Raw genomic sequence first — 51338 nt, forward strand, 5'->3', positions numbered from 1 at the left:
CTTCGGCTGCCCGGTCATCTACCAGTGCGCGCAAGGCGCCTTGACCCGTGGCGAGGAGTCCGGCGTCTGGGGCGGGCTGAGCGAGGGCCAGCGCGTCACGATCCGGAAGAAGTACCGGCTCGCCCAGTTGGAGGCCCCGGGCACCATTCGCCGGGTCGTGAACAAGGCCCTGCACGCGGAACTCAACCCCACCGAAACGCTCCGCGACGTGTGGGAGAAGCACACCCACGACCTGCCCGGCGGCCACATCGGCTGGAGCGGACCGACCGGGTCGTTCTCCTTCCGGGGGATCCCGACCACGCCGAAGCAGCTGGCGTTCCTCCTCGACCGCGGCCACAAGGCGGTCGGCATCGTCCGCCGCACCTGCGACCTGGTGGAGTGCGTGAACCCGCGGCACATGCTCGACAACGAGGAGCGCTGCCGGCAGAAGGCGGAGGAGGAGCGGGCGTTGATCGCCGCGCTCGAAGCCCCGCTCGCGTCGTGACCGAGCCCGCCGGGCCCGTCTGCGACATCCCTGCCCCGCATGAGGGCCCGGTCCGCCTGTACCCCGCCGGGTGGCTGTGCTCCGCGCACAGCCCCTGGCGGGCCCTCGGACTCCCCGAACCCCCGCCCGCCTACCAGCCCCACCCACAGCAGGAGGAGGACCCCCGATGACCGGCCGTCCCATCACCGGCCCCGCCCGGATACGCGTCCGCGAGCAGGCCGCCCGCCTGTACATCGCCGGTAGCCCGATCACCTCGGTCGCCCAGCAGATCGGCTACTCCTACGGCACCACCCGGACCCTCCTCATCGAGGCCGGCGTCCGGATCCGGGCGCGCGGCGGTGTCCGGGTGAGCAGCTTCCGGCGCGGTGGTGCGCAATGACCGCCTCGGTACAGCCGACCCTCGACGGCACGCTTCCCGCGCCCGGCGAGCTGAGCTACGCGGAGTGGGTCGACCGCGTCCGGCCTGCGTTCGTCGCCGCGGCCCGCAGCGGCCGGCTCTTCACCAGCTATGAGGTCGCGAAGGACAACGACCTTCCCGAACCGCCAAACCCGAAGGCCGACTGGGGAAACCTCGTCCTCTCCCTGGTCCGCGACCGGCTGATCGAGCACGTCACGTTCGACCGCAGCAGCCGGCCGACCGGTGAGCGTTCGGCGGTGGGGGTCTGGCGCGGCACCCGCGCCGCGCAGGCAGGACGGGTCGCCTGATGGCCGCCCGCTCCTGGCGCCCCAACGGGCCGGGCAGCTTCCAGGCCCCGGCCGATGTCCGCGCGGTCACCGACCGGACCGGCCGCCGCTGGTCCAAGCACGGCGCCCGCTGGACCGCGACCGGCTCCCACTTCATCCGCTGGCGGGCTCTCGTCGCCGACCACGGACCGGTCACCGAAGCAGACGCCTGACGCACACAGCACAGCCCCGCACCACACGGTGCGGGGCCCGGAGAGAGGGGAGGGGAACGGTGTCAGGACTCGGCCGGCGTGACGAGCACGCGTTGCTCGCCCAGTGCCGCCAGCGCGCGCTCGTAGAAGTCCATGCCGACCAGGACGGCCACGCGCTTGCCACGGCTGGTCAGCACGGTGGTCTCGTCGAAGTAGCGGGCGCGCTCGATGGCGTCGGCCATCGAGTTGCGGAACTCCGCGATCTTCTCCTGGTGCTCCTTCTTGGGCGCGGTCATGGCGTGAGTGTACCTCACCGTCCTCATGTACATAAGCGCGATGAGCGCTATGATGGGAACGTAACGACGAACCTCCAGACCAAATGCCGACCCGGAATCGCACGCCCAATTCACCTCCGCATTTGAAATGCCGCCACGACACCGAGGACCAAATGGCCGCCACCAAATACCCCTGAGCAGCCACCTGCCTGCCCTGACCAGCACAGATGAGAGAAGGACCGTTGAGCCTCGAAGCCACCGTGTGGGCGCTGAAGTACGCGCCGCCCATGCCTCCGCAGCTGCTCGGCACCCTGTTCGGCCTCGCCGACCACGCCGACAAGCAGGGCCGCGGTGCCTACCCGTCCGTGCGCACGCTCGCCGCGTACGCATGCAAGGCGGAACGGTCCGTGCAGCGCGACCTGAAGGAGCTGCTCAAGCTCGAACTCATCCGTCCCGGCGACCCGGCCGTGGCCGCCCACATCCCGGCGGAGCGCCGGCCCGCGGTCTACGACCTGGCGATGGAGAAGACCGTTCCGGGTGGTCGCGCGGGCGACGATGAGGTGACGCGGACGTCACGGGTGACGCTGACGTCATCCCGTGCGAGAGGCGGACGTAAGACCGCAGCTCAGAGCAAGGCAGGGGTGACGCCCGCGTCAGGGGGTGACGCCCACGTCACCGGTGACACCGACGTCACCTCCGGGGTGACGCCCACGTCCGAGTGGGGTGACGCCCACGTCGCGACCGGGGTGACGCCCACGTCACCCAAACCGTCCTTTGAACCACCCACTAACCGTCCTCTGAACCAGTGGGGGGCTGAGGACTACCGCAACCACCCACCGCGCGCGGCTGAGGACCAGGGCCCCACCCCGATCGAGGTCGACGGCTTCCAACTCACCGACTCCATGCGCCGCTGGGCCCACGCCACCTACCCCGGGCTGGACGTCGACCACTCCACAGCCCAGTTCGTCTCCCACTACCGCTCCACCGGCGCCCGCCGCAAGAGCTGGCCCGACGCCTGGCAGAAGTGGATCCGCGACGACGCCAAGCGCGCAGCCGAACGCCGGCCCACCCTTCCCGGCGGAAACGTCATCGCCCTTCCCGGCCAGCCCCCGCTCCGCCGCTCCACCACCGACGAGCGCGTCGCCCAAGGCCTCGCCCTCGCCGAACACTTCCGCCGCCTCGAAGAACAACAAGGAGACACCGCATGACCACCGCCCCCGTCGAAGCCCGCTGTGACGGCTGCAAGCAGACCCGGCCGCTGTTCCTCTACGAGCCCGACTGCGGGCTGCACCTGGGCGCCGGGGCCTTCACCTGCCCCTGGTGCTCCATCGAGAAGCAGCCCCTGCTGTGCACGCCGTGCTGGTCGGCCCGCAAGGAGCGCGAGGAGAACGACCCCCGGCTTCTGGAGGAGCAGGCCGTCATGGAGAAGATCTGCGCCACCAACGCCCGCATCGCCGCCCGGCAGGAAGCCGACAAGGCCGCCTGCGACGGGATCGCCGCCGCGACCGAGCGAGCGGAGAGCGACCGATGACGCCCGCGGAAACGGCCGCGCTCCTGTCCTTCGCTGCCGCGTTCGACCGCCGCACTATCGGCGAAGCCGACGTCCTCGCCTGGCAAACCGTGCTGGCCGACATCGGCTTCGAGCCCGCGAAGGCCGCCGTCACCGCGCACTACGCGGTAGAGACCCGGTGGATCATGCCCGCCGACATCCGCCAGCACGTCATCAAGCAGCGCGCCGACACCGCCGCCGACATCCAAGGCCCCGGCCTCCCACCCGAAATCCCCGACGCCGACCCCGACGACGTCCCCGCCTACCTCGCCGCCGTCCGACAGCAGCGCCACCGCGCCGCCGAAGGACTCAAGCCCAGACCGGTGAAGGAGCTGCTGGCCGGCGTCGGCCGCGACATCCCGAAGGAAGTCACCGCCGTCCGCCGCCCCGGCCCCCTCGGCGTCACCTGCCCCACCTGCCACGCGGGTGTCGGCCGCCCCTGCCGCACCGGCAACGGCCGCGAACGCGCACCACACGAGAACCGCGAAACCGCCGCCCTCCAGCACCGCACCGAGGAGACCGCATGAACGCCCGCAAGCGACTGACACTCATGATCCGCAGAGACCGCGGCAGCATGACGGTCTGGTCGCAGCCCGAAGTAACCGATGCCCTGGACGCCTACCGCACCGAAGTCCTCCGAGCCGCCGCCGACCGACTGCGCGCCATCCCCATCCAGTGCACCGCCCTCACCGGCCCCGTCTGGTACGGCACCGGATGGCGCGAGGCGATCACCCAGCTCGAAGAAATCGCCGACTACCAGAAGCCCGACGACCAGGAGTACCCCGGCGAACTGGAAATGCTGCGCGGCCTCCTCCTCAACCTGCGCCCGGCCGTCCGGCAGGGCGACATCGACCGGGTCCAGCAGCTCATCGCCAGCCACGACGCCCGCGCCGCCGAGGAGGCCGCCCGATGAACGCCAACCCGTCCGGCTGCCGCTGGTGCGGTATCGAACAGCGCGAGCACGCCCGCAGATGGAAGCCGCCCGTCGGCTGGCACACGTGGGAGCAGCCCACCCAAGCCCAGATCAAGCAGCGCATGCAGGACCGCCGCGCGAGGAGGACCCGATGACCATCGCTACCCACACCTGCGTCACCGTCGCCTGCGACGTCTGCGGATACGCCTACGACGAGGACGAGTACACCGCCCACTTCAGCGACCTGACCGAGGCCCGCAAGGCGCTTGCTGGCACCGGCTGGACCATCACCGCCGACCGCAAGGTCTACTGCGCCACGCAGGACACAGAGCACCAGACCGCCCTCGACGCCCTCATGCCGCCCGAGCCCACCGTCCAGATCCCCGGCCAGCTCGACCTCGACGGGACGGAGGCCACCCGATGACCCGCAAGCCCGGCGCCCCCATGCCCCAGACCCTCCGCGCCCTCATCCACAGCACCGCCACACACCCCGCACGAGCGGTCCTGTGCCCCCACTGCCGCGCCCTCCCCGGCAAACCCTGCACCCTCCGCACCACCGGCCGACTCCTCCCCGAACCCCACCCCAAGCGCGTCTCCGCCTGGGCCCAGCAGACCGCCGTCTGCCCCGAATGCCAGACCGCACCCGGCACCCCCTGCCACAAGAACGGCATCCCCCTCCGCTACGTCCACGACCGCCGCACCACCGAAGCACGGGAGACCGCAGCATGAACGCCACGCCCACCCCCGTCGAAGGCCAGTGCGAGCGCTGCAAGCAGCCCCGCCCCCTCTTCACCTACGTCACCGAACACGACTGCATCGACGTCGCCGGACTCATGCGACTCCCCGAAGCCCTGGAGTGGATCGAGCAGATCGAAGACACCGACGACCGCTGGTGCTCCCGCCGCCTCCACCACAAGCCCCAGGCCAAGCTCTGCATCCGCTGCCACGACAAGGAGCGCGAGGACGAGGAGCAGTACATCAAGGAGCACCAGCTGTGAGCCCGATCCGGCCGGAGAACCGCGACCGGTACCCGAGCGACTGGAAGGCGATCAGCCTCCGCATCCGCACCGTCCGCGCCGCGGGCCGCTGCGAATGCACCGGCGAATGCGGACGCGGCACCCACACCGGCCGCTGCCCCAACCGCAACGGGCAGCCCGCCTACGGCACCGGCAGCCGCGTCGTCCTCACCGTCGCCCACCTCAACCACACGCCCGAGGACTGCCGCGACGAAAACCTCCGCGCCATGTGCCAGGGCTGCCACCTCCACTACGACCGCGACCACCACCGCGAAACCGCAGCAGCCACCCGCCGCGCCGCCATCCAAGCCACCGGACAACTCGCCATCGAGGAGGCCCAGCCGTGAAGATCCGCGCCGACATCGCCCAACTCATACGCGCCGGCCACACCAACGCCAGCATCGCCCGCCGACTCCACTGCGCCCCCTCCACCGTCGCCCGCGCCCGCCAAGCACTCCGCATGCCACCCGCCGACGCCCTCCACCGGCTCTACAACGAAGCCATCCCCACCGGCCGCGTCAAAACCCCCACCGGCCCCCTGCCCCTCAGCCCCGCCCAACAGGCCGCCAACCGCGAACGCCTCATGAACGCACTCCGCAACGCCGCCTGACCTGCCCCCACCACCCACCACACCACGGAGACACCGATGAGCTACCCGACCCTCTTCACCACCCCCGGCGTGAAGGCCTTCGCCGAGGAGATCGACGCCGAGCGCCAGCGACAGCTCACCAAGTGGGGCGAGCAGTCCTACCCGAACGGCACCGGCCGCCCCGGCGACACCGAGACCGCCGACCGGCTCCGCGCGGTCTGCAAGGCCAACAGCCGGGACGAGGACAACTGGCGGGACATCCTCGCCGAGGAGATCGCCGAAGCGTTCGCCGAGACCGACCCGGCCGCCCTGCGCACGGAGCTGATCCAGTGCGCCGCAGTCATCCAGGCCTGGCTGTGGGACCTCGACCACCAGCCCGCCGTCCTGCCGTCGTCCGGCGCCTGACCAGCACACCAACACACCGACACACCTGAGGAGACCCGCACCGTGACCCAGATGCAGCGCCTGACCCCCGAGAGGCTCGGCGACATTCTCGAAAACGAGCCGAAGGCCGTCGCCCTCTTCGACGACGACATGCGCGTCATCGGCGTCGAGCTGCCCCTGCCCGACGGCATGACCTACGCCGACGGGAGCAGCACGAAGTCCGCAATGTACGGCGACCGGGTCGGCCAGGACCGGCACGGCTACTGGCTCGTCGTCCCCTCCGCGTGAGCCGGCCCCGCACGACGACGGCCCCGAGAGGAGCACCGTGAGCGCCGACGCCTACCTGATCATCATCTGCGAGCACCCCGACTGCGAGTTCCCCGAAGGGCACTGGTCGGTCCGGTTCGAGCCCCACACCCACACCGAGTTGCGGCGCCTGCTGAAGGAGCACCGCGGCTGGACCCGGAAGCGGCGTGACGGCCGGCTCGTCGACCTCTGCCCCGAGCACGCATGACCCGCACGACGACGGCGCCCGCTGGAGCTAGCAGCGGGCGCCGCCTGTCCCGACCTTCTCACACCCCTGGAGCCCCGATGAACCAGCCCGACCTGAAGGCCGCCGACGTGCTCGTCGCCGAGGCCCGCCGCGCCGTGCACGAGTCCCTGACCCTGTTCTCCGCGTGGGAGGCGGATCGGGTGCGCTCGCTGATCGCCGACCTGGAGACCGCCGTCGAGGCCCGGACCGCGATGCGCTTCACCGAGCCTGTGCCGCAGCCCGTGGTCACCGTGCACGCCGCCCCCGACTTGAGCCCGGCTGCCTCGGAGGCGCTGGAGGCCCTGGTGGACGTCGCCCGTAGCCAGATCGTCTGCGAGTTCGAGCACCCGCATCCGGAGCACCCGTGCGGCCAGCGGATCACGGAGCCCGCGGCGCAGTCACCCGCCGACCCGACCGCGGTGCGCGCCGAGACGCTGCGGGAAGCCATCGACATGGCCGAGACGCTGGCCGCGAACATGCTTGACGTGAACGCCGACCGAGGTAACGGCGCCTACGACGTCGTCGACCTGCTGCGTCGGCTGGCTGGCGAGCAGCACACGAACAGCGAGGCGCCGTGCACGCTCGCGGCCGCGCACGAGCCGCACGAGTGGCTGCCGTTCCCCGGCTCCGGACTCGTCCACAAGGGCGTCGTCCGCTGCTCCGGTCGCGGCCGCGACACCGCCCCGCCGTCCGCCTGACCGTCAGCCTGCCGGGGGTCGTGCCCGTCCACGACCCCACGGCGGGCCGCTACGGGGCCTCACACGGCCTCACAGCACACGCGGGCAGTCCCGGAGGGTCCAACCCCTCACAGAGCCCCACAGACCCCGCCACGCCAATCCAGCACCGAGGAGAACCCCATGACCCACACCCGAACCCACGTCTACGTCACCTTCGCCAACCCCTACCTCGTCTGCGACCTCTGCCACCAGCCCGCGCCCCGCTGGCACAACAACACCGCGTGCGGCTGCGACGAGGAGTGCTGGCTCGACCCCTGCGACCACAACGCCGAAGCCGTCAGCGTCTGCCCGTCCTGGTCCCCGGTCGACGGCTGCCAGTGCCGCCAGCACCTCGGCCGCGTCAACCACACACCCGCCACCCAGCCGTAGCCCGCACCCCGCCCACCACCAGGAGCAGCACATGATCCAGCCCGGCCAGATCTACCGCAGCCTCGATCCGCGCGACGAGCTGTACGGCGAGGGCCCCCGCCGCATCAAGGTCGTTGGCAAGCCGATGACGATCCCCGGCGTCTGGGGCTTCGGCAAGGTCCAGATCGCCACGCTCCGGGAGGACGGCACCGAAACCCGCCGCCGCCGCATCAGCATCGACCAACTCCACGACAGCCCCACCACCCGCGACGGGCAGCCCCGCCGCACCGGATACGCCCTGGAGCAGCCGTGACCGACCGCCGGACCGCGTCCACGATCACCGACACCGAACTCGACCAGCTCTACGCGGAGCTCGCCGCGCTCCGTGCCGTGGCCCGCGGCTACTGCCCCCACTGCGGACGCGGTGATGCGGCGCCCACCGTTGAGGACTGGGAGCAGCAGAAGCAGCGCGCCGACCACCTCACCACCGAGATCACCGCCCTCCGCGACGACCTCTACGGCGTCACCGGCGCCCGCTGGATCGCCGACATGCTCGACACCATCCTCAACCAGCCCGCCCCGGCAGCGACCGAAGCGACCGACAACTACGAGCAGACCACCGGTCACGAGATCACCTGTGCCGCAGGCTTCGCCGATGTCTGCACCTGCGACCCGAAGGAGCAGCCCGGTGCCTGACCTGCACGGCTGGATCACCCAGCAGATCACCCACCTCGAAGCCCTCTGCCGCAGCGCCGACAAGGAACACGGCCGCGACTGGGTCACCACCTGGGAAGCGCGCACCGACGACTTCGAACTCCTCGACAGCAGCGGCACGCTCGTCGCCCGCAGCCTCTTGCCCGGCGCGGCCGGCCTCCTCGCCATGCACGACCCGGCCAGCGTCCTCCGCCGCTGCGAAGCCGACCGACGCATCCTCGCCCGCCACCAGATCGACCCCGACGTCCACTACACGCCCGCCTGCAAGGGCTGCGGCACCTACGGCGACATGGAACTCCCCGAGACCGACAACCTCAACGACTGCCCCGAACTCCTCGACCTCGCCTACGCGCACGGCCTCACCCCGGAGATCCTCGCCAGCCTCGACCAGCCCGTCCCGCCGCCGGCACCGCCGCGCCCGGAACCGTCCGCCGTCAACCTGTCCGCGTACATGCGGCTGTGGACCGCCCGCCCGACAAGCAGCGTCCCGCCCGCACTCCGCGGCCCCAACTGGAAGGCACGCCCGTGAGCGACGACCACTACGAGATGCCCGTCCGGATCACAGGCGAGCTTCGGCCGCCATTCGTCATCGCGATGGAGACGGCGATGGAGATGTGTAAGGAGGCAGGCTGGACAGTAGAAACTGTGATCATCCACAAGTTCACCCCCAAGGGACTCTGCATGTGGAAGCTCGACGGTAAGAGTGGTGAAGACTCTCCGGCTTGACGGCCGTGGCATCCTGAGCGTGCGCGCCAACAACGTGGGCGGCGGATCTCATCGAGGGTCGGCCCACCGAGACGCGCACCGTCTGCCGGGACCAAGGCCGGAACCAGGGAACTGGATCCCTCCACCCACCGAGGTGGTTGTGGCCCCCGTGAGACAGCTCAGCGCCCCGCCCACTCGGCGGGGCGCTCGCGCGTTCCGGACATACCGCGGCCCGCTGCCGGTGGAAGGCAGCGGGCCGCAGCGCCTCGAAGGGCGCCCCCTTCGCGGGACCCTCGACGCTACGCCCAGCGCGGCCAGAACGGTAGATGTACGCACCCTTGACCCCCGCGATCACCCGACGCAGGCTGAACCCTCACGCCACCAGAGGGGAACCAGCCATGGCCGAAAGCGACAGGTACCGAGTCATCCACGGCGAAGAGGACGACGGCACCTCCTACACGGTCACCGTCCCGCACACCCCGTGGAACGACCAGCTCAGCAACGAACAGATCGTCACCAGCATCAACGAGTGGATGGCCGACGGGCCGCAGCCCACCCGCGAACGCTGGCCCATGCCCCAGCCGTTCAGCCAATGGATCGACAACACCGAACCCGGCCCGTCCGAACCCTGCCCCGACTGCGGCTGCTGGAGCCTCCGCCTCGCCGCCCCACCCGACCAGCCGGCCGCCGAGAAACGCGTGGTCTGCACGATGGTCCGGTGCGTGGCGTCCCCGCTCTACCGCGACTGATCAGTGCTGCCAGACGAGTGGCCCGCCGCCCCGCCACTCGATCCAGTCCGCGCGGACCACGTCCGTGTCGTCCACGCCCTCCAGACCGGCACGCCGCAGGAACTCCACGACGTCGCCGAGCCCGAACGCCCGGCCTGCGATCTCGCCGTCGATGCGGACACGCCGGCCACCGTCCTCGTCAGGCGGGTACACGATCACGGTCGGCATACCGCCCAGCCTCCACCAGCGTGCCGCCACCCGCACGCCGGGTACGGCCGGACGAGGGTCGCTTGACACCGGTGTGATGCTGGGAGTGCTGCCGGGCGGACCAGCTGCTCGCGCCTGGGAGTGCTACCCGACGGCGCGTGGAACCCGCCGCACGACGAAGCCCCGCCGAGTGAGTCGGCGGGGCTTCTGTATGCGGGGTTGACCACGAGGTGTCGGCGTAGCCCCATCCGGTGTCGCTCATGATCCCTCCCCTCCGGTCGGTGCTGGACCAGTATGCGGTCACGGCCGCCACTCCTGGCGGTAGTCCGGATGGTCGGCGTAGGGAAGCGCGAGCAGGCGCAGCGTCGGGCACTCGCCGTCGTTCCGGCAGATCGGGCAATACGTGATGGTGTCTGTCTTGCCCTCGAACTCGCTCGTCTCCGAGACGGTGTGCTGCTCGATGATCTGCCGCTTGGCGTCGATCTCGCGCAGCACCCGCGCCGGGTCGTGCCGGGCGATGTGCACGCCGACTCCCGGCTCCATAAAGTCCTGCGATCCGACCGCGACCATGGTGCGCTCGCGGACCGTCTCCACGTACTGGCGGTCGTACTGCCAGTCGGCGCCCGAGGGCCCGTCCAACTCGGCGATGGCCGCGCGCGCCGTCTGCTCATCCTCAGTCAGCCGGGCCCGCAGGAACTCCACCAGCTCATCCATCGCGCTCAGGGCCTCCTCAAGATGTCGTACATGCCGTGCTCCCGGCAGCTGCGCGTGTCGTCCAGGTCCCCGCGCGTCAGCGTGCAACCGTCGTGAGCGCTGATCTGCGGGCAGACTCCGCAGACCGTTTCGCAGCACTCCTCGTCCGGCGTACAGTCCGCGCACCGGTCACCGGCGCAGTACGGCTCATCCATCCGACGCCTCCCGTGCGAGCTGTTCACGCCACTCCTCCGGCACCTCGCGGAACCGCACGGCGGGACTGTCGTCTCGGTCGGTCAGACCGTCACTCATCCAGTCCGTGGCGATAGAGCGCAGCTCGGAGTCCTGGTAGTAGTTGTGGTCGTACTCGTCCCGGGGCTCGGCCTCCCGGTCGGCGAAGGTCACCTCCGCGATCACGTAGAAGCGGCGCACGGGCTCACCATCGATCCGCAATCGGTCGATCTTCATTCGCCTGCCTCCTCCAGCGGCCCGTACCCGGCCGACTCCAGCTCGTGCTGCAAGTCGCCGACGTCCCCGCCGAGCCCGTCGTTCGCGTCCTCGATCCACTTCCACACGATCCGCAGGATCGCGCGCGCGTCACTCCCGTTCAGGGGCTGCGTCCCCATCTGGCCTTCAATCACTGCCGGTTCTCCCTGCTTCTTCTTCGTGGCGAGGTCGGTCCGCTTGCCCTGCCTGATCCCGGCCTGCCGTCGCTCCCAGTACGCGTCAAACCATGCGACGTCGTACTCGGGGCGCGTGCTTCCTGGCCGGTAGGTGGGCTCTGGCCACCCCTCGGCCGGGTTGGCGGCGAGCCGGTGGAGCAGCGTGCGGCTGCGGCCTACCCGCTCGGCAAGCCGGGGGATGGTCATCCTCTCCGGCTCCTGCCTGTCGGGGGATGGGGTCATGGGGACATCCTCTCGAAGAAGAGTGGACATTGTCCACACTTCTCGCTACGGTCGAACGGCACCAACAGAACGGCCCCGACCGGGCTCTCACACACCGGTCGGGGCCAGCCACCTCGACCTGCCGTGAACAGGAGAGACGACCGCATGCAGGGTACCCACGCGCAACCCCAACCGCCCACCCCCACACCGTGGCCGGAGGGCACGATCGCGCGCTATCTCACCGTCGTCGGCGCGTACGTCGACATCACCGGCGAGGTCAGCGAAGCCGACGGCATCTGCCACGGCTGTGAGACCACACCGGTTCAGAGCGGCTACATCTCCAGCCACATCGACGTAGTCCGCGTCTGGGCCCAAGGCCACGCCGAGACCTGCCGCGCCCTGCCCCGCCCGGAGGTGTCGTGATGGGATCCGCAGACCAGTGGCCCGACCTCACCAGCAAGACCTGGGCGAACAAGACCGCGCCCGAGATGACCGACGACGAGGTCGCCGACGCCCGCGCCACCTTCGAAGCCGTCGGCCGCAACAACTACGAAGGCGAGTGGCTCCGCCGCCACGGCCTCCCCGAGAACTACGGCGACCCGGAGGCGGCGCGATGACCGCCCAGCAGCCCGAGCAGCAGCCCGAGCCGGACCGCACCCCCCGCGCCAACGCGATCCTCGCCGAGCCCGCCACCGTCGACGCCTGCAACCGCGAATACGCCGAAGCCGCCGACGTCCGCCAAACCCTCGCCGCACAGGAAGCCAGGCAACGGTGACAACCCCCGAGCCCCAGCCGGAACCCGACGAGGACTGGGACGGCCTCGACTGCCGGCAGATCTGGGAGCCCGGCGACTGGGACCAGCAGCAGTAACCACCCGCAGACCGCCGGGCTGGTGGCCGACCGGTCCCCTCCCGTCCCACCAGCCCGGCCCAACACCCGCGAAAGGGAACCCCGCATGAGCTTCGCCGACCGCCTCTTCAAGGCAGGCCAGGACGTCTACCAGCGCATCGAGAACGGCACCGTCACCGACGTCGAGGCCGAGCTGATGGACGCCCACCTCAACGCCAGCACCGACACCGACGAGGAGAACTGATCCACATGAGCCGCACCGCCGACGACTACGAGCAGAAGCACAGCGCCTGGCGCCAAGCCGCACGCGACCTGGCCGCCGCCCGCCGCAAGGACCGGCACAGCGTCGACCCCGCCGTGAACCGGGCCCGCGCCGCCGAGCAGGCCGGCGTGAGGGCGGAGATCAAGCAGGCCGAGGAGAAGGAGAAGGCCGCACGGAAGGCCCTGAACTTCCCCTGGGAGCGCTGACCGGTAGCCCTCGGCGCCCGTCCCGCACGGGCGCCCTGGAGATCCGACCAGCCATCCCACCCGACCAGCCCGGGAGACCCCCGATGCCGAAGCTGCCCCGCTGCGCCTGGCTCCTCATCGGCGCCATCACCCTCCTCCTCCACCACACCATCGGCACCGCCGCCACCATCAACTTCCTGTTCGCCGCACTCGGCTGGGCCCTCTCCACGCCAGCCGTCCTCGTCGCCGTCGCCAGCCTCGCGGCCTGGCACCTCCTCAACGCCCACACCCCCCGCCGCCGCACCGCCCGCGCCCACTAACCGCCATGTGCGTCTGCGGAGCCCTCCCCGACCGCCCGGCATGCGGCACCTGCGCCGTACCCCCCGACCTCCCCGACCCACCCACCGAACCCGACACCCCTCCCCGGCCGCCACTCGACTACGGCGACGACGAACCCTTCTGACCCCTGGAGGCAACCCCCATGGCCCGCCCGTTCCGCCGCGCCACCCGCACCGTGACCGAGGTGGTCCACGGCGTCCCCGTCGACTACGACATCCCCGACACCACCCCCGCCCCGCCCCGCCTCCCGTTCAACCTCGACGCCACCCTCCGCCGCCTCCTCTTCACCTTCGCCATCTGCATGACCGCCGGCGCCATCGTGTGGGGCACCGTCGCCATCGGCGGCATGCTCGGCCTCCTCGCCCCCGCGTGGGCGGCGTACCTCGTCGCCGGCGTGTTCGACGCCGGATGGGCCGCCTGCCTGATCGCCGAGTGGCTGCTCCGCTACGACAGCCGGCGCGCCGCCGTACCGCGAAGGGCAGGCGTGGCGATGCTCGCCGTGTCCATGGCCGCGATCATCATCCACGGCTCACTCGCCGGATCGTGGGGATGGGCCGTCGGCATCATCGGTGCCCTCGTCTCAGCCGCGTCCAAGGGCGTGTGGGCGATCGGCATGCACACCATCCGGATCAAGCTCGACCCCAAGTACGAGGCCTACCTCCGCACGCTCCAGCAGCAGGCCGGCACCGAGCAGGCCCTCGCGCTCGGCGAGCGGGACCGCATGCTCACCGAGGCCCGCACCGTCGCCCTGCGCCTCGCCCTCGAAGCGCGCCGGCCCGCGCCCGAACCGACCGTGGACCAGATCACGGACCACACCGAGTCCACCCCGGTCCACGCCCCTGACCAGCCGGTGAACCAGGTGGACCCGGCCCCCGAGCCGGTCATGGTCCAGGCCGCGGGCCGCGCCACGGACCGGCCGGTCCAGCCCGAGGACCAGGTGGACCTCCTCGTCTCCCTGCTCCGCAAGGGCGAGCACATCACCAAGAGCCGCGCCGCGGAGATCCTCGGCGTGCCCGAGTCGACCGCGTACCGGCGCCTGACGAAGGCGACCAGCGTCGTCAACCAGTACAACTGACCGCCGCCCGGCCCCCGCCCCACTGCGGGGGCCGCCGTCTCTCCGGAGCACCGCCGTGAAGATCAGCCGCGCCGACGTCGCCGCATCCATCGCCCTGCCCAGCCTCGTCTCCAGCGCCGCCATCCTCGCCGACATGCAGTACGGCAGCCACGCCGTCACCGTCGAGCTGATCACCGCCCTCGCCACCGGAAAGCTGTCCTTCGTCAGCTTCGCGAAGAAGTGGAGCCCGACGCTCTCATGGGGCGCGGGCGCGATGGCAGCCGCGTTCACCCAAGCCGCCATCACCGGAGCCGGCGGCGCAGGCCCTGCCGTCTACTCGTGGCTCGTAGCCGCGCTCCTCGCCGGCGCAGCCCGCGGCGCCTACCGGCACCACACCCGGCACGACCACATCAAGCTCGAACAGGCCACGGTTCACATGCAGTCCACGCTCATCGCGCAGCAGACCGCGTTGATCCGCCAGCAGATGGCCCAGTACAAGCTGACTGAGATGACCACGCCCGAGCCGGTCCAGGCCGGACCGGACCTGACCGGCCGGACTCCGGAGGAGACCAGGCTACGGACCGTGATCCACGAGCTATTCCAGGCCGAACTGCCGGGCTGCACCGTGGAACGGACCCGGACCGGCTGGACCGCCGTCCTGGACCTGCCCGTGAACCTGGACCGGACCCGGCTCCGGGCCGCCTGGGACAAGGTCGCGTCCGGGATGGGCGTGGCCGGGGAGTTCATGCTGGAAGACGGCGCGCTCACGAACCAGCTCGTAGCGAAGTTCATCGACGGCGACCCCCTGTCCACGGTCATCCCGTACCAGCGGACCAGCGGCGCCCGGTTCACCGACCCGGTCCTCCTCGGCGTGGACCGGTTCCTGAACCCGGTCTGGCTGGACCTCGCCTACAACCACACGCTGGTCGCCGGCTCGTCCAAGTTCGGGAAGTCCACGTTGGTTCGGTCCATCGCGGTTCAGCTCGCGGACCGCCCGGACACCGTGCTGTACGGCATGGACCTCAAGCCCGGCGCCCCCGAACTGACCCCGATGCTGCCGATCCTCCAGGACGTCGCCACCACCCCCGAGCAGGCCCACGCACTGCTGGACTGGCTGAAGGAGGAACTGACCGAGCGCGGCGAGATCCTGGCCCGCGCGGGTGACCAGGAATGGGACCCGCAGAAGCACGGCCGGCCGGCCATCTGGGTCATCGAGGACGAACTCGCCGAGCTGGTCCGGCAAGGCGACGACGGGCCCTGGAAGAAGACGCCGGCGTCGAAGAAGCAGGAGTCGCTGCTCGCGCTGATGCGGTTCGCTGGGATGCACTTCCTGTCCGCGACCCAGCAGCCCTCCCGGAAGGTGTTCGGTGGGACGACGGACGCCCGCGGGAACTACGCGAACCGGCTGTCCACGCGCATGAACGACGCGGACCACCGCCGGTTCATCTTCGGCAACACCCCAGGCTGGGAGCCTGGCAAGCTGGACCAGCCCGGCAAGTTCCTGCTCCAGTCGCCGGTCCACCAGGTCCCGGCCCCGTACAAAGGGATGTGGCTGACCGGGGATGAGTTCCGTGCCGAGGTCGCCCGGATCGGGGCGACGACCGTGCGGGCGCCGGTGGGGAAGCGGCTGATCCTGCCCATCACGGGTGAGACGAACCAGGACAAGGTGCGTGCGGCGCTGGTGAAGTACGGCAACATGACGCGCCGGGAGCTGGAGCAGGCAACCGGGCTGGGGGAGAAGCAGGTACTCGACGCGGCCCGCGCGCTGCGCCCCGAGGTCGAGCGCTGCGAGGACACCCAGACGTGGCGTCTCGTGCCCGTCGGCGCGTGGGAAGCTCAGGCGATAGCCAGTCGATAAACGTACAGGTCAGGGGCGATGCGATCGGGGTCGGATCGGGGGTCGGGAGTCGTGGTCCGTCGGGTCGAATCCGCAGCTGCCAACCGGCCCTGCTCCGACCCGTGTTCCGACCCCCTGAGGGCCGTTTGACAGCCCTGCGAGACTGGTCGTGTCCGTGACGTCGAGCACCACGGATGCCCCTGTGAGACCCCGCCGTGCACCCCCGTCGCGGCGGGGTCTACTGCTGCCCGGGGTCCGGTTCGGCGTCGACGGGCGGGGCGGGGACGGCGCGGGCCAACCAGCCGTTCCCGAGGACGTCGGTGGGCAGAGTGGCCGGCCGCGCGTCGAGCCGTTCGCACAGCTCGGTGAGCGCGCGCATGCACTCCTCGCGGGTGTCGGCTTGGACTCCGTACCTGATCGCCATGCTGGTCAGTGTGCCGTTACCGAAAGCGGGCGGCTACCGGTTCCCTCGAACGAGGGTTACAGATCAGTGACGACGTCTTCACGTCACCTGCACAGGGGCGGATGATGCGGCGGAACACCAGCCACCACATCGGGGGGATCATGCCCAGCTACAGCGACGTTCAGAAGGCCGTCAGAGTCGAGAAGGTCCGGCTGTGGTGCGGGTGGCTGGCCGGCAACGTCATCATGCTGATCATCGCCAACGCGACCCGGGACGTTGCGGTCGTCTCGGTGCTGACCCAGATCCTGCTCGTGCTCGTGTTCGTCGCCCTGACGGTGGCCCTGTTCCGGATGACGAGCGCCCTGAACCGACGCGCGGACCGGGCCCGGCGCGAGGTGCTGGGCGAGGACTATCCGGGCTGACCCTGGGCGTACAGCGGCCCCGCACCGGAGTCCGGGCGGGGCCCGTCATGCGGTGGGCTCAGCGGTACAGGGATCGTCCGGCGCGCTGGATGGCCTGCCTCCCGCTCGCCTCCATCGCGCCCTCGTCGATGATGAGTAGCTTCCCCTCCGGGCAGTACGGGCTGGCGAGCACGGTGAGGATGTGGCCGTAGCCGCGCTCCTCGACAGCGGCGCGGATCTCCTCCGCGCGGTGTTGCTCGCAGAGGACGGTGCGCTTGGCGTCGCCCTGGATCTGGTCCCAGAAGCGGATGTCGTTGGCGAAGTCGTGGTAGGCGCTCACGTGGGCTCCTCGTTCGGGCGGCGGGGGCTGTGCCCGTACTCCTCGATCGCCACGTTGAACGTTCGGCCCTGGCGCTCGATCTCCTTCCACTCGGTGCGCACGGGAGGCGGCTCCTCGTCCGGGCGCACCGGGCCCGCGCTCTCCTCGCGCGGCACCAGCCCAGGGAACGGGCGGCGCGGCTCCCCGAGGGGCAGGACGCGCTCTCGCGGCCCCAACGGCGGCTGAGACTCGGCGATGAGCGCGACGTGCTCCGCCTCCAGGTAGAGGCTGTCAACGATGTTGGGCTCCTCGGTCATGCGGTCTTCTCCTCGCTGCTCGCCGGGCGCTCCGGGTGGTAGGTGACCAGCTCGTCTTCGTTCCACTCTCCCAGCGCCTCGTCCTCGTGGACTTGTGCCGGTTCATGGCCGCGCGGCAGGAAGCACTCGGCGTCGATGGCCTCGACGTCCGGCCAGAAGGTCGTGCGCGCGCCGCATGTCTCTCGCTGCGCGCTCATGCGCTCTGCTCCTCGCCCTTGCTGCTGATGCCGGGGCCGCCGATCTGCTCGGGCGCGCGCTCGGGCTGCTTGTTCCCCGGCCAGCGGAGCCGCCAGCGGATGTACTCGCGGACGGCCTGTGTGCGGTTGCGGTCGCCGACGAGCTGACCGAACGCTTCCCACTCGTCGTCGGGGATGCGGAGTGGGCGGAGGGGCGTGTGCCCGTCGGTCTTCTGCTTGGCCATGGGGCCATCGTAGGGGTGTATATGCATGCGTTCCACCATAGGGCTTGCCGTGCATATACACCAGGGTCTACAGTGCATATACACGCACCGAACGAGGGGGACCCGAGATGATCGCCGCCAACCGCGCCCGCCGCGCCACCCTCCGCGCCCGCCGCACCCAGCACCAGGCCGCCGCGAAGATCCGCCGCACCGGCGCCGGCACCCTCGCCACCCACTGCCTCGCCGCCGGACTCGCCCCGCGCGAAGCCCGCTCCGTCGCCGGCTCCCTCCGCAAGAACGCGGCCAAGGCCGGCGTCACCGGCACCCCCTCCATCAGCTACACCCACGGCCGCGCCCGCCAGTGCACCCGCTACACCCCGGCCGAGGTCGCCCGCATCGCCGTCATCTACCGGCCCCGCAAGCCGCAGTACCGCACCGCCGCCGCCCGCCTCGCCCTCGCGGCCTGAAGGGACGCAACCATGGAGCACTTCACGGCCACCGAGTCGCCCATGAATAACGCCGCCGAGGTCACGAAGCTGGCCCGCTGCAACCGGTGCGGCGACGACAAGCTCGCCTGGAAGCAGTCGTCCCGCACCGGCCGCTGGTACCTGTGCGACGTCCTGGCTTGTGGCCGCTACGCGACCCGTGACAACCCGACGCTCCGCCGCTACTTCGTCCTCGCGCGGCTCCCGCACAAGTGCCCGGCCCGTACCGACTGACCCCGTCGGCTGTCCCGCAACCGCCAGCGTCCAGCTGCTCGCCGACGCCCTCGCCGCCTAGGAGCCGATCGTGACCCGCCGCGACTGGAACGCCCTCTACCTGCTCCGCTGGGACGACACGACCGGGGAGCACACCCGCACCGGCACGAGCCGCGACATCCACCTCGAAGCCCCCGCCCTCCACGCAAGGGGGGAGGCCGGGACGGTGTGGAACATCGCCGTCCTCGACGACGCCGGCGAGGACGTGACCGGCCGGTTCTTCGACCACCTCGACAACACCGCCGCCGCTTGACCCTCGCCACATACTTCGCCCTCGCCGCGTAGGAGAACCCCATGCAATCCCAGACCAGCCACGACTGTGTCGCCTGCCGCGACCTCGACTGCCCAGTCTGCTTCCCCGAGTACGTTCCCCAGGTAGGGGATTGCGTGGAGGACGCCCGCGGCAACGTGTGGCGCGTGACGTCGACCTGCACCCCCAACGGCAAGATCCAACTTCAGCACGCCACCCTGGGGCACTACGCCGACGCCCCACGGACGCAGACCGGTGGCTTCGCGTTCCCCTTCTTCACCAAGGTCAACACCCCAGCCTGATCCCCCCTACTGCGCGAGGAGACCCGATGCCCCGCATGATCGGCCGGCACTGCCCCGACGGCCCCGGCGGACGCGACTGCTACTGCTGCGGCCAAGCCCCAGGCCGAGACCGCAAGACCGCCCGCCGGCGCGTGAAGCGCTCCGAGCGACAGCAGTGGAAGCGCGCCGCCCGCCTCAGCCCCTGGCCGCCCGACACGACAGGACGAACCCCATGACCGAACTCGCCCGCAGCCTGGAGACCGTAAGCCCCAAGGCGCCGATGACCACCGCCGCACTCATCATGGGCCTGACCGCCGAAGCCGGCCGCCCTGTCACTCAACGCGAGATCAGCGAAGCCCCGGCGATCCCCGAGGGCGCGACCCGAGCCGAGTACGCGGAGATCCTCCGCAACGCCTGACTCACGACGAACTGAAGGCCCCGCACACGCCACCGGTGCGGGGCCTTCGTTCTGCGCGCGCCCTCAGCCGCCACCCCGGTTGCACGCATCGTTACCATCAAACCACGCCAACCAGTAACCACGCGAGCAACAGGAAGGGGACGCCGTGACCGCCAACGACGACACCCCCGACCACCTCAAACGCCCCCGCGACGGACGCAACCGGTTCGTCCGCAGCATGGACAACGTCCGCCGCGACGCCGAAGCAGCCGCCTACTGGGCCGAACACCACTGCACCTACCAAGAAATCGCCGACCGGTTCGGCTACTACGACCGCGCCCAAGCCTGGCGCGGCATCCAGGCAGCGAAACGCGACGTCGCCCTGCCCGCCGTGACCAAGCTGCGCCAGACCGAAGCCGAACAACTCGACAACCTGTACGTCCTCGCCATGGAGATCATCGAGCGGAACCACGTCGTCGTCTCCCACGGCCGCATCATCTACGGCGAAGACGGCAAACCCCTCCAGGACGACGGACCCCGCCTCCAGGCCATCCAGACCGCCCTCCGCATCCGCGACCAGTACCAGAACCTCCACGGACTCAAGCAGCCCGCCAAGGTCGAACACTCAGGCGGCGTGAAGTACGAAGTCGTGGGCGTTGACCCCGAAGACCTCACGTGACCACAGCGACGGACGACGACGTCATCGTCCGGTACGAACCCCGCGGCGCCGCCCGGCAACTCTTCAAGACCCGCGACAGCGAAGTCGTGATGGCCGGGCCGGCCGGCACCGGGAAGTCCCTGGCTGCGCTGTTCCGCGTGCACCTGGCCGCGCTGCACAACCCGAACATCCGGTGCCTGATCGTCCGCAAGACCGCGGTGTCCCTGACGTCCACCACGCTGGTCACGTTCGAGAAGAAGGTCGCTGCCGACGCCCTCGCCCGCGGCATCGTGACCTGGTTCGGTGGTAGCGCCCGTGAGGCGGCCTGCTACCGGTACTCGAACGGCAGCGTGATCGTGGTCGGCGGTATGGACAAGCCCGAGAAGATCATGTCCGCCGAGTACGACCTGGTGTTCGCCGACGAAGCCACCGAACTCACCGTGGACGACTGGGAGGCCATCGCTACCCGCCTTCGTAACGGCGTCCTTTCCTGGCAGCAGCAGATCGCCGCCTGCAACCCGGGCCCGCCGTCGCACTGGCTCAAGCAGCGCTGCGACCAAGGCGAAGCCACGATGCTCATCTCCCGGCATCGCGACAACCCGGCCTACATGAACGCCGACGGCACCCCCACGGAGAAGGGCCGGGACTACTTCGCCAAGCTGGATAAGCTCACCGGCGTCCGTAAGGCACGCCTGCGCGATGGCATTTGGGCCGCAGCCGAGGGCCAGATTTACGACGGATGGGACGACGCCGTCCACATCACCGACCCGCGGGCCATCCCCGACAGCTGGACACGCTGGTGGACCGTCGACTTCGGGTTCACCAACCCGTTCGTCCTCCAGTGCTGGGCCGAAGACCCGGACGGCCGGCTCTGGCTGTACCGCGAGATCTACCACACGCGGCGCCTCGTTGAAGACCACGCCCGGCACATCCTCCGGTTGGTCCGCCGCTGCGCCGACTGCTGCGGCTCAAAGGCCACCGACCACGACTGCCACACCTGCAAGGCGTGCCGGCTGGAGTGGACCGAGCCTCGACCCCGCGCGATCATCTGTGACCACGACGCTGAGGACCGGGCCACCCTGGAGCGGCACCTGAGCATGGGGACACAGGCCGCGCACAAGAGCGTGTCCGACGGCATCCAGGCAGTGCAGTCCCGGCTGAAGGTGGCAGGCGACGGCAAGCCGCGTCTGCTCGTCGTGCGCGACGCGCTGGTGGAGCGCGACCCGGCGCTGGAAGAGGCGTCGCTGCCGATTGGCACGGTCGATGAGATCACCGGCTACGTGTGGGCGGTGAAGCCCGGCAATGCCGGCGGCCTCAAGGAGGAGCCCGTGAAGAAGGACGACCACGCTATGGACGCCATGCGGTACATGGTCGCCGCGAAGGACATCGGCGGCAGGCCGCGGGTCCGCTGGCTGTGACACTGTCGAACCCCTACAACGCCACCGGATGAGAGTGAGGCCGCGATGACTAGCAGATACGAGCGATTCCGCAGGTGGAACCCGTTGTTGCGGAAGTTGGCGCCGATTCTGCTTGACACGGCTGGGATCATCCTATTGTCGGGTTCCGCCATGGTGTGGAACCTGATCGCTGGCCTGGCCGCAGCAGGGATTGGCTGCTTCGTCCTGAACTGGCGGTGGTTCGGCACCGAGTAGCGAGGGAGGGGCGTTGGCACGGACCCTCCTCGGCGCGCTCCTCAACCGAGCCAGCACCGCAGCTCAGACCCCGGTCCCCTTCGCCTCCCGCTCCGCCAGCTACAGCGGCGGCCTGTTCGGTGCCAGCCGCACCGCCGAAGGTCAGATGCGCGCCATGAGCGCCGTCGGCACTCTCTTCGCGATCGTGGACAGGACGGCCAACGCGACCGCCCTCGTCGACTGGAAGCTCTGGCGCAAGGCCAAATCAGGCCGCGCCGAAGACCGGACCGAAGTCACCGCGCACGCAGCCCTCGACCTGTGGAACCGGCCCAACCCCTTCATGCCGCGGCAGGAGTTCGTCGAGAGCTTCCAACAGCACCAAGACCTGACCGGCGAAGCCTGGTGGGTCATCGCCAAACGGCCCGGGATCAACCTGCCGCTGGAGATGTGGCCGGTGCGCCCCGACCGCATGACGCCCGTACCGTCCCGGGACAACTTCCTCGCCGGGTACGTCTACACGTCACCGGACGGCGAGCAGATCCCGCTGGAGCTGGACGAGGTCATCCAGCTTCGCCGGCCGAACCCGCTCGACCCGTACCGCGGCCTGTCGCCGGTGCTGTCGATCCTTCCGGACCTGGACACCAGCCGGTACGCCTCCGAGTGGAGCCGGGCGTTCTTCGTGAACAGCGCGCAGCCGGGCGGCATCATCGAGGTTCCGCAGGCGCTCAGCGATGACCAGTTCGATGAGCTGCGGGACCGGTGGAACGAGCAGCACCGCGGCGTCGGCAACGCGCACAGGGTGGCGATCCTGGAGCACGGCAAGTGGGTCGACCGCACCATCAGCCAGCGCGACATGCAGTTCGTTGAGCTGCGCGGCGCCACCGCCGACCGGATCCGCGAGGCATACGGCATCAGCAAGACCGCCATCGGTGACTTCGAGGACATCAACCGCGCCTCCGCGCTCGCGGCCAAGAGCTGGTTCGCGGAGCAGCAGACCATCCCGCGCCTGGAACGGATCAAGGCCGCACTCAACCACGAACTCCTGCCGCTCTTCGGAGCCACCGCACAGGGCCTGGAGTTCGACTACGAACCCCCGACCCCGCCGGACCCGGAGATCGAAGCCCAGCAGCTCACCGCACGCTCGGCTGCTGCTGCCGTCTTGGTCCGCGAGGGCTTCGACCCGGCAGGCGTCCTGTCCGCCGTTGGCCTCCCCGAGATCCCCTACGCGGGACGGCCTGCCGCGCCGGGTCCGTCCGCTCTGGTGGCCGCGTGGGATGACGCCGTGGCCAGCCTGCTCGGTGAGGACATCGAGGCGGCGCAGCGGTGGGTCGCGGTCGCGGTCGACGACGACAACACGTGCGGGCCGTGCGCGGAGAACGACGGCAAGACCTACCGCAACCGGGCGATGGCCTACCAGGACTACCCGGGAGGCTCCGGCTACATCCACTGCGTTGGCGCGAAGTACGGCAACGAGTGCCGCTGCAAGGTCGTCAAGCGAGGCCGCAAGGGAGAGGGCTCATGAACATCACGCTGCCCGGTAAGGCAGCCACCTTCCAGGCCAGCCAGCGCGCGCAAGCCGCCAAGCAGCGGGAGCAGTTCGGTATCGAGGCCCGCTCTTGGTACCGCATCAGCAACGCCGCCTCGCAGGACGAGGCCGAGGTGATGCTGTACGACGAGGTGGGCGGCTGGTTCGGCGCGACCGCCGATCAGTTCATCGCGGACCTGCGCGGCATCACCGCGCCGAGTATCCGGCTCCGCGTCAACAGCCCTGGCGGCAGCGTGTTCGAGGGCATCGCCATCGCCAACGCGCTCCGCTCCCACCCCGCGTCGGTGACGGTGCAGGTCGACGGGATCGCCGCGTCCATCGCCTCCGTGATCGCCATGTCCGGCGACCGGATCGAGATGGCCCCCAACAGCATGCTCATGATCCACGACGCCTCGGGCGTCTGCATGGGAAACGCCTCCGACATGGAGGAGATGGCCGAACTCCTCGACCTGATCTCGGACAACATCGCGGACGCCTACGCCGCGCGCGCCGGCGGCACCCGCGACGAGTGGCGGGCCCGGATGCGCGCCGAGACCTGGTACCTCCCCGAGGACGCCGTCGACGCCGGCCTCGCCGACGAAGCCATCACCACACCGAAGGCCGGCACCCCCGAGGCTGAGCCGGACGAGACCGAGCCGGAGCCGGAGATGGCCCGCGCCTGGGACCTGGCTGCCTACGGCTACACCGGGCCCCGCCGCGAGGACCCGAAGCCGGAGGCCGAGGCGGAGCAGCAGACGACGCTGACCATCAACATCGGCGCCGCCCTCGATGAGGACTTCGTCGAGCAGCTGCGCGCCATGGTCCGCAAGGCCAGCAAGCCCGCGTCCGTCGAGGACACCGTCCCGGCCGAGCCCGCCGAGGAGCAGGTCGCCGAGTACCAGGGCGAGCACGGCCCCGAACTGGTGGCGCTCACCGACCCGGAGCCGGAGGCGGCTGCCGCCGAACCCGTAGACGAGTGGGCCGCAGCCGTGGCCCACCTCACCCAGCCCAAGCCTGACCCGTGGGCCGCACTCGTGGCCCGCTTCACCCACAGCACGTCGGCGGCCCGCTCGGCGACGGACGCAGCCTGAAGGAGGCAGCATGGCAACCCCTACCATCCCGAGCAACGCCGACGAGCTGGCGGAAATGCTCCACGACCCGGCCAAGGCCGCGCCCGTCGTGGAGAGCCCGAAGGCCCTCACCGAGTTCATCGAGGCGTACGCCAACCGCACGCAGGGCGAGGGCACGGACCTGAACCGCATGGTGGCCGAGGAGACGCAGCGGCAGTTCGCCGCGATGCTCCGCGACCACGGCGCCGACGCCACCACCAAGGACGCCGCGCAGGCGATCAAGCGGCTCGACCTCGACCCGCAGGCCAAGCGCGGCGGGATGCTCACCTCCCACCGGCAGGGCACCGCCTACAACAAGGACGCCCCCGGCGCGATCGTCGACAAGCACTTCGAGAACTCGATCGACTACGTCCAGAACATCTGGCACAAGAACGCGAAGGCCGACGCCGACAAGCTCGGCGCGCTCCGCAACGCCGCGTCGTCCGTGTCCCCGGCCGACGGTGGCTTCCTGGTCCCCGAGACCCTGCGGTCGCAGCTACTCCAGCTGGCCCTGGAGAAGGCCGTCGTCCGGCCGCTGGCCACGGTGGTCCCGATGGAGAGCGCGCGCGTTCCCTTCCCGATGATCGACACCACCACCAACGCGGGCAGCGTGTTCGGCGGCATGGTCGCCTACTGGGGTGAGGAAGGCGCCGCCCTCCAGGACTCCAACCCCAAGTTCGGCCGCGTCGAACTGGACGCCAAGAAGCTCACGGGCCTGAGCGCGGTCCCCAACGAGCTGCTCCAGGACTCCATCGTCAGCTTCTCCGCGCTGATCGAGACCCTGTGGCCGCAGGCCCTCGCCTTCTCCGAGGACAACGCGTTCCAGTCCGGCAGCGGCACCGGTGAACCCCTCGGCTTCCGTGGCGCCGGCAACCCGGCCGCGGTCACCGTGACCCGCACTACCGCGAACAAGATCCAGTACCCGGACGTCGTCGGTATGTACGCCCGGATGCTGCCCTCGTCGCTGTCGAACGCGGTGTGGATGTGCGCCCCGGACGCGCTGCCGCAGCTCCTCCAGCTGTCCCTCACCGTCGGCACCGGCGGCAACTCGGTGTTCGTCGTCAACGCCGCGGCCGGCATGCCGATGAGCATCTTCGGCCGCCCGCTGATCATCACGGAGAAGGGCAGCACCCTGGGTTCCCGCGGCGACCTGGCCTTCGTGGACCTGTCGTACTACCTCGTCGGTGACCGGCAGGTCATGACCGCCGACAGCAGCACGGACTACAACTTCGGCACCGACAAGACGACGTTCCGGATCATCCAGCGCGTCGACGGCCGGCCGTGGATCCAGTCCGCGATCACCCCGCAGAACGGCAGCTCCTCCACGCTCAGCCCGTTCGTCGAGCTGAACTAACCCCCCGCGGCCGGCGGCGGCATTCACACCCCGCCGCCGGCTACCACCGGGCCGGCAGTGTCGCCCCGGACCCGCTCACCAGACGAGAGGAAGACCCCATGTCCCAGAAGGCCCTCGGGCGCCTGTTCAACTCGACCCCCGCCGCAGACGGCGTGTGGATCGCCCTCAAGGGCGCCGCGGCTGGCGTCGACTTCTCCTGCTACCTGGCGGGCGCGGTCGGCGACACGTACACGCTCCAGGAGGCGAAGGACTCCTCGGGTACGGGCGCGCAGAACCTGGCGGTCATCACCGAGTACCACACCTGCACCGGCAACGGGTCGGACGCGTGGACCCGCAGGACGCAGGCCGCGGCGGCGACCGTGACCACGGCGGCGGCTGCCACGCAGAACGCGATGGTCGTCGCGGTCGAGGGCACCAGCCTGTCGGACGGCTACCGGTACGTGAAGCTCACCAGCACCGGTGCGGGCACCGTGAACGCGATCACCCGCGACCTGCTCGCCCAGCGCGCACCGGCCAACCTCCCGGCGACCGGGGCCTGACCGTGGCTGTCTGGACGTGCGCCGACTGCACCGCACGGTATGCGGTCGGCGCCCCCCGATGCCCGCAGTGCGGCTGCAAGGTCCGCGTCGAAGACGGAAGCGAGGACGACATGGCAAAGGTCACGGTGCACGGCGGCCCGTCCGACGAGCACGCCGAGACGAGCGAGGACGTACCGGCCGGCGCCGACTCCACGCCCGCCGAGGAGCAGCCGAGCGAGAAGCCCCGCCCGGCGCGCACCCGCACGGCCAAGAAGACCCGGGAGTAGACCGTGAGCGTCGGATTCTCCACCGCGGCGGCGAACAGCGCCCTGGACACCCTGGGCAGCACGTACTCGTGGATCAAGCTGCACACGGGGGACCCCGGCGCCGCAGGCACCGCCAACACGGCGGTTGAGACGACCCGCAAGCAGGTGACCTGGGCGTCCGCGTCGGCTGCGGCGAAGGCGTCGAGCGCGGACCTGGTGTGGACGAACGTGGCGGGCAGCGAGCGGTACACGCACTTCTCGCTGTGGACCGCGTCGACCGCCGGCAGCTTCGGCGGGTCGGGGACGGTCACGGCGAACGCAGTGACGGCCGGTGACACGTTCACCATCCCCACCGGCTCCCTGACCCTGACCCTGCCCGCCGCAGCCTGACCCAACAGCCCGAGTCCAGAGAGGAGGTGACCGCGTATGTCGCAGCGTTCCGATGCGGCGAGTGACCGCGTCAGCTACACGGCGAGCCCGCCGCCGGATCCCGCGAGCGCATTCACGGTCACGCTCTGGGCCCGGCTCCGCGTGGACCGCGACGACTTCTCCACGATGGTGCGGCTGCACTCGGCATCCGGCGGGTCCACCACGGTCAACGTGGCGGGCGGCAGCAACGGGACCACCCCAGTGGTGGTGAGCCCGGGCAACACGAGCGGCATCGTCGGTACCGACTCCCTCGCGGTCGACACGTGGCGGATGATCGCCGTCACCGTGTCCGGGACCGGCGCCACCGGCGGCAAGATCTACACCCGGAGCATCGGCGGCACCACGAACATCGTCACCGGCCAGGTAAGCGGGGGCAGCACACCCGACGGCATCACCCTGTTCGGGCGCAGCCCTGGCGACGCAGGCGAGTGGTTCAACGGGGGTCTCGCCTACGTGCGGGTGTGGTCGGCGGTCCTGTCGCAGGCCGAGATCGAAGCCGAGTGGGCGTCGCCGACGATCGTCCGCACCTCCGGGGTGTGGGCGAACTGGCCACTGCTCACCAACATCAACGACGTGTCCGGGAACGGGCGGAACCTCACCGCCGGAACCACCGCACTCACCACCGAGGACGACCCGCCGCTCACCACGACCGTCACCGGATCGGCGACCGCCGCGCTCGGCGGACTCACCGCTGCGGCATCCGGCACGCCGACGGTGCGCGCCACCGCGGCCGGGCAGATGGGCGGGCTCACCGCGACGGCGAGCGGCACGCGCAAGGTCACCGGCACAGCCGGGGCCAGCCTCGGTGCGCTCACCGGGACCGCCATCGCGCGCCGCACCGTCATCAGCTCCGCTACCGCCCAACTCGGCGGCCTCACGGGGACCGCGTCAGCACCGTCCCACGTGGCCGGGTCGGGCGCCGGCGCGCTCGGCGGGCTCACCGGGACCGCGCACGGCCGCGTCCCCGGCGCCCCCGAACAGGGCTCCTGGTACGGGCTCATCGACATCCTCCGCGAGGGCGCACAGCTCGCCCGGGAGGAACGGGAACGGGACCCCGTGGCCTGCCTCGACTGCGGCGAACCACTCCGCTCCGGTCCACGCGGCGAACGCTACTGCCCGTTCGACGGATCGATCTGGGGCGCCGGCGGACGCCGCATCGGCCACGTCAGCACGGCCCGAGTCTGAAAGGAGGTGACGAGATGACGACACCCTGGTACGCGACCCGCGAGGAGATCAAAGCGGAGTTGGACGTGAAGGAGACGGCCCGCTCCAACGCCCGGATCGACCGCGCGCTCGCTGACGCCACAGAGTCCGTACACGGGCTGCTGCACCGCGTCTTCTACCCGACCGTGGCGACGCGCTACTTCGACTGGCCGGACTCCCAGTACCGGCCGTCGTGGCGGCTGTGGCTCGACAACTCCGAGCTGATCTCTCTCACCTCCGTCACCAGCGGCGGCGTGAGCATCGACCTGGCGGACGTTCTGCTGGAGCCGAACCGGTCCGGCCCGCCGTACACGCGGCTGGAGCTGAACATCGGCACGTCGGCGGCGTGGGGTGGCGGCAGCACCCACCAGCGCGACATCACCATCACCGGCCTCTGGGGCTACCGCAACGACGAAACCAGCGTCGGCGCCACGGTGGAGGCCCTGGACGCCAGCGAGACCAGCATCGACGTGGACGCCACCACCTCCGCCGCGGTCGGCGTCGGCTCCCTGCTGCGGATCGACTCGGAGCGGGTCATCGTCACCGGCCGGACGCAACTCGACACCGGGCAGACTCTCGGCGGCACCGGCCTCACCAACATCAACAACAGCGTGACCGTCACCGTCCAGTCCGGCACGGCATTCGCGGCCGGCGAGACCATCCTCATCGATGGCGAACGCATGCGAGTCGACGACATCGCAGGCAACACCCTCATCGTCACCCGCGCCTGGGACGGCTCCACGATCGCCGCCCACGCGGCCGGCGCCACCATCTACGCCCCCCGCACCCTGACCGTGGAACGCGGCGCGCTCGGCACCACCGCGGCCACCCATGCGCTCGGCGCCGCCGTCAGCCTGTGGGTGCCGCCGGGCCCCGTCCGACAACTCACCATCGCAGAGGCGCTCACCGACCTGCTCCAGGGCCGGTCCGGGTACGCCCGCACGGCGGGCTCTGGGGAGAACGAGCGGGAGACGTCTGGGCGTGGGCTCGCCGACCTGCGCACCCGCGTGTACGCGAGCCACGGGCGCAAGGCCCGGATGCGGAGCGTGTGACCATGCTCCTCGACGTCTCCACCAACGCCCGCGGCCCCATCTTCGACGGCCGCGCCCAAGCCCTCGCCAACGCCTACGTCGACCGCTACGAACGCCAGCTCGCCGAGGACGGCCTCAGCATCCTCAAGCGGGAGATGCGCGCCGTCTTCCGGAACCCGACCGGCTACTACGAGTCCCGCTGCGTCGTGGTCGACGGCCACAAGATCTGGGACAGCCGGGTCGTGTACGGGCCGTGGCTGGCCGGCGTCGGCTCCCGGAACTTCCCGGTGACGAGGTTCAAGGGCTACGACCACTGGATCAAGACTCGGCACCAGCTCAACGAGCGTAAGCGCGGCATCGGTGAGCGGCTGCTCCGCCGGTACACGGGACGGATGTGATCGCCGTGGCTCTGGATCTCACCACGTACCGGGCGCACGCCCTGTCCCACGCCCAGGCGCTGGGGCTGTTTGAGCGGGTCGTTGGGCACGAGCCCGTCTCCGCACCGGACTCGGGGCTGACCTACGCGCTGTGGGTGAAGGGCGTGCGTCCGATCCCGGCCCGGTCCGGGCTGGACTCGGCGTCGGCGCGGCTGGAGCTGAACGGGCGCGTGTTCCTCCCAGCGGACACGGAGCCGCAGGACGACGTGGACGTGGCCGTCACGACCGCTGTGGACGGCCTCATGGGCGCCTACAGCGGCGACTTCGAACTGGGCGGCACCATCGCCAACGTCGACCTCCTCGGCGCCCACGGGCCCGGCCTCGGCGCCGACTTCGGCTACGCCCGCTTCGACAACACAACCTTCCGGGTGGCCACTCTCACCATCCCGCTGATCGTGAACGACGTATGGAATGAGGTGGCATAGGTGGCCAAGTCCTCGGGCCTCGGCGACAACCTGTACATCGCGGGCTACGACGCCTCGGGCGACATCCAGGCCCTCGGCACCATCGGCGGCGGCCCCGCCCTGCTGAACATGACCAGCATCCGGTCATCGGCGTACGAGCGGCAGGGCGGCATCCGCTCGGGCCAGATCGAATACACCGCCTTCTTCAACAGCGTCGCCGTCACCGGTGCCACGCACGAGAAGCTGTCCGCGCTGCCCCGCACGGACGTCATCATGACGTACTGCCGCGGCACCACCCTCGGCGACCCCGCCGCGTCCCTCGTCGGCAAGCAAGTCAACTACGACCCCACCCGCGGCGACGACGGCATGCTCACCTTCGCCGTCTCCGCGCAGTCCAACGGCTACGGCATCGAGTGGGGCCGGCAGCTCACGGCCGGGCTGCGGACGGACACGGCGGCGACGAACGGCACGAGCATCGACACCGCGGCGGCGGCGAGCTTCGGTGGTCAGGCGTACCTGCACGTGACCGCGTTCACCGGCACCGACGTCACGATCAAGATCCAGGACAGCGCGGACAACAGCACCTTCGCGGACGTGGCCGCGTTTGCGTTCACCCAGGTGACCGCGGCGCCGGCTTCGGAGCGGATCGCGCTGGGGAACACGGCGACGCTGCGCCGCTACCTCCGCGTCTCAACCACGACGACGGGCGGGTTCTCGTCGGTGACGTTCTCCGTCAACGTGATCAAGAACGAGGTCGCCAATGTCAGCTTCTAACGTCGTCCACCTCAACCGGATCGCGCCCCGCATGGACGCCGCCGCGTACAAGACCTACGCCGTCGTCTCCCCGATCGGCAGCCACTTCCGGCGCGGCACCTGCGCGGAAACCCACTGCCCGCACTACCTCAACGGCTGGCGGACCCGCATCGAGAACCTCACCCCCGACCTGCTGCACACCGCCACCCACTCGGGCCGGCAGTACACCGTGATGCAGGTCGCCGAGGGCGAGTCGTACCTCGTCTTCCCCGCCGGGCAGCCCTGCTTCCGCGCGGCCGAACACCGGGTGCGGCTGGACCGGGAGCCGCTCTACATCGTCCGCGACGGCGACCACCGCGGGAACCCGCGGGGGACCCGAGCGCGGCAGCACCTCAACCCGGCGAACTGGGTCGAGGACTTCTCCGAGCACCAGCAGAAGCTGGCCGACGAAATCAAGAAGGGGTGATTGGCTATGGCCAAGGCTTCCGGGCTGGGACAGAGCGTCCTCTCTGTGGACGACGCGTCGGGTACCGCCCGCGCGATCAAGAACGACATCACCAACTGGCAGATGTCCACGCCGCGCGGCGTGCAGGACATCACCGGCGTCGACAAGTCCGCGAACGAGCGGCTGCTGCTGCTCGCCGACGGCTCCGTCACGCTGAACGGCGTCTTCAACGCCGCCGCCAACCAGAGCCACGACGTGTTCAAGACCGTCCCCAGCACCTCCGTGCAGCGCACGGTCACGCAGACCGTGAACGGCGTCACCCTCGCCATGGAGATGATCGCCACCGACTACCAGCTCACCCGCTCCGACAGCGGTGAACTCACCTTCTCCGTGCCGCTGTCCCTTGCGGATGGCAACGTACCGACCTGGGCTTAGGAGCGCAGCGCATGGGATTCAAGGTCAAGCCCAAGACGTACACGGTCCGCTTCGAGGAGGGCCACGAGTTCCACGGGGTCGAGGCGCGCCTGTCCGGCATGTCCTACGGCGAGTGGGAGCAGGTCACCGGCCTCGACGGCGGCGACGGCGAGACAAACGGCGCCGACTCCGTGCGCCGCTTCGTGGACCACCTCATCTCCTGGAACCTCGAAGACGAACGCGACCAGCCGCTGCCGACCACGCTCGACGCGGTCAAGGCCCTCGACCACAACCTGGTCGCCGCGCTGAACAACGCCTGGATCAACACGCTGGTCGGGGTCCACGATGCCGACCCTTTGCCCGAGACCTCCACCTCTGGCGAACCGTCCCAGGTGGCGTCCATCCCGATGGAAGCACTGTCGGAGAGCCTGGCGAGCTGACCAGAGCCCGGTACCTCCTCGGCCTGCTGGAGAGGTTCCCGGGCTACACCCTGTCCTCCCTCCTCGCGGAGGACACCGAACTCATGCGCCTCGTAGCCATCGAGCAACTGGGCGGCGCCCGCGACCAAGGAGAGGGGGTGGACGATGTCTGACGACGTAACGATCACAGTCCGGGTCAACAACCAGACCGCGGCCGGGTTCCGGGACATCAACGGGAACCTGCGCACGCTCGACGGCCGGTTCGCTGCCTCGGCGAACCAGATGCAGCGCAACGGCTCCGCGATGTCGAACGCCCTGGTCGACATCAAGGCGTCGCTCCTCTCCCTCGCGCCGGCCGCGGTGCCGGTGGCTGCGTCGCTCGTGCCGATCGCTGTACAGGCGGGCGCGGCTGGTCTGGCGGTTGGGGCGTTCGGTCTGGCCGTTAAGGGCCAGATGGGGGCGATGAAGGCCGCCAACGACGCACAGTCGAAGTACTCCGCGGCGGTGGCCAAGCACGGGGCGGCGTCCAAGGAGGCCGCGCAGGCTGAGGGCGAGTACCTGGCCCAGGTCGAGAGCCTGGACCCGGCGACGCGGAAGGCCGCCGCAGGGTTTTCGGTGCTGACGGGCCAGTTCCAGAGCTGGTCGAAGTCACTGGCTGGGGACACCATGCCGGTGGTCACGAAGGGCCTGGCTGTCGCCGGTGCGCTCCTGCCGAAGCTGACCCCGATGGTGAAGGGCGCGTCGACGGAGCTGGACCGGCTGATGACCGTGGCTGGTGGCGCGGTCAACACCAGCGCGTTCGATGCTCTGTCGAAGAAGGTGGCCGACTTCGCCAACTCGTCGCTGAAGTCGGCGACGGACGGCGCGATCCACTTCATTCGGGTCATGTCCGAGGGCAACGCGTCGGGCCCGCTGACCGAGTTCATGGCCTACGCCAAGGCGCAAGGCCCGGCCGTGAAGGAGCTGCTCGGGAACCTGGTGCAGGCCCTTGGGAACATCGCGCAGGGCGCGGCGGACGCCGGGCCGGGCCTGCTCACGATCGTCAACGCGTTCGCGAAGCTGGTCGCTTCGGTCCCTCCGGAGCTGATCGGCAACCTGATGCAGGTCTACGCCGCCTTCAAGCTGATCAAGCTCGCGGGCGCGGGGATCGCCGCGGTGGGTGGCGGCTTCACCACACTCGCTGCGAAGATCACCGCGCTTCAGGCGGCGTCGGCCGCTGCCGGCGGCGGCATCGCCGGGCTGAAGGCGGCGTTCCTGTCACTGGGGACCGCCGCGAAAGCCGGCGTGGTCGTGGCCGGTATCGCCGCGGTGGCGCTGGTCCTGACGAAGCTCTCGGAGATCGGGAAGAAAGCACCGCCGGACGTCGACCGGATGACGACGTCCCTGAGCAATTTGGGCCGGACGGGCAAGGTGTCCGGGGAGGCGCTCCGCTCGTACGGCAAGGATTTGGGCGGCCTGTCCGATGCGCTGCGCACCCTGAGCAGGCCCAGCAACCTCGACAAGACGCAGCAGTTCCTCACCAGCCTGGTCGGCATGGACTCCACGCCGGTGAAGGAGGCCAAGGAGAACCTCGACGCCGTCGACAAGGCGCTCGCGAACATGGTCCGCGGCGGCAAGGCGGACTTGGCGAAGACTGCGTTCCAGGACATTGCGAAGGCGATGGAGAAGCAGGGCCTCAGCTCGAAGGAGCTGAAGTCCAAGCTGGACGATTACAAGAGCGCGTTGGCTGACCAGGCCCTTGAGTCGAAGCTGACCGCCGAGTCGATGGGCCTGTTCGGAACGGCGGCGCAGGCGGCGGCGACGAAGCTCGATCAGCAGAAGGCCAGCGCGGACGGGTTGCGGGGCGCGATCCAAGCCCTGAACGACGTCCAGCGCACCGGGCTCGGCGGCATGATCGGTTTCGAGGCGGCCATCGACAACGCCGCGAAGGCGGCGAAGGACAATCACGGCGCGCTGAGCATGACGAACGGCGTCCTCAACCTCAACAGCGAGAAGGCCAGGAACGCCGCGTCCGCGCTTCAGGATCTCGCGGACAAGACCGACAGCGCGGCGTCCAGCGCGCGGGAGTCGGGGTCGTCGTGGGAGACGGTCAACGGGATCTACTCCCGCGGCCGATCCCAGTTGATCAAGAACGCTGAGGCGATGGGCCTGAATCGCGACCAGGCCCGGCAGCTCGCGGATCAGATCCTGAAGATCCCGAACAAGACCGCGCGCGTCAAGATGAACACCGAGGACGCGAAGGCCGGACTGGACGCCTTCAACGCCGCGGTGAAGCGGACGCCGGGCGCGAAGTCCGTGACGCTGAAGACGCTCAGCAAGAGCGCCGAGGACGTCCTGGAGTCCTTCGGGTACAAGGTCAAGCGCCTCCCCAACGGCAGCGTCAGGGTGACCGCGGCGACCGGCGGCGCGCTCGCCGGGATCCGGAACGTGGCCGGCGCGATCGCTGCGCTCCACTCCAAGAGCGTCACGATCACCACCAACCACGTCAACCGCTTCACCTCGGTGCAGGGCGGCGTGAAGGTCGCCAAACGCGACTACGCCTCGGGTGGCCTCGTCAAGGGCTACGCCGACGGCGGCGACGTCCAGAGCTTCCCGGACGGCGGCTACGTCCAGGGCCCCGGCTCCGGCACCAGCGACAGCATCCTCGCGTTCATGGGCTCGGGCGCGGTCGCCGCCGTGTCGAACACCGAGTACGTGGTGAAGTCGTCCGCCGTCAAGAAGTACGGCGTGCGCATGCTCGACGCCATCAACGACGGCCGGTTCAAGGTGGACGGATACGCGCGCGGCGGGCATCTCACCAAGGCCCAGCAGCGAGCGCAGCAGCGCGCCAAGGAGCAGGCGAAGGCCGAAGCCGAGGCCCGCAGCTCGGCGCGCGGGGACTTGACGATCTCGCACTTCGGGTGGATGGCGGGCTACCGCCGCTCCGAGATCGGCAACGCCCTCGGCAAGCCCGACAGCCTCGGCTCGCTGGTGTCGGCGCTGAACCAGTGGCGCTCGATCATTATGAAGGCCACCCACGGCAGCACCGAGTCCCGGCTGCTCAAGCAGCTCGACTCGGCTGGCCGGTCGCTGCTGAAGTGGGAGAAGCAGCTCACCAGCGTCACGAAGTCGCTGGAAGGCGCCAAGTCCAAGCTCAGCGACCTCAAGTCGGCGTCCGCTCAGCTTGCCGCGTCGGTGAAGGGTAACCTCCTCAGCAGCACGAACATCACCCGCGGCGCCGGACCGGACAGCACGGTCACGCTGGGCTCCATCCAGTCCGGGATGCGCACCAGCAAGGACAAGGTCACCGCGTTCGCAACCGCATTGAAGCAGCTCCGCGCGCGCGGCTTCAGCAAGTCGATCATTCAGCAGGTTGCTGAAGCTGGCATCGACGGTGGCGGCCTGGAGACCGCGAGCGCGCTACTCCAGGCGTCGGCGTCCGAGATCAAGACGATCAACAAGAACCAAGCCGACATCGAGAAGGCCGCCAGCAGCGCGGGCAAGACCACTGCGGACGCCGTGTACGACAAGGCGATCAAGGCGCAGGAGCGGTACGTCAAGCAACTGGAGGGCCAGCAGAAGAAGCTCCAGACCTCGATGGACAAACTCGGCCAGAAGATCGAGAAGGCCATCGAAGCCGCGTTCGGTAAGAGCGGCAAGGGCGGGAAGAAGGCCGCAGGCGGCATCGTCGGCGCCGCAGCCTCCGGCGGCCTCCGCTCCGGGCTGACCCTCGTCGGCGAACAGGGCCCCGAATTGGCCGAACTGCCCATGGGCTCCCGCGTCTGGTCCAACCCGGACACCCGCCGCAAGCTCGGCGCCGGCCAGGCGCCGTGGGCCTCGATGCTCACCGCACCCCGCCGCGCACCCGCCGCGGCAGGCGCCGCGCCGGCGGCCGGCGACGGGCAGCCGATCGTCATCCACGTCCGCATCGCCGACAAGGACTTCGGTGAGCTGTGGGTCGACACCGGCCGCCGCGCGGTGAAAACGCGCGGATCCATCGAAGCGACGCTCCGGCCGCCGCGCGGCCGGTAAGGGAGAGGAACACGAGTGCATCGCTACAAGACGTGGAACGGGCCGATGCCGACGGTGTCAGCCCAGCAGAAGGTCACCACCGGAACGAGCATCAAGACGATGCTTCAGATCGCCACGCCGTCGACCCGGCAGATTCAGCTGATCGCGTGGGGGTTCACCCTTGACGGGGTGCCTTCGTCGGCGGGGCAGGTGGAGCTGATCCAGACGGACGTGGCGGCGACCGTCACCGCGCACGTGGCGTCCGGGGTGCAGCCCCTCGACCCGAACGCGCCCGCGTCCCTGATGACGCTGGGCACGACCGGTACCGGCTACACGGCTACCGCCGAGGGCACGGTCACCGCCACCAGGACGTTCGATGCCAACCTCGTCCCGGCCACGGCCGGAGCGACGGACATCAACTACCTGTACCAGTGGATGCCCGACGAGCGCCCGATCGTCGCCGTGAGCAGGTTCCTTCGCGTCCGCGCCACGTTCGGCGGCGCCGTCAACATGAGCACGTTCATCGTGTGGGACGAGTAGCCGATGGCAGGGATCGCCGCACGGGTGATGGCCTGGCAGCGCCGCATGGGCGGCGCGTCGGGCCCCCTCGGCGCGTCCGGTGAGGCGTCCAACGGCGACCCGGTCCAGGTGGAGATGCTGGTGTCCGGGGCGTGGGTGGACATCACCGGGTACGCGCTGGTCCGTGACGACAGCGGCAACATCCAGATCACCAGTGGCATCCGGGACGAGGGCTCCCAGACCGAAGCCGGGACGTGTGCGCTGGAACTCGACAACCGCGACGGCCGGTTCTCCCCGCGGAACCCGTCCGGCGCGTACTACGGCACGATCGGACGGAACACCCCGATCCGGATCAGCGTCCCGGATGGCCTCGGCGGCAAGAGCTACCGCATCTGGGGGGAGGCGTCGGAGTGGGCGCCGAGCTGGGACCAGTCCGGGACGGACGTGTGGACGGACCTGTCCGCGAACGGCATCCTCCGCCGCCTCGCACAGGCCCCCGCACCAGAACACTCGGTCATCTACCAGGCCATCACGAACCCGCAGCCGTCAAGCGTGGTGGCGTACTGGCCGTGCGAGGACCCCACAGGGGCGACGTCCCTCGCGTCCGGGCTGACGACCGGCTCCCCGATGACCTGGACCGGCGTTCCAACGCTCGCCAGCTACAGCGGCTTCGCGGCGTCGGACCCGCTGCCCGACCTCACCAGCGCCACCCTGTCCGGCGGCGTCCCCAAGTACGACGACCCCGCCGCGACACAGGTCCGCTTCCTGGCCTACATCCCCGCGGCCGGCCTGTCGCTGGGCAAGGTCTTGGTCGCGATCGACCAGCTCGACTACAGCCCCGGCAGTAGCCAGTTCTGGGAGGTGTACTACGACACCGGCACCAGGTCGTTGACGATCCGCACGTGCGCGAGCGACGGCACCGTCCTCGGCGCCGAACTCCCACACGACCTCGACGTCCGCGGACGGCTGCTGTACGTCAGCGTCGAGCTTCAGGAGGCCGGCGCGAACATCAGCCGCACGCTCCGCCTCAAGGACGTCAACACCGGGCAGACGTACACCGTCAGCGACACCGTGTTCGTCACTCAGCTCGTCCGCGTCACCCGCGTGCAGTTCGGGCCCGCCTCCCGCGCCGTGTCCGGCGCCGCAGGAACCTCGAACCTGCCGGGCGTCGCGATCGGGCACGTGACGGTGGAGAACGCCATCACGCCGATCGACGCGCTCGGCGTCCGCCTCAACCCCATCGGCGAGCCCGCCGGCCGCAGGATGCAGCGGCTGTGCGACGAAGCCGGGATCGCATTCACCTGGGTCGGCGACCTGGACGACACCGTGCCGATGGGCGCCCAGCCCCGGCAGAACCTGATCGACAACCTCCGTGAATGCGCGCTCGCTGACGGCGGCCTGCTGTACGAGTCCCGCGCGGGGTTCGGGCTCGGCTACCGCACCCGCGCCAGCCTGTACAACCAGGACCCCGCGCTGGTGCTGGACTACTCCGGGGGCCAGCTCGCGCAGGTTCCGGTACCGGTGGAGGACGACCGCTACATCCAGAACAAGGTCACGATCACCGTCAACGGGGTGAGCGCCAGCTACGAGGAAGCGAGCGGGACGCTGGGGACCGGGCTGCCCCCGGCCGGGGTGGGAACGTATGGGCAGGAGTACACGCTCAACCTGTCCTCGTCGGACTCGGCGACGCTGCGGGATCAGGCGGCGTGGCGCGTTCATCTGGGCACGGTGGATGAGGCACGGTTCCCGCAGATCAGCGTGAACCTGGCCCACCCGTCGATCAGCCCGGATATGCGGCGCGCGGTCCTCGGCGTGCGTCTCGGTGACCGCGTCCAGATCGTCAACCCGCCGGCGTGGCTGCCGCCTGACACGATCGACCAGCTTGTCCTCGGCACGTCGGAGACGATCACCCACTTCGAGCACCGGCTCACCTTCACCTGCGCGCCGGCCAGCCCGTACAGCAGCATCGGCGTGCTGGACGCGGCGGAGACCCGGATCGACACGGACGGCTCGGAGCTGGTCGCCGCGATCGGTTCCAGTGACCTGAGCGTGGGTGTGCAGCCGTCGGCCGGGGCCACCGTGCTGTGGACGAAGGACCCCAACGACTTTCCGCTGAACATCCGGGTGGGCGGCGAGGTCATGCGCGTGACCAGCATCAGCGACCTGGCCACAGACACGTTCACCCGCACAGTGGCCAGCGGCTGGGGCACCAGCGACAGCGGGACCACGTGGACGACGAGCGGCGGCACCGCAACGGACTACTCGGTCGGCAGCGGAGTCGGCGCGCATCTCCTGGCCACCGTCGGACTGTCACGCCGTAGCGTCATCCCGGCCACGATCAGCGATCTGGACGTGTACGTCAGTGTCACCGCCGATCAGCTGGCGACCGGCGCGCCCCTGACGGGCGGTCTACTGGCCCGGTACGTCGACTCGGAGAACCTGTACTCGGCGCAGCTGCAATTCACGACGGCCAACGCGGTCACCCTGCTGGTGTTCAAGCGGGTCAACTCGGCCGAAACCGCGTTCGGTACGTACACGATGCCCGGCGTCACATTCGTGGCCGGCACCCTGTATCGGCTCCGTTTCAAGGTCGTTGGGTCGCTACTGCGGGCGAAAGTCTGGGCGGCGTCGGACGTTGAGACGCCGGAGTGGCAGGTCACCGCGACCGACACCGAACTGACGGCGCCCGCCGCCGTGGGTGTCCGGTCGCTGTCTCTGGCTGGTAGCACCAACGCCAGCCCGACGATCCGGTACGACGACTTTCAGGTCGTCTCGCCGCAGACGTTCACGCTCGGCGCGCGCAGCATCAACGGCGTCGTCAAGGCCCACAGCGCGGGCGCTGACGTCCGTCTCGCTACCCCTACCTACCTCGCCCTGTAAGGAGGCACCCCTTGGCTTCTGAGGCCTACCCGACGTTCCTCGCAGGGCAGCGGATCACCGCGTCGCTGCTGCGTAGCGCTCAGCCGATGGTCGCCCGCAAGACGTCCGACACCCCGCGGATCGCGACCACGACCACCACCGCGGACCCGCACCTGCAGTTCGACGTCGCTGCGGGCGCGGTCTACGTCATGGACGGCATCATCAAATACGACGGTCCGGCGGCTGCGGATTTCAACGTGGACTGGACCATCCCGACCGGCACGCTCGGCGAGTGGTACGGGTGGGGCGTCGGCCACTCCCCGGTCATCTCCTGGAACAGCAGCACAACGCTGGTCACGGACTCGCAGCAGGCCCGCGGCTACCCCATCCGCGTCGAATGCAACGACATCAGCCAGCCCCGCTCCTACGGCTGCCTCGGGCTCAGCCTCACCCCCCTCACCTTGCAGGTGTGGGGCACCATCCGCGTCGGTGCGACGGCCGGCACGTACGCCCTGGAGTGGGCGCAGCTCGCGTCGGATGCCGGTGCGGTCACGGTCTACACCGATTCCTGGATCCGTCTCCAGCGGGTCGCCTGAGAGGAGCTGAGCGTGGCGAACTACCAGATCACGGGCCGGGGCAACTCGGGTGAGCCGCTGGTGTCGGTGTCGATCGGCGGGGTCGACCAGGAGCAGCACGTCGTGGACGAGATCACCATCGTCAACGCCATCCGGGACTGCCTCGCGGCAGTGCCCGGGGTGCAGTCGGTGCTGGCGCGAAAGTTCGAGCAGGTCATCACCACCGTCTAGGAGGACGACATGGCCACAGGGCCTCAGAAGTACCCAGGCGCCTCGACGTCGTCCTGGTGGCAGACGAAGTGGGGCGGCGACCTCATGGAGGTCAACGTCGCCGTCCTGCACACCACGGAGGGTATCGGCCTGCCGGACTACGACGGCGGATCGATGGCCCCGAACCTGACCGCGGTCGCCGACATGGCGAACAAGCGGCTGCGCTGGTACCAGCACTTCGACATCGACCGCTCCAGCCGCGCGCTCCGCAACCTCGCTGGTGGCGTGCAGACCAACACCCTGAACGTGGTCCAGGCGGAATTCGACGGCACGTGCGACTACTCCAAGCGCGAACGCTGGGGCAGCAAGATCGCGGGGAAGGACTACATCTACTGGGGCAACCCGCCGGACTGGGCCCTGCGGGACATGGCCGACTACCTGCGCTGGCTGAACGCCAACCACGGCGTGCCTCTGGTCGGCCCTGAGATGTGGCTGACCTACGGCCCGGACTCCCGCCGGCCTGGCGTCACGCCGGCTTCGTACGGGGCGTCCCCGGCCCGGATGTCGTTCGCGGCCTGGGAGTCGTTCAAGGGCGTGTGCGGGCATCAGCACGTGCCGGAGAACGACCACGGCGACCCGGGCAGCCTGCCGTTCGCCAAGCTCATCGCCCTGGCCAAGGGCGCCACCCAACCGTCCGAGGAGGACCCCATGCCCACCCCCAACGAGGTCGCCAAGGCGGTGCTGACCCTCGACGGCGTCATCGCTGTGCCGGGCGCGCCGGCGACGAACCCGACGTGGACGTTGTCGAGTTCCGTCACCGAGATCCTGAAGCGCATCGACCAGGTGAAGGCGACGGAGGCTGCGCAGACGGCGGCGATCACGAAGCTGGCCAGCCTGGTCGGCTCGGGCGTGGACACCGCGACGGTGGTCGCCGCGGTGCAGAAGGCCATCGCGGACGCGGTGGTGAAGGTGTCGGTGAACGTCACCGGCGCGGACTCGAAGGGAGTTTGATCATGGCGAAGGAGTCCACGAAGACGACCGCTCGCACGGTCCTTCAGACGACGGTGGGTGTCGCGGTCGCGCTGCCCGGCATCGTCGCGGCGTCCGGGGTGCCGGAGTCCCTGCCGTGGGTGGCGGGGGCGCTCGCGGTGGCGGGTGGCTTCGCGCGGGTGATGGCGCTCCCCAGCGTGCAGGGCCTGCTTCCGGGATGGCTGCGGACGGACGGCGGCGGGGCGGGGGCCCGCGAGTGAGCATGCCGGACGCGGGCGTGTACATCCCGCCCGCCCAGATGTACCAGGAGCTGCGGTCCTTGAGCGATGGCCTGACCCGCGTCGAGACCAAGTTGGACGGCATCGCGCAGGGCCTCACGGAGCTGAGCAAGGACGTCGCGGACCACGAGACCAGGCTGCGGGCCCTGGAGCGTGGGCGGTGGCCGCTGCCGTCGCTGGCGGCTGTGGTGGCGGTCGGCTCGCTCGGGGTGACGGTGTGGCAGGCGGCGGGCCGGTGAACGCGGGGGATGTGGTGTGGGGCGGCCTGATCGTGGCTGGGGCGGCGTTCGAGACGTACGCCCTGCGCACTGCCCGCGCGGGGGACACCCTGTCGGAGTCGACCCGCCGCTGGTTCCGCGTCCACACGAAGGCGGGCGCGATCTGCTTCGCCGTGGCGTGGACCGGGTTCGGTGTCTGGTACCTCGACCACATCCTCCGCTGACCGCGGGGTGAGGGCTCCGTCCGCAGCACGCGGGCGGGGCCCTCTGCTGTCACCCCGTTCGTTCGCCGTCGAGCGCACCTCGTTCGCGCCGTCGCCGAGTCACGTACCGATGCAGGTCGCTCACGATGACGTCGGTCAGCGAGCGCCCTTCTTCTATCGCCTCCGCCATGGCTGCGGCCCACAGCTCGTCGGGCACTCGGATGTTTCGCAGTGGCGTCTTGCCGGTGGCTGGCCTGGCCATCTCTCCCCCTCGGGTCTGTAGGTACAGAAACTAGCATCCATCTGCTGTGACCGCTTGACAAGGGTCCCCTGTGAGAGCATTCTGTAGGTACAGAAACCAGCGACTAGCAGGGGAGACTGAAATGATTGCCATCGAGTGGACCGACAAGACCGACCGCTTCGGGCGGCCCTACGCCGACGCCAACCGGTGGGAAATCGCCGCCAACGGCACGACCTACACCGTCGAGCGGTCCATGTCCGCCTACCACATCTGGAACGACGGCGAGTGGCTCGGCATGCACGCCAACAAGGCGGAGGTCGAGGCGGCCATCACCGCACTGGCCCCCACCGAGGAGGCCGCCGAGACGGAAGAGGCATCGGACGCGGACGTCATCAAGGCGTTCGAGGCCAAGGCCGACGAGATCGCCAAGGCCAACGGCTGGACCATCGCCCGCGCCGAAACCGTGATGCTCCGCTACCTCCGCGACACCAGCCCCGCCGAAGCCGCCACCATCGCGGAGGCGTTGCTCCAGCGGACGCGTCAAGCGGCGTGACGACCGAAGCAAGTGCGATGCCCCGGCTGAAGGAAGCAGCCGGGGCGTCGGCCGTACCGTACCCGATTGGAGAACCCGTGACCGACCTCGTCCCGCACCAACCGGACGCGACCCCTGTTGCTGCGACACTCAGTCACGCCGCCGGGGCCACGTCCCCGCGCTGTACCCGCGCCAGCTCGGCGCACAGCCGCTCGTACTCCGCCCGCTGCTCCCGCGACAGAGGCACCGCCGGATGCGACCACAGGGCGCGAATCTGCGCGTTCAACTCCGCAGCAGACCGCACAGGACCAGAGGCCAGCACATCGGGGGACATGATCCAAGCCTACGCCGCCGGCCCTACAACACGCTCGGCCTCGTCCAACACCAGATGCCACGGGTACTCGCTCGGCTTCCCCTGACCCGGCTGATTCGGCACGAACCCACCCTCCCCGTATAGCACCCGCACACCCATCTCCCACAGCTCGCCGACGCTCCGCTCGAACTGCCGATGCTGCACGTAGGCTGCGTTCACGCACGGCATCGCCACCATCGGGATGCCCTTCCCGATCCCCTCCGCGACCACCCCGACCACGAAGTTCCGGGTGATGCCCAGCGCCCACGCGTTGATCGTGTTGAAGGTGGCCGGCGCGAACGCGATCACGTCCGCCTTCGGCCAGACGTCTGGCTCACCTGGCAGCTTGTACTCGGATCGCACCGGGTGCCCGGTCAACTCGGCGAGCGCCGGAAGCTGCTCGCCAAGCCACCGGTTCGCCGTCGGCGTCAGCCCGAGGCACACGTCGAAGCCACGAGCCTGCGCGTCCCGGATCACGTTCGCTACGTCGAAGACCGGCGGGGCCGCCGACCCGAACAGGTACAGCACACGAGAGGTCATGACCCCTATACGACCACACGCAACCGCCCCCGCTCCGAGTGGAGTCGGGGGCGGACGCCTGCACCCACGTTTCGGTATGGGTACCGTTCCAAGTGGCTGCTCAGAACGGAGACCAGTATGCCCAAACTGGACGACGACCACACTGGCGCCCGAATCCGGGAACAACGGAAACTCGCCAGGCTCACACAGCGCGCGCTCGCCGATCGCATCCCCTACTCCTACAGCCTGCTCAACCAGGTGGAGTGCGGCGCACGCCCCGCCACCGGCGACTTCGTCGCGGCCGTGGCACGCGCCCTGAACATCGACGTCACCACTCTCACGGGACAGCCCTACGTGACCGAACTACAACGCGACCGGCTCGCCGAACTGGTACGCCCCATCCGCGAAGCCCTCGACCTCTACGACCTCGGCGCCGATCCCGCTCTGCGGCCACGGCCGGCCGCCGAGCTGGTTACGGAGGCAGACCGGCTGTGCGCAGAGGTACGGGCCACGCGACTGCGGAACGCTGCCCGTGCTCTCCCAGCGGTGATCGCTGAACTCACCCACACCGCCTGGTCTGCTCCGTCTACCGAGGTGTGGCAGGCCCTCGCCTCTACCTATCGGACAGCGCACGACATCGCCGTCAAGCTCGGCTACTACGACCTCTCCGCTGTCGCCCTTGACCGGATGGCCTGGGCTGCTGAGCGGGCCTCTGACCCGTGTCTCGGGGCGGTCCGCCAGTACATGCGCGCCCTCGTCTACTTCCGCGAGGGGGAGTACACGATCGGGCAGCGCCTGATTGCTGCCGGGCACGGCATCGTCGGACAGGCCGACGAAACCCGCGAATCACTCGCCGTTCGCGGGCAACTCCACCTCGGAGCATCCGTCATCGCCGCCCGAGCGGCCGACACCGCGGCCGTCGACCAGCACATCAGCGAAGCGCAGACCCTGGCCAAGCAGACTCGGGACGCATCTGACGTGCATTGGCTGTCCTTCGGCCCGACGAACGTCCGGCTGCACCGCATGTCCGCCGCCGTGGAGATGGGCCAGTACGACGACGCGTTGAAGCAGGCACGGAAGATGCGGCTGCCGGCGTCGCTGGCGACGTCCCGACGGGCGCACTTCCTCGTGGACCGGGCCCGCACCGAGATGGAGACCGGGCACACTGAGGCTGCGCTGGAGCATCTGGTGGAGGCGCGCCGCGCGGCTCCGGAGCAGACCCGGTATCACCCGGGGGCCCGCGAGACGATCCGCGGTCTGGTGCACCTGGCGCGCCGGACCCCGGACACGTTGAATCACATGGCCGCCTGGGTCGGTCTGTAGACGGTCGCAACGCTCACAGATCTGTGAGCGTTGCGACCTTGTACTGCCTCTACGGTCAGTTGCGTGAACAGAAACGTGCTGATCGTGGAGGCGTGACGTATGCCCAGCGACACCGCGAACGCAGCCGCGCTCGCAGCCCTTCCGCTCCCCGAGTTCAACAGCCTCTCGCAGGGGCAGGTACGCGGCATCGCCTGCATCTGGGACGGGGCACCGTTGAGCACGGCCACCGCGGTCGACTTGGGCGAGCGGAAGGTGCGTCTCGTCGGCACTCGGATCAGTTGGTTCCCGCGCGCCTGCCGCCCCTGCGCACTCAAGCAGGCGATGGACGCCCTGCTGGAGCACGGCCAGTCCTGCGAGCAGTGCACCGACGACAGCAGCCTCTGCCCCGTCGGAACCGGCCTGCTCCGCGCGATCCACGAAGCACGACGCTGAGACTCAGCCGCCGGACCGCCCCTGGACCGGCGGCGGACCACAACCGGCGCCCGGGCCGGCATCCCGCGAAGAACGCGGCCCGGGCCGTTCCCATCCGCTACCAGCGAAGGAGAACACCGTGACCATACCTCCCGGACCCACCCCGGACGGCGGCCCCGCCGACCCCAAGCCGCCGTCGGTCTTCGCCCGGATGCTCATCACCGACGAGCAGTTCACCAGCTGCCGCCGCACGGTGATGGACGCCAACCCGGACATGGGCGAGGAGCTGGCCGGCCGGATCGTGGAGGAGGCCATCAAGTTCGTGGCCGCCTGCTCGGCGAATCCGGGCGGCGGGCTGGTCCCGTCGCGGATCGTGGACGAGGGCTGGCACGCCCTCATCGTGCACACCTGGATGTACGCCGACCTGTGTGAGCGGCTCGGCGGCCAGTTCATCCACCATGCCCCGGGCTACGGCCCGGAGAACTACGCCCCCGAGATCCTGGACCGGACCCGCGAGGCCATCGCGGCGCTCGGTTGGGAGGTGGACACGGACCTGTGGGTGGCGCCGGGCGACGAGTCGCTCGTGTCGGTCGCGGCGAAGTGCCAGCACAGCGACGACTCGGGGCCGATCGTCATCATCCCGAAGCCGAAGGGCTGACGCGTGGCCTACTCTCCCCGGTGAAAGGAGGCCGCATGTCCGAGTGGATCGACCCGCGGTACGCGGACCTGGTGGCGGCGTGGCGACGCGCGCAGCAGCCCGGTTCGCGTGACCCGGAGCCGCAGCCGCGGCGGGCGTTCATCGTCTCGCCGAAGGGCTGATGGCGGGGTCCGGCCGACAGAGTTGGGCGGCCGGGCCCCTCTACCGGACGAGGTTGGCGAGGGGTACTCCGAGGGCGTCTGCGACGAGTAGCAGGTCCGTGAGGTCGGGCGCGGTGACGGCGTTCTCCCATCGGGAGATCGTCTTGTGGTCGCGGCCGATGCGTTCCCCGAGGGTCATCTGTGAGAGGCCGGCTGCGCGGCGGGCTTCGCGGATCTGTAACCCGATCTCGATGCGCCGTCGGGGTACCCAGTCGGGGAGGTCGTGCACCCGCGCAGGATCGAATGATCTTGCCGGGAAGTCTTCACCAGCTGTGGTAAATCGTAGATCGTGGGGAACCCGCTAGATAAATGCAGACGGTGTGTAGCGGGAACTTGGCCCTGTGTGCTGGGATAGGCATATGCCAGTTCGCACAGGCGTTCGGGTCTCACGCGATCCTTGACGCATCAATCATGCCACCCCCCAGGCAGACCCGGCACGGCAGCGTCCGTCGCCGGACGGGCCGCCCGCCCGACCGAGAGCACCCCCTCGCCGGGCGGGCGCAACCCGACCTAGCAAGTTGAACGAAAGTCAAACTCGCTCGAACGAGTGACGACCATGCTCGTGACACGTGCCCCATGCACGCGTTACACAGAGTGGGCCAGGATGGGGGCTCCGTCCCCTCCCCGGGTGGCAAGGTCCCCATCCTGGTTCCATCAGGATGGCCCTCGGCGCAGCAGACGCCGAGGGCCATTCGGCTCTCTACCCGCTCTCCCATGGGAGACGGATGGGGGAAAGATCTTGAGAGCTAGGGTCAACTCCGGTCAACTCTGGTCAACGCAGGTCAACCACTCCCGGGAGTTCCCGCAGGACACGCCCCTGACCAGGACGGACGACAAGAACAGGGATGATGCCCGAGATCTCCATGGCCGACCCTCCCTGACGGTCTTGTTGATGATCCCCGCTGATGTGGTATGTGCCCGCTGTAAGCGGAGCCACTCCGCCCCGGTCGCCCCGGAAGCCTCTGTTCACGGGTCCGTCATGCCATGTACCTTTCGATCGCTCGACGCGTGTAGAACCCTCAAGCGGGTTCTACGCGCGCAGACTTGGCGCCCCCACCGCCCTCTCCCCACCCCTTCACGGAGGTTCGACGGATGCCCCGATCCGGGAGATCCCGCCGCAGGTTCACCACCGCCCTGACCGGCCTCGGCCTGCTGGTCACCGCAGCCGCCCTCCAGGCCGGCACCGGCACCCCCGCCCACGCGGCGACCACGCACCGCGTCCTGTTCGACAACGCCCATGCGGAGACGGCCGGCAACGCCGACTGGATCATCTCCACCAGCCAGCCCGACCCGCTCGGCCAGGACTCCACCCCCTCCGCCGAGACGGACTGGACCGGCGCCCTGTCGTCCTGGGGCGTGGCGCTGCAGAAAACCGGCGGCTACAGCCTGAAGACGCTGCCGTCGGGCTCCAGCCTCGCCTACGGCGGCACGTCAGCGACCGACCTGTCGAAGTTCGACACGCTGGTCCTGCCGGAACCCAACACGCCGTTCACGAGCGCCGAGAAGACGGCGATCATGAACTTCGTGAAGAACGGCGGCGGTCTGTTCATGATCTCCGACCACACGGGCGCCGACCGCAACAACGACGGCTACGACGCGGTCGAGATCCTCAACGACCTGATGACGAACAACAGCGTCGACTCCACCGACCCGTTCGGTTTCTCCGTCGACTCGCTGAGCATCGGCTCCGACCACCCGGCCGCGATCAGCGACAGCAACGACCCGGTGCTGCACGGCTCCTTCGGCACCGTGACCAAGAGCCTGATCGCCAGCGGTACGACCGCCACCCTCAAGCCCGCCGACAACCCGGCCGTCAAGGGCCTGCTGTACCGCACCGGTTACTCCGGCAACACCGGTGTCTTCTTCGCCACCAGCACCTTCGGCAGCGGCCGGGTGGCGTTCTGGGGCGACAGTTCCCCGATCGACGACGGCACCGGCCAGTCCGGGAACACCCTCTACGACGGCTGGAACGACTCCACCGCCACCGACGCGGCCCTGGCCCTCAACGCCACCGAGTGGCTGTCCGGCGCGAGCGGCACCGGCAGCGGAGGCGGAGGCGGAGGCGGCACCTGCACGTCCGCCCAGCTCCTGGCCAACCCCGGCTTCGAGTCCGGCGCCACCTCCTGGACCGCCTCCAGCGGAGTGATCACCAACGACACCGGCGAGGCCGCGCGCACCGGCTCCTACAAGGCCTGGCTGGACGGTTACGGCTCGGCCCGCACCGACACCCTCGCGCAGTCGGTGACCATCCCCGCCGGCTGCACGAGCGCCACCCTGAGCTTCTACCTCCACGTCGACACCGCCGAGACGACCACCTCGACGGCCTACGACACCCTCAAGGCGCAGGTCCTGGGCAGCGGCGGAACGGTGCTGTCCACCCTCGCGACCTACTCGAACCTCAACGCGGGGAGCGGCTACACCCAGCGCAGCTTCAACCTCGCGAGCTACGCCGGCCAGACCGTGACGGTCAAGTTCACCGGCACCGAGGGCTCCACCCTCCAGACGTCGTTCGTCCTCGACGACACCGCGCTCACCGTCGGCTGAACCGGAACAGGGGGGTGGGCCGCGAAGGTCCACCCCCCCTGTGGCGTCAGGCCGCGGGCACCGTCCGCTCCGGCGTGTTCCACCCGGAGATCCGCACGGCCGGTGCCGAGCCGCGCAGGCCGGCCGTCCGGTAGGTGGCGGTCAGCGTCACCGATTCACCCGGCCACAGGCTCACCTCGTTGTCCGACCAGCGCACCGGCAGCACCGGCTTGCCGTGCTCGTCCACGAGGTGCACGTCCGTCAGCAGCGCCGGGGTCCTCCCGCCTCCGCCGTGGCGCAGGGTCACCGTCGTGGTCGCCGTGCCGTCCGAGGCCCGTGTGGTCGCCGTCGCCGTCACCGGGACCCGTGTCATCGAGGCGAGCCCCTTCATGTCGGCGTAGCTCGTCGTCGGCGTGTGGTACCAGGTGGTGCCGTTCCAGTCGAGGGTGTCGGGCCGGGTGGAGAGCCAGTACACGTTCCGGCTCACCTCCCTGCCGTCCGCGTCCGTCAGCACCAGCCGCAGCAGGTACGTCCGCGCCAGCCCGCTCACCGAGGACGGCAGGGTCAGCGGTGTGCGGTGCGCCCCGCCGCCGTCCACCGCGACACCGGTGACGGTCCTGTCGTACCTCTGCGTGCCGTCGGGATCGAACAGCGTGGCCCGCGCGGTGAGGCCCTCGGCGCCGGCGGGCCGGTTGTTCACCACCACGACCGAGCGGTCGTCGTAGGAGTACTGGATGTGCAGCGGCTCGTTCGCCTTCTTCGCGCCGTAGTAGGAGCCGTTCTGGTCCAGGTAGCGGTCGGTCAGCTGCCAGTGCAGGGACGTCCAGCCGCTGTTGAACATCCAGTGGATCACGCCGGTGGCGGGCCTGTCCTGGTCGGTCGCGTTGCGCCCGTACGCCTCGAACTGGGCGCGGACGTTCTCGTACTGGGCCAGCTGGGCCTTGCGGACGTAGTCGGTCAGACCGGTCGGGGCGCCGTAGCGGCCGGCGAGGGCGTCGTCGTAGATCTTCAGCGTGCCGAAGACGGGGGACGGCGAGCGGTGGTACTGCCTGGCGTCCGGGTCCTTCCACAGGGTGTCGAGTTCGGCGGGCGTCATCATCCGGCGCAGGGTGTCGAGGGTGGGGATGCTGGGGCCCGCGCTGGTCTCGGAGTTGAACCCGGTGGCCCCGCCCTCCCGCTTGGCGTACCAGTAGCCGGGCGGCACCCAGTCGTAGGGGCCGGTCATCTTCATGCCCGAGCTGCCGAGCCGGGGGGAGGACCGGTCGGAGGCGGAGGAGACGACGGGGGTGGACCAGTCGGCGGACTCCAGGGCGTCCAGGTAGGTCTTCTCGATCCTCGCGTCGGGGGCGAAGTCGCTGCCGATCAGGAAGGAGATGACGCTCGGGTGGTCACGCAGCCGCGCGGCCTCGGCGGCCATGGACGCCCGGGCGACGGGGTAGTCGGCCTCGGTCCACCGGTTGCCCTTCTCGCCGCCGTTGACCTGGCCCTCCCATTTGTCGCAGCACTCCCAGCCCGGCAGGGTGAGCAGGCCGTAGCGGTCGGCCAGGCCGAAGAACTCGTCCGGTTCCAGGTGGCCTTCCAGACGCAGGGTGTTCAGGCCCAGGTCCCGGGCGTACTTCAGGCGGTCCTCGACATAGGCGGGGTCCCAGCGCAGGAACTCGTCCGGGGACCAGCCGCCGCCCTTGATCAGCAGCCTGCGGCCGTTGATCCGGTACTGCCGGGCGCCGTGGGAGTCCAGCGGTGCCTGCACGTCCCGGATGCCGAAGGTCTCGTGCGCGCTGTCCGACGTGGTGCCGGCCACGGTGGCGGTGAGGTCGAGGTCGTACAGCGGCTGCCCGCCCATGCCGGCCGGCCACCACACCTTCGGGTCGGTCAGGTGCAGGCCGGGGGTGCCGGCGGGGGAGAAGGTGACGGTCCTCGTCTCGTGCGCGGCGAGCGACACCGTCGTGCGGAACGCGGTCCCGGCGACGCTGCCGCCGACCTCCGCCGTGACCGGCGCGTCCGTGTCGTTGCGGGCCCGCGCCTTGACGGTCAGGTCGGCCGTGTCGAGCTTCGGCACGGCCAGCTTGGTGACCACGTGCGCGTCGCGCAGGGCGACGGGGCCGCCCCTGCGGACCAGGACGTCCCGGACGATGCCCATGTTCTGGTCGGGCGGCGGCTGGATCCAGTCGATCCAGCCCATGGTCAGGTCCTTGAGCGGGTCGTTGGGCCGGATGCGGAAGGCGACCGTGTTGGTGCCGGACCTGACCAGCGGGGTGATGTCGAGCTCGTGGTGGGTGTAGGCGCCGGTCACCTCGGCGGCCTTCGCCACCTGCCGGCCGTTGACGTAGACGTCCGCCGCCGAGACGACCCCGCTGAAGTCGAGGGAGGTGCGCTGCCGGGTGTCCCGGACGGTGAAGTCGGCGCGGTACCACCAGGGCACCTCGAAGTCGGCCCGGGGGATCTTCTGCTGGTCG

83 protein-coding genes (2 of these 83 only partly in view) are annotated in these 51338 nt (G+C 69.9%); 69 read left to right on the plus strand and 14 right to left on the minus strand.

From position 1 onward, the window contains the following. From LG395_RS24985 to LG395_RS25000, 4 genes are all read left to right on the plus strand, one after another. Positions 1–484, plus strand: partial view of a WhiB family transcriptional regulator gene (locus LG395_RS24985; RefSeq protein WP_225811277.1) — the 3' portion only. The gene continues 143 nt to the left of window position 1, outside the view; the window shows 484 of its 627 coding nt (coding positions 144–627); its start codon lies off the left edge, out of view; it ends in the stop codon at positions 482–484. Positions 485–650: 166 nt separating this feature from the next. Beyond that, a complete protein-coding gene (locus LG395_RS24990) occupies positions 651–863 on the plus strand; it encodes a helix-turn-helix domain-containing protein (protein ID WP_225811278.1) in 213 nt (70 codons plus the stop codon). Then, positions 860–1189 carry a hypothetical protein gene (locus LG395_RS24995; RefSeq protein ID WP_225811279.1) on the plus strand — a complete coding sequence of 110 codons (330 nt, stop codon included), beginning with the start codon at positions 860–862 and terminating at the stop codon, positions 1187–1189. The genes LG395_RS24990 and LG395_RS24995 overlap by 4 nt, the downstream gene beginning before the upstream one ends. Then, on the plus strand, positions 1189–1380 hold the full coding sequence (locus LG395_RS25000) for a hypothetical protein (protein ID WP_225811280.1): 192 nt from the start codon (positions 1189–1191) through the stop codon (positions 1378–1380). Before LG395_RS24995 ends, LG395_RS25000 begins: the two co-directional genes overlap by 1 nt. 62 nt (positions 1381–1442) lie before the next feature. Here LG395_RS25000 and LG395_RS25005 read toward each other — a convergent pair whose 3' ends face one another. Further along, positions 1443–1655 carry a type II toxin-antitoxin system prevent-host-death family antitoxin gene (locus LG395_RS25005; RefSeq protein WP_225811281.1) on the minus strand — a complete coding sequence of 71 codons (213 nt, stop codon included), beginning with the start codon at positions 1653–1655 and terminating at the stop codon, positions 1443–1445. A 221-nt stretch (positions 1656–1876) separates the two neighbouring features. Here LG395_RS25005 and LG395_RS25010 point away from each other — a divergent pair, with 221 nt between their 5' ends. From LG395_RS25010 to LG395_RS25105, 20 genes are all read left to right on the plus strand, one after another. Continuing rightward, positions 1877–2842, plus strand: a complete 966-nt coding sequence (locus tag LG395_RS25010; protein WP_225811282.1) for a helix-turn-helix domain-containing protein — start codon at positions 1877–1879, stop codon at positions 2840–2842. Continuing rightward, a complete protein-coding gene (locus LG395_RS25015) occupies positions 2839–3165 on the plus strand; it encodes a hypothetical protein (RefSeq protein ID WP_225811283.1) in 327 nt (108 codons plus the stop codon). Before LG395_RS25010 ends, LG395_RS25015 begins: the two co-directional genes overlap by 4 nt. Next, positions 3162–3710 (plus strand): zinc finger domain-containing protein, encoded by a 549-nt coding sequence (locus LG395_RS25020; protein ID WP_225811284.1) that lies wholly within the window; start codon positions 3162–3164, stop codon positions 3708–3710. Before LG395_RS25015 ends, LG395_RS25020 begins: the two co-directional genes overlap by 4 nt. Further along, entirely contained in the window at positions 3707–4096 is a 390-nt protein-coding gene (locus LG395_RS25025; protein WP_225811285.1) for a hypothetical protein, read from the plus strand. Before LG395_RS25020 ends, LG395_RS25025 begins: the two co-directional genes overlap by 4 nt. After that, positions 4093–4251, plus strand: coding sequence for a hypothetical protein (locus tag LG395_RS25030; RefSeq protein WP_225811286.1), 159 nt, complete (start codon positions 4093–4095; stop codon positions 4249–4251). Before LG395_RS25025 ends, LG395_RS25030 begins: the two co-directional genes overlap by 4 nt. Then, positions 4248–4520, plus strand: coding sequence for a hypothetical protein (locus LG395_RS25035; RefSeq protein ID WP_225811287.1), 273 nt, complete (start codon positions 4248–4250; stop codon positions 4518–4520). Before LG395_RS25030 ends, LG395_RS25035 begins: the two co-directional genes overlap by 4 nt. After that, positions 4517–4825, plus strand: coding sequence for a zinc finger domain-containing protein (locus LG395_RS25040; protein ID WP_225811288.1), 309 nt, complete (start codon positions 4517–4519; stop codon positions 4823–4825). The genes LG395_RS25035 and LG395_RS25040 overlap by 4 nt, the downstream gene beginning before the upstream one ends. Then, positions 4822–5094, plus strand: coding sequence for a hypothetical protein (locus LG395_RS25045; RefSeq protein ID WP_225811289.1), 273 nt, complete (start codon positions 4822–4824; stop codon positions 5092–5094). Before LG395_RS25040 ends, LG395_RS25045 begins: the two co-directional genes overlap by 4 nt. Then, positions 5091–5459 carry a hypothetical protein gene (locus LG395_RS41475; RefSeq protein WP_225811290.1) on the plus strand — a complete coding sequence of 123 codons (369 nt, stop codon included), beginning with the start codon at positions 5091–5093 and terminating at the stop codon, positions 5457–5459. Before LG395_RS25045 ends, LG395_RS41475 begins: the two co-directional genes overlap by 4 nt. Continuing rightward, positions 5456–5722, plus strand: coding sequence for a helix-turn-helix domain-containing protein (locus tag LG395_RS41480; RefSeq protein WP_225811291.1), 267 nt, complete (start codon positions 5456–5458; stop codon positions 5720–5722). Before LG395_RS41475 ends, LG395_RS41480 begins: the two co-directional genes overlap by 4 nt. Before the next feature lie 36 nt (positions 5723–5758). Then, the gene (locus LG395_RS25060; RefSeq protein WP_225811292.1) at positions 5759–6106 is read left to right on the plus strand and encodes a hypothetical protein; all 348 of its coding nucleotides are present in this window, start codon (positions 5759–5761) and stop codon (positions 6104–6106) included. A gap of 42 nt (positions 6107–6148) precedes the next feature. Next, on the plus strand, positions 6149–6373 hold the full coding sequence (locus LG395_RS25065; protein WP_225811293.1) for a hypothetical protein: 225 nt from the start codon (positions 6149–6151) through the stop codon (positions 6371–6373). Between the two features lie 37 nt (positions 6374–6410). Continuing rightward, positions 6411–6599, plus strand: coding sequence for a hypothetical protein (locus LG395_RS25070; RefSeq protein ID WP_225811294.1), 189 nt, complete (start codon positions 6411–6413; stop codon positions 6597–6599). A 77-nt stretch (positions 6600–6676) separates the two neighbouring features. Continuing rightward, positions 6677–7315: a hypothetical protein gene (locus LG395_RS25075; protein WP_225811295.1), complete on the plus strand. Its 639-nt coding sequence runs from the start codon at positions 6677–6679 to the stop codon at positions 7313–7315. A gap of 159 nt (positions 7316–7474) precedes the next feature. Further along, positions 7475–7723, plus strand: a complete 249-nt coding sequence (locus LG395_RS25080) for a hypothetical protein (protein ID WP_225811296.1) — start codon at positions 7475–7477, stop codon at positions 7721–7723. A 31-nt stretch (positions 7724–7754) separates the two neighbouring features. After that, complete coding sequence (locus tag LG395_RS25085; protein WP_225811297.1) at positions 7755–8015, plus strand: hypothetical protein; 261 nt, start codon at positions 7755–7757, stop codon at positions 8013–8015. Then, complete coding sequence (locus LG395_RS25090) at positions 8012–8398, plus strand: hypothetical protein (RefSeq protein WP_225811298.1); 387 nt, start codon at positions 8012–8014, stop codon at positions 8396–8398. Before LG395_RS25085 ends, LG395_RS25090 begins: the two co-directional genes overlap by 4 nt. After that, positions 8391–8945, plus strand: coding sequence for a DUF6221 family protein (locus tag LG395_RS25095; protein WP_225811299.1), 555 nt, complete (start codon positions 8391–8393; stop codon positions 8943–8945). The genes LG395_RS25090 and LG395_RS25095 overlap by 8 nt, the downstream gene beginning before the upstream one ends. Then, the gene (locus LG395_RS25100; protein WP_225811300.1) at positions 8942–9142 is read left to right on the plus strand and encodes a hypothetical protein; all 201 of its coding nucleotides are present in this window, start codon (positions 8942–8944) and stop codon (positions 9140–9142) included. The genes LG395_RS25095 and LG395_RS25100 overlap by 4 nt, the downstream gene beginning before the upstream one ends. A 377-nt stretch (positions 9143–9519) precedes the next feature. Further along, positions 9520–9870 (plus strand): hypothetical protein, encoded by a 351-nt coding sequence (locus LG395_RS25105; protein WP_225811301.1) that lies wholly within the window; start codon positions 9520–9522, stop codon positions 9868–9870. On the opposite strand, the gene LG395_RS25110 is transcribed toward LG395_RS25105, so the two are convergent. The 4 genes from LG395_RS25110 to LG395_RS25125 all read right to left on the minus strand — a co-directional run bounded on the left by LG395_RS25110 (position 9871) and on the right by LG395_RS25125 (position 11654). Continuing rightward, a complete protein-coding gene (locus LG395_RS25110; protein WP_225811302.1) occupies positions 9871–10077 on the minus strand; it encodes a hypothetical protein in 207 nt (68 codons plus the stop codon). It abuts the gene before it with no gap. A gap of 279 nt (positions 10078–10356) precedes the next feature. Then, positions 10357–10770: a DUF6221 family protein gene (locus LG395_RS25115; RefSeq protein WP_225811303.1), complete on the minus strand. Its 414-nt coding sequence runs from the start codon at positions 10768–10770 to the stop codon at positions 10357–10359. 186 nt (positions 10771–10956) lie between these two features. After that, entirely contained in the window at positions 10957–11217 is a 261-nt protein-coding gene (locus tag LG395_RS25120) for a hypothetical protein (protein WP_225811304.1), read from the minus strand. Then, complete coding sequence (locus tag LG395_RS25125) at positions 11214–11654, minus strand: hypothetical protein (protein ID WP_225811305.1); 441 nt, start codon at positions 11652–11654, stop codon at positions 11214–11216. Before LG395_RS25125 ends, LG395_RS25120 begins: the two co-directional genes overlap by 4 nt. A gap of 144 nt (positions 11655–11798) precedes the next feature. Between LG395_RS25125 and LG395_RS25130 the strand changes: the two genes are divergently transcribed. The 8 genes from LG395_RS25130 to LG395_RS41485 all read left to right on the plus strand — a co-directional run bounded on the left by LG395_RS25130 (position 11799) and on the right by LG395_RS41485 (position 16180). Beyond that, complete coding sequence (locus LG395_RS25130; protein ID WP_225811306.1) at positions 11799–12056, plus strand: hypothetical protein; 258 nt, start codon at positions 11799–11801, stop codon at positions 12054–12056. Continuing rightward, positions 12056–12250: a hypothetical protein gene (locus LG395_RS25135; RefSeq protein ID WP_225811307.1), complete on the plus strand. Its 195-nt coding sequence runs from the start codon at positions 12056–12058 to the stop codon at positions 12248–12250. The genes LG395_RS25130 and LG395_RS25135 overlap by 1 nt, the downstream gene beginning before the upstream one ends. After that, positions 12247–12408: a hypothetical protein gene (locus LG395_RS25140; protein WP_225811308.1), complete on the plus strand. Its 162-nt coding sequence runs from the start codon at positions 12247–12249 to the stop codon at positions 12406–12408. The genes LG395_RS25135 and LG395_RS25140 overlap by 4 nt, the downstream gene beginning before the upstream one ends. A 180-nt stretch (positions 12409–12588) precedes the next feature. Further along, positions 12589–12726 carry a hypothetical protein gene (locus tag LG395_RS25145; RefSeq protein ID WP_225811309.1) on the plus strand — a complete coding sequence of 46 codons (138 nt, stop codon included), beginning with the start codon at positions 12589–12591 and terminating at the stop codon, positions 12724–12726. A gap of 5 nt (positions 12727–12731) precedes the next feature. Further along, positions 12732–12950 (plus strand): hypothetical protein, encoded by a 219-nt coding sequence (locus LG395_RS25150; RefSeq protein ID WP_225811310.1) that lies wholly within the window; start codon positions 12732–12734, stop codon positions 12948–12950. Positions 12951–13033: 83 nt separating this feature from the next. Beyond that, on the plus strand, positions 13034–13249 hold the full coding sequence (locus LG395_RS25155) for a hypothetical protein (protein WP_225811311.1): 216 nt from the start codon (positions 13034–13036) through the stop codon (positions 13247–13249). Between the two features lie 161 nt (positions 13250–13410). Beyond that, the gene (locus LG395_RS25160; protein WP_225811312.1) at positions 13411–14343 is read left to right on the plus strand and encodes a hypothetical protein; all 933 of its coding nucleotides are present in this window, start codon (positions 13411–13413) and stop codon (positions 14341–14343) included. Between the two features lie 55 nt (positions 14344–14398). Further along, entirely contained in the window at positions 14399–16180 is a 1782-nt protein-coding gene (locus LG395_RS41485) for an FtsK/SpoIIIE domain-containing protein (protein ID WP_225811313.1), read from the plus strand. A 217-nt stretch (positions 16181–16397) separates the two neighbouring features. On the opposite strand, the gene LG395_RS25170 is transcribed toward LG395_RS41485, so the two are convergent. Beyond that, positions 16398–16583 carry a hypothetical protein gene (locus LG395_RS25170; protein WP_225811314.1) on the minus strand — a complete coding sequence of 62 codons (186 nt, stop codon included), beginning with the start codon at positions 16581–16583 and terminating at the stop codon, positions 16398–16400. A gap of 140 nt (positions 16584–16723) precedes the next feature. Here LG395_RS25170 and LG395_RS25175 point away from each other — a divergent pair, with 140 nt between their 5' ends. Then, positions 16724–16984, plus strand: coding sequence for a hypothetical protein (locus LG395_RS25175; RefSeq protein WP_225811315.1), 261 nt, complete (start codon positions 16724–16726; stop codon positions 16982–16984). A gap of 58 nt (positions 16985–17042) precedes the next feature. On the opposite strand, the gene LG395_RS25180 is transcribed toward LG395_RS25175, so the two are convergent. Genes LG395_RS25180 through LG395_RS25195 form a run of 4 tightly spaced genes read right to left on the minus strand, consistent with a single transcriptional unit; the run spans position 17043 to position 18020 of the window. Further along, positions 17043–17303 carry a hypothetical protein gene (locus LG395_RS25180; RefSeq protein WP_225811316.1) on the minus strand — a complete coding sequence of 87 codons (261 nt, stop codon included), beginning with the start codon at positions 17301–17303 and terminating at the stop codon, positions 17043–17045. Continuing rightward, entirely contained in the window at positions 17300–17599 is a 300-nt protein-coding gene (locus tag LG395_RS25185; RefSeq protein ID WP_225811317.1) for a hypothetical protein, read from the minus strand. Before LG395_RS25185 ends, LG395_RS25180 begins: the two co-directional genes overlap by 4 nt. Continuing rightward, on the minus strand, positions 17596–17796 hold the full coding sequence (locus tag LG395_RS25190) for a hypothetical protein (RefSeq protein ID WP_225811318.1): 201 nt from the start codon (positions 17794–17796) through the stop codon (positions 17596–17598). Before LG395_RS25190 ends, LG395_RS25185 begins: the two co-directional genes overlap by 4 nt. After that, positions 17793–18020, minus strand: coding sequence for a hypothetical protein (locus LG395_RS25195; protein ID WP_225811319.1), 228 nt, complete (start codon positions 18018–18020; stop codon positions 17793–17795). Before LG395_RS25195 ends, LG395_RS25190 begins: the two co-directional genes overlap by 4 nt. Positions 18021–18127: 107 nt before the next feature. Between LG395_RS25195 and LG395_RS25200 the strand changes: the two genes are divergently transcribed. From LG395_RS25200 to LG395_RS25350, 31 genes are all read left to right on the plus strand, one after another. Beyond that, positions 18128–18466 carry a LysR substrate-binding domain-containing protein gene (locus LG395_RS25200; protein ID WP_225811320.1) on the plus strand — a complete coding sequence of 113 codons (339 nt, stop codon included), beginning with the start codon at positions 18128–18130 and terminating at the stop codon, positions 18464–18466. A gap of 42 nt (positions 18467–18508) precedes the next feature. Continuing rightward, complete coding sequence (locus tag LG395_RS25205) at positions 18509–18718, plus strand: hypothetical protein (protein WP_225811321.1); 210 nt, start codon at positions 18509–18511, stop codon at positions 18716–18718. 70 nt (positions 18719–18788) lie between these two features. Next, entirely contained in the window at positions 18789–19010 is a 222-nt protein-coding gene (locus LG395_RS25210) for a hypothetical protein (RefSeq protein WP_225811322.1), read from the plus strand. Positions 19011–19051: 41 nt separating this feature from the next. Continuing rightward, positions 19052–19309 carry a hypothetical protein gene (locus tag LG395_RS25215; RefSeq protein WP_225811323.1) on the plus strand — a complete coding sequence of 86 codons (258 nt, stop codon included), beginning with the start codon at positions 19052–19054 and terminating at the stop codon, positions 19307–19309. A gap of 211 nt (positions 19310–19520) precedes the next feature. Continuing rightward, on the plus strand, positions 19521–19706 hold the full coding sequence (locus LG395_RS25220) for a hypothetical protein (RefSeq protein ID WP_225811324.1): 186 nt from the start codon (positions 19521–19523) through the stop codon (positions 19704–19706). Between the two features lie 145 nt (positions 19707–19851). Beyond that, complete coding sequence (locus LG395_RS25225) at positions 19852–20364, plus strand: hypothetical protein (protein ID WP_225811325.1); 513 nt, start codon at positions 19852–19854, stop codon at positions 20362–20364. After that, on the plus strand, positions 20361–21761 hold the full coding sequence (locus LG395_RS25230; RefSeq protein ID WP_225811326.1) for a phage terminase large subunit: 1401 nt from the start codon (positions 20361–20363) through the stop codon (positions 21759–21761). Before LG395_RS25225 ends, LG395_RS25230 begins: the two co-directional genes overlap by 4 nt. A gap of 247 nt (positions 21762–22008) precedes the next feature. After that, the gene (locus LG395_RS25235) at positions 22009–23496 is read left to right on the plus strand and encodes a phage portal protein (RefSeq protein ID WP_225811327.1); all 1488 of its coding nucleotides are present in this window, start codon (positions 22009–22011) and stop codon (positions 23494–23496) included. Beyond that, complete coding sequence (locus LG395_RS25240) at positions 23493–24590, plus strand: head maturation protease, ClpP-related (RefSeq protein WP_225811328.1); 1098 nt, start codon at positions 23493–23495, stop codon at positions 24588–24590. The genes LG395_RS25235 and LG395_RS25240 overlap by 4 nt, the downstream gene beginning before the upstream one ends. A 10-nt stretch (positions 24591–24600) precedes the next feature. Beyond that, positions 24601–25962 (plus strand): phage major capsid protein, encoded by a 1362-nt coding sequence (locus LG395_RS25245; RefSeq protein WP_225811329.1) that lies wholly within the window; start codon positions 24601–24603, stop codon positions 25960–25962. 98 nt (positions 25963–26060) lie between these two features. Next, positions 26061–26501: a hypothetical protein gene (locus LG395_RS25250; protein ID WP_225811330.1), complete on the plus strand. Its 441-nt coding sequence runs from the start codon at positions 26061–26063 to the stop codon at positions 26499–26501. A gap of 110 nt (positions 26502–26611) precedes the next feature. After that, positions 26612–26767 (plus strand): hypothetical protein, encoded by a 156-nt coding sequence (locus LG395_RS25255; RefSeq protein WP_225811331.1) that lies wholly within the window; start codon positions 26612–26614, stop codon positions 26765–26767. Positions 26768–26770: 3 nt separating this feature from the next. Then, a complete protein-coding gene (locus LG395_RS25260) occupies positions 26771–27136 on the plus strand; it encodes a phage tail fiber protein (protein WP_225811332.1) in 366 nt (121 codons plus the stop codon). Positions 27137–27172: 36 nt separating this feature from the next. After that, positions 27173–28360, plus strand: a complete 1188-nt coding sequence (locus tag LG395_RS25265; RefSeq protein ID WP_225811333.1) for a LamG-like jellyroll fold domain-containing protein — start codon at positions 27173–27175, stop codon at positions 28358–28360. Between the two features lie 14 nt (positions 28361–28374). Continuing rightward, on the plus strand, positions 28375–29430 hold the full coding sequence (locus LG395_RS25270) for a hypothetical protein (protein ID WP_225811334.1): 1056 nt from the start codon (positions 28375–28377) through the stop codon (positions 29428–29430). Between the two features lie 2 nt (positions 29431–29432). Next, positions 29433–29807: a hypothetical protein gene (locus LG395_RS25275; protein ID WP_225811335.1), complete on the plus strand. Its 375-nt coding sequence runs from the start codon at positions 29433–29435 to the stop codon at positions 29805–29807. Between the two features lie 5 nt (positions 29808–29812). After that, on the plus strand, positions 29813–30271 hold the full coding sequence (locus tag LG395_RS25280) for a hypothetical protein (RefSeq protein ID WP_225811336.1): 459 nt from the start codon (positions 29813–29815) through the stop codon (positions 30269–30271). Then, positions 30272–31024, plus strand: a complete 753-nt coding sequence (locus LG395_RS25285) for a hypothetical protein (protein WP_225811337.1) — start codon at positions 30272–30274, stop codon at positions 31022–31024. Next, positions 31011–31469 carry a hypothetical protein gene (locus LG395_RS25290; RefSeq protein ID WP_225811338.1) on the plus strand — a complete coding sequence of 153 codons (459 nt, stop codon included), beginning with the start codon at positions 31011–31013 and terminating at the stop codon, positions 31467–31469. The genes LG395_RS25285 and LG395_RS25290 overlap by 14 nt, the downstream gene beginning before the upstream one ends. Positions 31470–31475: 6 nt before the next feature. Continuing rightward, positions 31476–31883: a hypothetical protein gene (locus LG395_RS25295; protein WP_225811339.1), complete on the plus strand. Its 408-nt coding sequence runs from the start codon at positions 31476–31478 to the stop codon at positions 31881–31883. Positions 31884–31894: 11 nt separating this feature from the next. Beyond that, complete coding sequence (locus LG395_RS25300; RefSeq protein WP_225811340.1) at positions 31895–32302, plus strand: hypothetical protein; 408 nt, start codon at positions 31895–31897, stop codon at positions 32300–32302. A gap of 144 nt (positions 32303–32446) precedes the next feature. Continuing rightward, complete coding sequence (locus LG395_RS25305) at positions 32447–36292, plus strand: phage tail protein (RefSeq protein WP_225811341.1); 3846 nt, start codon at positions 32447–32449, stop codon at positions 36290–36292. A 45-nt stretch (positions 36293–36337) separates the two neighbouring features. Further along, positions 36338–36811: a hypothetical protein gene (locus LG395_RS25310; RefSeq protein ID WP_225811342.1), complete on the plus strand. Its 474-nt coding sequence runs from the start codon at positions 36338–36340 to the stop codon at positions 36809–36811. 3 nt (positions 36812–36814) lie between these two features. Beyond that, positions 36815–39670 (plus strand): hypothetical protein, encoded by a 2856-nt coding sequence (locus LG395_RS25315; RefSeq protein WP_225811343.1) that lies wholly within the window; start codon positions 36815–36817, stop codon positions 39668–39670. Between the two features lie 11 nt (positions 39671–39681). After that, positions 39682–40245, plus strand: a complete 564-nt coding sequence (locus LG395_RS25320) for a hypothetical protein (protein ID WP_225811344.1) — start codon at positions 39682–39684, stop codon at positions 40243–40245. A gap of 12 nt (positions 40246–40257) precedes the next feature. Further along, complete coding sequence (locus LG395_RS25325; RefSeq protein ID WP_225811345.1) at positions 40258–40455, plus strand: hypothetical protein; 198 nt, start codon at positions 40258–40260, stop codon at positions 40453–40455. A gap of 9 nt (positions 40456–40464) precedes the next feature. Next, positions 40465–41445: a hypothetical protein gene (locus LG395_RS25330; RefSeq protein WP_225811346.1), complete on the plus strand. Its 981-nt coding sequence runs from the start codon at positions 40465–40467 to the stop codon at positions 41443–41445. 2 nt (positions 41446–41447) lie between these two features. Next, positions 41448–41684 carry a hypothetical protein gene (locus LG395_RS25335; protein ID WP_225811347.1) on the plus strand — a complete coding sequence of 79 codons (237 nt, stop codon included), beginning with the start codon at positions 41448–41450 and terminating at the stop codon, positions 41682–41684. A 2-nt stretch (positions 41685–41686) separates the two neighbouring features. Continuing rightward, positions 41687–41941: a hemolysin XhlA family protein gene (locus LG395_RS25340; RefSeq protein ID WP_225811407.1), complete on the plus strand. Its 255-nt coding sequence runs from the start codon at positions 41687–41689 to the stop codon at positions 41939–41941. After that, entirely contained in the window at positions 41938–42144 is a 207-nt protein-coding gene (locus tag LG395_RS25345) for a hypothetical protein (RefSeq protein WP_225811348.1), read from the plus strand. Before LG395_RS25340 ends, LG395_RS25345 begins: the two co-directional genes overlap by 4 nt. A gap of 362 nt (positions 42145–42506) precedes the next feature. Then, on the plus strand, positions 42507–42917 hold the full coding sequence (locus LG395_RS25350) for a hypothetical protein (protein ID WP_225811349.1): 411 nt from the start codon (positions 42507–42509) through the stop codon (positions 42915–42917). Positions 42918–43050: 133 nt separating this feature from the next. On the opposite strand, the gene LG395_RS25355 is transcribed toward LG395_RS25350, so the two are convergent. Next, positions 43051–43182, minus strand: a complete 132-nt coding sequence (locus tag LG395_RS25355; RefSeq protein ID WP_308071329.1) for a hypothetical protein — start codon at positions 43180–43182, stop codon at positions 43051–43053. A 57-nt stretch (positions 43183–43239) separates the two neighbouring features. Beyond that, complete coding sequence (locus LG395_RS25360) at positions 43240–43788, minus strand: flavoprotein (protein WP_225811351.1); 549 nt, start codon at positions 43786–43788, stop codon at positions 43240–43242. Between the two features lie 117 nt (positions 43789–43905). Between LG395_RS25360 and LG395_RS25365 the strand changes: the two genes are divergently transcribed. From LG395_RS25365 to LG395_RS41250, 4 genes are all read left to right on the plus strand, one after another. After that, positions 43906–45090: a helix-turn-helix domain-containing protein gene (locus LG395_RS25365; RefSeq protein ID WP_225811352.1), complete on the plus strand. Its 1185-nt coding sequence runs from the start codon at positions 43906–43908 to the stop codon at positions 45088–45090. Between the two features lie 99 nt (positions 45091–45189). Next, positions 45190–45522, plus strand: coding sequence for a hypothetical protein (locus LG395_RS25370; protein WP_225811353.1), 333 nt, complete (start codon positions 45190–45192; stop codon positions 45520–45522). Positions 45523–45712: 190 nt separating this feature from the next. Continuing rightward, positions 45713–46159, plus strand: coding sequence for a glycine-rich domain-containing protein (locus tag LG395_RS25375; protein ID WP_225811408.1), 447 nt, complete (start codon positions 45713–45715; stop codon positions 46157–46159). A gap of 35 nt (positions 46160–46194) precedes the next feature. Beyond that, positions 46195–46320: a hypothetical protein gene (locus LG395_RS41250; RefSeq protein ID WP_263982981.1), complete on the plus strand. Its 126-nt coding sequence runs from the start codon at positions 46195–46197 to the stop codon at positions 46318–46320. A 40-nt stretch (positions 46321–46360) separates the two neighbouring features. Here the strand turns inward: LG395_RS41250 and LG395_RS25380 are convergent, their stop codons facing one another. Continuing rightward, positions 46361–46588 (minus strand): helix-turn-helix domain-containing protein, encoded by a 228-nt coding sequence (locus LG395_RS25380; RefSeq protein ID WP_225811354.1) that lies wholly within the window; start codon positions 46586–46588, stop codon positions 46361–46363. Positions 46589–47451: 863 nt separating this feature from the next. On the opposite strand from LG395_RS25380, the gene LG395_RS25385 reads away from it, so the two are divergent. Then, positions 47452–48903: a motility-associated ABC transporter substrate-binding family protein gene (locus LG395_RS25385; RefSeq protein WP_225811355.1), complete on the plus strand. Its 1452-nt coding sequence runs from the start codon at positions 47452–47454 to the stop codon at positions 48901–48903. Between the two features lie 46 nt (positions 48904–48949). Here LG395_RS25385 and LG395_RS25390 read toward each other — a convergent pair whose 3' ends face one another. Continuing rightward, on the minus strand, positions 48950–51338 hold the 3' portion of the coding sequence (locus tag LG395_RS25390; protein WP_225811356.1) for a glycoside hydrolase family 2 protein. The gene runs 326 nt beyond the window's last position; the window shows 2389 of its 2715 coding nt (coding positions 327–2715); its start codon lies off the right edge, out of view — the gene reads right to left on this strand; its stop codon occupies positions 48950–48952.

Source organism: Streptomyces spinosus (genome assembly GCF_020400655.1).
Lineage (GTDB): Bacteria > Actinomycetota > Actinomycetes > Streptomycetales > Streptomycetaceae > Streptomyces > Streptomyces argyrophylli.

Excerpts from the sequence above, each read along its gene's own strand:
- LG395_RS24990 (WP_225811278.1), top strand. The coding sequence starts at position 651 with ATGACCGGCCGTCCCATCACCGGCCCCGCCCGGATACGCGTCCGCGAG.
- LG395_RS24995 (WP_225811279.1), top strand. The coding sequence starts at position 860 with ATGACCGCCTCGGTACAGCCGACCCTCGACGGCACGCTTCCCGCGCCC.
- LG395_RS25000 (WP_225811280.1), top strand. The coding sequence starts at position 1,189 with ATGGCCGCCCGCTCCTGGCGCCCCAACGGGCCGGGCAGCTTCCAGGCC.
- LG395_RS25005 (WP_225811281.1), bottom strand. The coding sequence starts at position 1,655 with ATGACCGCGCCCAAGAAGGAGCACCAGGAGAAGATCGCGGAGTTCCGC.
- LG395_RS25015 (WP_225811283.1), top strand. The coding sequence starts at position 2,839 with ATGACCACCGCCCCCGTCGAAGCCCGCTGTGACGGCTGCAAGCAGACC.
- LG395_RS25020 (WP_225811284.1), top strand. The coding sequence starts at position 3,162 with ATGACGCCCGCGGAAACGGCCGCGCTCCTGTCCTTCGCTGCCGCGTTC.
- LG395_RS25025 (WP_225811285.1), top strand. The coding sequence starts at position 3,707 with ATGAACGCCCGCAAGCGACTGACACTCATGATCCGCAGAGACCGCGGC.
- LG395_RS25030 (WP_225811286.1), top strand. The coding sequence starts at position 4,093 with ATGAACGCCAACCCGTCCGGCTGCCGCTGGTGCGGTATCGAACAGCGC.
- LG395_RS25035 (WP_225811287.1), top strand. The coding sequence starts at position 4,248 with ATGACCATCGCTACCCACACCTGCGTCACCGTCGCCTGCGACGTCTGC.
- LG395_RS25040 (WP_225811288.1), top strand. The coding sequence starts at position 4,517 with ATGACCCGCAAGCCCGGCGCCCCCATGCCCCAGACCCTCCGCGCCCTC.
- LG395_RS25045 (WP_225811289.1), top strand. The coding sequence starts at position 4,822 with ATGAACGCCACGCCCACCCCCGTCGAAGGCCAGTGCGAGCGCTGCAAG.
- LG395_RS25060 (WP_225811292.1), top strand. The coding sequence starts at position 5,759 with ATGAGCTACCCGACCCTCTTCACCACCCCCGGCGTGAAGGCCTTCGCC.
- LG395_RS25075 (WP_225811295.1), top strand. The coding sequence starts at position 6,677 with ATGAACCAGCCCGACCTGAAGGCCGCCGACGTGCTCGTCGCCGAGGCC.
- LG395_RS25080 (WP_225811296.1), top strand. The coding sequence starts at position 7,475 with ATGACCCACACCCGAACCCACGTCTACGTCACCTTCGCCAACCCCTAC.
- LG395_RS25085 (WP_225811297.1), top strand. The coding sequence starts at position 7,755 with ATGATCCAGCCCGGCCAGATCTACCGCAGCCTCGATCCGCGCGACGAG.
- LG395_RS25105 (WP_225811301.1), top strand. The coding sequence starts at position 9,520 with ATGGCCGAAAGCGACAGGTACCGAGTCATCCACGGCGAAGAGGACGAC.
- LG395_RS25110 (WP_225811302.1), bottom strand. The coding sequence starts at position 10,077 with ATGCCGACCGTGATCGTGTACCCGCCTGACGAGGACGGTGGCCGGCGT.
- LG395_RS25115 (WP_225811303.1), bottom strand. The coding sequence starts at position 10,770 with ATGGATGAGCTGGTGGAGTTCCTGCGGGCCCGGCTGACTGAGGATGAG.
- LG395_RS25120 (WP_225811304.1), bottom strand. The coding sequence starts at position 11,217 with ATGAAGATCGACCGATTGCGGATCGATGGTGAGCCCGTGCGCCGCTTC.
- LG395_RS25125 (WP_225811305.1), bottom strand. The coding sequence starts at position 11,654 with ATGACCCCATCCCCCGACAGGCAGGAGCCGGAGAGGATGACCATCCCC.
- LG395_RS25130 (WP_225811306.1), top strand. The coding sequence starts at position 11,799 with ATGCAGGGTACCCACGCGCAACCCCAACCGCCCACCCCCACACCGTGG.
- LG395_RS25135 (WP_225811307.1), top strand. The coding sequence starts at position 12,056 with ATGGGATCCGCAGACCAGTGGCCCGACCTCACCAGCAAGACCTGGGCG.
- LG395_RS25140 (WP_225811308.1), top strand. The coding sequence starts at position 12,247 with ATGACCGCCCAGCAGCCCGAGCAGCAGCCCGAGCCGGACCGCACCCCC.
- LG395_RS25145 (WP_225811309.1), top strand. The coding sequence starts at position 12,589 with ATGAGCTTCGCCGACCGCCTCTTCAAGGCAGGCCAGGACGTCTACCAG.
- LG395_RS25150 (WP_225811310.1), top strand. The coding sequence starts at position 12,732 with ATGAGCCGCACCGCCGACGACTACGAGCAGAAGCACAGCGCCTGGCGC.
- LG395_RS25155 (WP_225811311.1), top strand. The coding sequence starts at position 13,034 with ATGCCGAAGCTGCCCCGCTGCGCCTGGCTCCTCATCGGCGCCATCACC.
- LG395_RS25160 (WP_225811312.1), top strand. The coding sequence starts at position 13,411 with ATGGCCCGCCCGTTCCGCCGCGCCACCCGCACCGTGACCGAGGTGGTC.
- LG395_RS25170 (WP_225811314.1), bottom strand. The coding sequence starts at position 16,583 with ATGGCGATCAGGTACGGAGTCCAAGCCGACACCCGCGAGGAGTGCATG.
- LG395_RS25175 (WP_225811315.1), top strand. The coding sequence starts at position 16,724 with ATGCCCAGCTACAGCGACGTTCAGAAGGCCGTCAGAGTCGAGAAGGTC.
- LG395_RS25185 (WP_225811317.1), bottom strand. The coding sequence starts at position 17,599 with ATGACCGAGGAGCCCAACATCGTTGACAGCCTCTACCTGGAGGCGGAG.
- LG395_RS25190 (WP_225811318.1), bottom strand. The coding sequence starts at position 17,796 with ATGAGCGCGCAGCGAGAGACATGCGGCGCGCGCACGACCTTCTGGCCG.
- LG395_RS25195 (WP_225811319.1), bottom strand. The coding sequence starts at position 18,020 with ATGGCCAAGCAGAAGACCGACGGGCACACGCCCCTCCGCCCACTCCGC.
- LG395_RS25200 (WP_225811320.1), top strand. The coding sequence starts at position 18,128 with ATGATCGCCGCCAACCGCGCCCGCCGCGCCACCCTCCGCGCCCGCCGC.
- LG395_RS25205 (WP_225811321.1), top strand. The coding sequence starts at position 18,509 with ATGAATAACGCCGCCGAGGTCACGAAGCTGGCCCGCTGCAACCGGTGC.
- LG395_RS25215 (WP_225811323.1), top strand. The coding sequence starts at position 19,052 with ATGCAATCCCAGACCAGCCACGACTGTGTCGCCTGCCGCGACCTCGAC.
- LG395_RS25220 (WP_225811324.1), top strand. The coding sequence starts at position 19,521 with ATGACCGAACTCGCCCGCAGCCTGGAGACCGTAAGCCCCAAGGCGCCG.
- LG395_RS25240 (WP_225811328.1), top strand. The coding sequence starts at position 23,493 with ATGAACATCACGCTGCCCGGTAAGGCAGCCACCTTCCAGGCCAGCCAG.
- LG395_RS25245 (WP_225811329.1), top strand. The coding sequence starts at position 24,601 with ATGGCAACCCCTACCATCCCGAGCAACGCCGACGAGCTGGCGGAAATG.
- LG395_RS25250 (WP_225811330.1), top strand. The coding sequence starts at position 26,061 with ATGTCCCAGAAGGCCCTCGGGCGCCTGTTCAACTCGACCCCCGCCGCA.
- LG395_RS25255 (WP_225811331.1), top strand. The coding sequence starts at position 26,612 with ATGGCAAAGGTCACGGTGCACGGCGGCCCGTCCGACGAGCACGCCGAG.
- LG395_RS25265 (WP_225811333.1), top strand. The coding sequence starts at position 27,173 with ATGTCGCAGCGTTCCGATGCGGCGAGTGACCGCGTCAGCTACACGGCG.
- LG395_RS25270 (WP_225811334.1), top strand. The coding sequence starts at position 28,375 with ATGACGACACCCTGGTACGCGACCCGCGAGGAGATCAAAGCGGAGTTG.
- LG395_RS25275 (WP_225811335.1), top strand. The coding sequence starts at position 29,433 with ATGCTCCTCGACGTCTCCACCAACGCCCGCGGCCCCATCTTCGACGGC.
- LG395_RS25290 (WP_225811338.1), top strand. The coding sequence starts at position 31,011 with ATGTCAGCTTCTAACGTCGTCCACCTCAACCGGATCGCGCCCCGCATG.
- LG395_RS25295 (WP_225811339.1), top strand. The coding sequence starts at position 31,476 with ATGGCCAAGGCTTCCGGGCTGGGACAGAGCGTCCTCTCTGTGGACGAC.
- LG395_RS25300 (WP_225811340.1), top strand. The coding sequence starts at position 31,895 with ATGGGATTCAAGGTCAAGCCCAAGACGTACACGGTCCGCTTCGAGGAG.
- LG395_RS25305 (WP_225811341.1), top strand. The coding sequence starts at position 32,447 with ATGTCTGACGACGTAACGATCACAGTCCGGGTCAACAACCAGACCGCG.
- LG395_RS25310 (WP_225811342.1), top strand. The coding sequence starts at position 36,338 with ATGCCGACGGTGTCAGCCCAGCAGAAGGTCACCACCGGAACGAGCATC.
- LG395_RS25315 (WP_225811343.1), top strand. The coding sequence starts at position 36,815 with ATGGCAGGGATCGCCGCACGGGTGATGGCCTGGCAGCGCCGCATGGGC.
- LG395_RS25330 (WP_225811346.1), top strand. The coding sequence starts at position 40,465 with ATGGCCACAGGGCCTCAGAAGTACCCAGGCGCCTCGACGTCGTCCTGG.
- LG395_RS25335 (WP_225811347.1), top strand. The coding sequence starts at position 41,448 with ATGGCGAAGGAGTCCACGAAGACGACCGCTCGCACGGTCCTTCAGACG.
- LG395_RS25340 (WP_225811407.1), top strand. The coding sequence starts at position 41,687 with ATGCCGGACGCGGGCGTGTACATCCCGCCCGCCCAGATGTACCAGGAG.
- LG395_RS25350 (WP_225811349.1), top strand. The coding sequence starts at position 42,507 with ATGATTGCCATCGAGTGGACCGACAAGACCGACCGCTTCGGGCGGCCC.
- LG395_RS25360 (WP_225811351.1), bottom strand. The coding sequence starts at position 43,788 with ATGACCTCTCGTGTGCTGTACCTGTTCGGGTCGGCGGCCCCGCCGGTC.
- LG395_RS25365 (WP_225811352.1), top strand. The coding sequence starts at position 43,906 with ATGCCCAAACTGGACGACGACCACACTGGCGCCCGAATCCGGGAACAA.
- LG395_RS25370 (WP_225811353.1), top strand. The coding sequence starts at position 45,190 with ATGCCCAGCGACACCGCGAACGCAGCCGCGCTCGCAGCCCTTCCGCTC.
- LG395_RS25375 (WP_225811408.1), top strand. The coding sequence starts at position 45,713 with ATGCTCATCACCGACGAGCAGTTCACCAGCTGCCGCCGCACGGTGATG.
- LG395_RS41250 (WP_263982981.1), top strand. The coding sequence starts at position 46,195 with ATGTCCGAGTGGATCGACCCGCGGTACGCGGACCTGGTGGCGGCGTGG.
- LG395_RS25385 (WP_225811355.1), top strand. The coding sequence starts at position 47,452 with ATGCCCCGATCCGGGAGATCCCGCCGCAGGTTCACCACCGCCCTGACC.